Consider the following 42,577-nt stretch of genomic DNA (forward strand, 5'->3'; position numbering starts at 1 on the left):
GTTGCGCTCCAGCAACCGCTCGACCGTCAGTGCCCGGTTCAGCGCGAGCTTGCGGTCCGAACCGGTCGCGACCGACCCGGTGATCCGGAACCGCAGTTCGCGGGGCGCGTCGGTGAGCAGCTTCGCGACCTCCAGCGCGCCGCGTTCGCCGTCCGCGGTGAGGTCGGTGGTGTCCGGTTCGAACGTGATCGGCGTGGCCGCCAGCAGCCGGTCGAGCTCGGCCTGGAAGCCCGCCTTGTCCGTCGGCTTGGCCGACGTCGGCGCGGGACTCGGCGGCGGGCTCGGCGCGGGTGGGCTCGGCGGCTCGCCGCTGGTGGTCACCGGGCCCGCCGGCGGGGCGGTGTCGCCGGAGATCTCGACCGTCCGGACCCCGTCGATCCGCTGGATGGCGTCCATCGCCTGCGCGGCCTTGTCCGGCGGGAAGCCGGTGAGGTTCGCGTCGCGGCCGGAGAAGCTCACCTGGCCGCCGGAGACGCCGACGTCGGCGAGCGCGTTCTTCGCGCGCGCGGTCAGCTCGGCCTCGATGTCGTCCGAGGCCGACCAGACGGTGATCGCCGTCAAGGCGAGCGTGACCAGCAGCGCTGTAGGCAGCAAGCGGCTCCAGCGTGTACCGGGCATGAAGGGACTGTAAGCCGCGTACGTCCGGTTAGCGAACCGGCTTTCCCCACGTCCGGCGCTCCCCGCGAAGTGCCGCGTACCCGGTCTGGCCTGCGACGTCGACCGCGGCCCGGACCTCGCCTCGGCCAGGACGGGGTCGGCACATGACCCTTCTGGGTGACATCGATCGAGGCCCGGAAGTACGTGAAGGCCCCCTTTATTGCGTCTAGCGCAATAAAGGGGGCCTTCACGTACTTCCGTGGTTCAGCTCGCGTGGTGGTGGATTTCCCGCAGCTCCTTGGCCGGGAGGGTGACGCCCGTCGACTCGATCTGCTCCAGCGGGAGCAGCGGCGCGAGCTCGGGGCNGGCCCCCTTTATTGCGTCTAGCGCAATAAAGGGGGCCTTCACGTACTTCCGTGGTTCAGCTCGCGTGGTGGTGGATTTCCCGCAGCTCCTTGGCCGGGAGGGTGACGCCCGTCGACTCGATCTGCTCCAGCGGGAGCAGCGGCGCGAGCTCGGGGCGCTTCGGGGACAGGCCGTCGCCCATGGACTCGCCCTTGAGCTGACGGCGGATCCACGGCAGCAGGTGCGCCTTCGTCCACTCGAGGTCCGAGCGGCGCGACGTGATCCAGGTGCTCGGCTCCTCGGACGCCGGCCACGGCTCGCGCCAGTCGTCGGCGACCGGGACGCCGAGGACCTCGGCCGCGCGCAGCGCGATCCGCCGGTGGGCCTCGGGGGTGAAGTGCAGCCGGTCGTCGCTCCAGGCGCGGCGGTCGTGCAGCGGGGCCATCGCCCACATGTCGACCATCTTGGCGCCGTGCCGGTCGGCGATCGCCCACAGATGCGCGTTGTAGATGCCGACCTTCCCCCGCAGGACGTGCATCACGGACAGGTACTTGGTGTCCGGCCCGTTGAAGATGAGCACCGGGATCCCGGCCTCGCGCAGCTTGGCGACCCCCGCCTCCAGCCGCGCGGCGACGGCGTCCACGTCCGCGCCGGGCACGATGATGTCGTTGCCGCCCGCGCACAGGGTGACCAGGTCGGGCTTCACCGCGAGGGCGATCGGGAGCTGCTCTTCGAGGATCTCGTCGAGCATCTTCCCGCGGAGGGCGAGGTTCGCGTACTGGAAGTCGGGCCTGCCTTCGGCGAGGATCTCCGCCAGCCTGTCCGCCCAGCCCCTGAAGCTGCCGTCGGGCAAGCCGTCGTTGAGTCCTTCGGTGAAACTGTCACCGATCGCCACGTAGCTGTCGAATCCGTACACGTTGGGTCCCCTTCCGTCCGTGTGCCCCCGGTGGTACTTGTACACCACAACCAACAGCCGTGAGCGCCCCTGCAATCCCATCCGGCCGAAACCCTTGGTTCAGCCCGTTGACACAGTCTCTTATTTTGTCGGACGTCCATGCATCTCCATTACTGGGATGTACACTCCTGGGCTGCGTAGATTCCCCTCAAGTGGACGTAAACCGGACACCTCGTGTGGCGAACATCTCCCCGCCCGGGTGTTCGGGCTCATAGATCCGGCAGGCTGTAAGGGTGACCTCACGACCCTCGCGCGAGTCGCTCGCCCAGATCCTCGGCGGGCGGCGAGGCGCCATCGACGCGAGCATCCCGCCCGCGGCCTTCGTCCTCGGCTGGCTGATCGCCGACCGGTCGATCGCCTGGGGCGCCGGGGTGGCCATCGGGGTGGCGGTGCTGCTCGGCGGGTACCGGGTCGCGCGCGGCGACAAGGCCCGCGCGGTCGTGGTGAGCCTCGCCGCGGTGATCGCCGCCGCGCTGATCGCCCTGCACACCGGCCGCGCCGAAGACTTCTTCCTCATCCAGCTGCTGTCCAATGTGGCCAGCGCGCTGCTGTGGGCGGCCAGCATCGTGGTCCGGTGGCCGTTGCTCGGCGTCGTGGTGGGGCTCGTCATCGGGCAGAAGACCCGATGGCGGCGTGATCCCGCGCTGCTGCGCGCGTATTCGCGGGCGAGCTGGGTGTGGGTCTTCCTCCAGTACACGCTGCGGGTCGCCGTGTACGGCTCGCTGTGGTGGAGCGGGCAGGTGGTCGCGCTCGGCATCGCGCGGACGGTGCTGTCCTGGCCGCTGGTCGCGGTGACGGTCGCCGTGAGCGGCTGGGTGCTGTACCGCACGCTGCCGCCGGAACATCCCGGCCTGCGGGTGGTGGAGGAGAACGGGGATCCCTCGGATTCCGCGCCCGATGGGCTGCCCAGGACATAAGGCGGCCCCCGGCGAGGGGGGAGGGTCCGGGGGCCGGGTCCTACGGTACCCGGAGTTCGGCCCCGGAGTCGATGGTTTGGTCTTTTCGGGCTCGCTCCGGGTGTTTTTTCAGGATGACACCGGCCGCGGGGTGCTCTCCCCGTAGGCGTCGACGGCGGCCAGCCAGGCCGCGCCGAGCACCCCGTCGGTGCTGGTCAGGACCTCGATACCGGCGAGCTCGGCACGGACCTTCGCCCCCACCGGCCCCTCCGGCGACAGCACGCCGCCTACCAGGACGACCGGCGTGTCCTCGCCGGGGTCACGGGCGGCCATGACGTTCGTCACCAACAGGGCGGCCGCGCGGGTGGTGATCTCGTCCGCCGCCGGATCGCCTTCGCGGTAGGCGTCGCTGACGAACGGGGCGAACCTGGCGAGCCGGATCGGGGCTTCGGCGTTGGCGCTCGTGATGAGCGCGCGCCAGAGCGGTGCCCGGTCGCTCGCCGGGTCCACTGCGGACGGTCCGAGCGCTTCGGCGAGCACGGCGCGCGCGAGCGGACCGGGCTCGCCGCCGCGGCCGAGAACATCCAAAGTGGAGCGAACGGCTTCGCGACCGAGCCAGTAGGCCGAACCTTCGTCGCCGAGCAGCCAGCCGTAACCGCCGACCGTGGACACCATCCGCCTGCCGCGGATCCGCCCCGCGATCGACCCGGTGCCCGCCACGAGCACCGAACCGTCCGGCGCGGAAGTCGCCGACGCGTAGGCGACCTCCGGGTCGGGGACCGTCCGCACCGGACTGATCCCCACGTCCTTCCACGCGGCTTCGAAGATCTCCGCGATCGCCGGATCGCTCAGCTTGCTGACGCCGGCCATGCCGACGACGCACGCCGCCGTCGCGGCCGGATCGAGCCCGCCGAGCGCGCCGGTGATCGCGCTCGCGATCCGCGCGGCGGCTTCCGACGGCGGATGGGAATTGGGATTCGCCCCGCCCGCGCGGCCCGTGCCGAGGACGGCGCCGGAGGCGTCGACGGCGATCGCTCGCGTCGACGTGCCTCCGGCGTCCACACCGATGACGTGGGTCACCGGGTCTTGGTCACCTTGAGCAGCCCGCGCGGGCTGTCCGGGTCACCGCCGCGCGCCAGCGAGAGACCGAGCGCGATCCGCTGGATCGGCAGGATCTCCAGGATCGGGGCGACCTCTTCGGCGGACGGCGCGACACCGATCCGCAGCGCCGCGGGGACGTCGGCCGAAGCGGAGCCGACCGCGAGCACGTCCGCGCCGCGTTTGCCGACGGCCTCCAGGACCTCCTGCATCGCGCCCACGCCGTGTCCCTGGCTCGTCACGGCGAGCACGGCGGTCTCACCGTCGACCGCGGCGACCGGACCGTGCAACAGGTCCGCGCCGCTGTACGCGCGGGCGGCGAGGTAGCTGGTTTCGGCCAGCTTCAAGGAACCTTCCAGCGCCGTGGCGTACGAGTAACCGCGGCCCGTGGTGAGCACCCGGTCGACGAAGCGGTAGCGGTCCACCGCACGCTGGACGCCTTCTTCGGAGCCGTCGAGGGTCGCCTGGGCCAATTCACCGAGCTTCTCCGCGTCCGCGCCCTTGCCACCGCGGACCGCGTCGATCAGAAGGTAAAGCGAAAGCAAGGTGGCCGAGTAGGTCTTGGTGGCGGCCACGGCCTTTTCCAGTCCCGCGCCGATGTCGACACCGAGTTCGGCGGCGGCGCGAAGCGGCGACTCCGGGGTGTTGGTGACCGAAACGGTCAGCGCTCCCTGGCGACGCGCGGTTTCGGTGACCTCGATGAGATCCGGGGAACCACCGCTTTGGCTTACTGTGATGAAGAGAACGTCCCGCAGATCGGGACGGGCGCCGTACAGAGTCGCGGTGGACGGTGAGACGAGACCGCAGGGGAGACCGAGGAGTACTTCGATCAGGTACTTCGCATACAGGGCGGCGTGGTCGCTGGAGCCCCGGGCGGCGAGGAGTGCGAACCTGGGCGGGCGCTTGGAGATGGCTTCGGCCACCTCGGCGATTTCGGCCTGTCGCTCCACGATTCCTGCCAGAATGGCGGGTTGCTGGGAGATCTCCGCGGCCATGTGCTCGCCGGGGCGCTGTTCGGTCATCTCGTTCCCTTCCACCGGGACGTACTTCGTCCCCCGAGTAGGTCTAGACCAATGCTAGCCCGAATGGACGTTTGTGGTGAAGGGTACGTTTCCTAGCGGGGACGGTGCGCGTTTGAGTGGGAAGGCTTAGGGAGTCGGTCATGTTGGAGACAACCACCGCGAGTGAGGCGGGCGCTACGGCAGGGATGCGCGGGCAGCGCGAACCCAAGTACTGGGCGCTGAAACAGCATCTGCTCGATCTGCTCGACGCGTTGCCGCCCGGCTCGCCGATTCCGACGGAACGGGCACTGGCGGGGGAATTCACCGTTTCGCGCACCACCGTCCGGCAGGCGCTCGCCGATCTCACCGCCGAGGGCAGGCTCCACCGCGTTCAGGGCAAGGGCACCTTCGCCGCCGAGCCGAAACTCGCGCAGCGCCTGCAGTTGTCGTCCTACACCGAGGACATGCGCAAGCAGGGGCTCAAGCCGTCGTCCAAGCTGCTGGAGATCGACGAACTGCCCGTCGAAGCCGATCTGGCGAAGCTGCTCGGAATCCGCGTCGGCGCGAAGATCCTTCGCCTTCGCCGTCTCCGGCTGGCCGATTCGCAGCCGATGGCGCTGGAGACCACGCATCTCCCGCTCGGCCGCTTCCGCGGTTTGCGCAAACACGTTTCCGCAGGTGGTTCGCTGTACGCCGTGCTGAGGGAGCACTACGGCATCGAGCTGGAAAGGGCCGAGGAAACGATCGAGACCGCCCTCGCCGGACCGCACGAGGCGGAGATGCTCGGCGCCGACGTCGGAATGCCGATGTTGCTCCTTTCGAGGCATTCCTTCGCCACCGACGGAAAACCGGTCGAGTTCGCGCGCGCGATCTACCGGGGTGACCGTTACAAATTCGTCACCACGCTACTTCCCTGACGAGTCAGGTAATTCCGGGAAAGATCGCTTTCCCGGAATTCATCCCTATTCCGCGGTGGCCCGGCCCCGGCCGTCGTGATTCAGTCGTCCTATGACTGACACGGCGGCGGGGATCCGGTGGGGGACGCCGGTGGCGCGGGGCGTGCTCGCCACGACGATCGTGGGCTCGGGCATGGCGATGCTCGACGGGACGATCATCAACGTCGCGCTCCCGAGGATCGGCGACGAGCTCGACGCGTCCGTCGCGGGCCTGCAATGGATCCTCGACGGCTACCTGCTCGCGCTCGCCGCGCTGATCCTCGTCGCCGGATCGCTCGGCGACCGCTACGGCCGCCGCCGCATGTTCATCGTCGGAGTCGTCTGGTTCGGCGTCGCCTCCGGGCTGTGCGCCGCCGCGACGACCACCGAGCTGCTCGTCGCGACCCGGATCCTCCAGGGGATCGGGGGAGCTTTGCTCACGCCCGGTTCGCTCGCGATCCTCCAGGCGTCGTTCACCCATGAGGACCGGGCCCGCGCGATCGGCGCCTGGTCCGGGCTCGGCGGTATCGCGGCGGCGATCGGCCCGCTGCTCGGCGGCGTCCTCGTGCAGGTGTGGTCGTGGCGGCTGGCGTTCCTGATCAACCTGCCGCTCGCCGCGGTCTGCGTCCTGCTCGCCCGGCGCTACGTGCCCGAGTCCCGCGACGAGGAGGCGACCGGGCATCCCGACTTCCTCGCGGCCGCCGTCGGCGCGATCGGGCTGGCCGGGCTGACCGGCGCGCTGGTCGAGGCACCCGGACGCGGTATCGGTGACGTCGTCGTCCTGATCGCCATCGTGCTCGGCGTCGCGGGGCTGGGTGCGTTCCTGGTGATGCAGCACCGCTCGGCCGACCCGCTGGTGCCGCCGAAACTGTTCCGCGACCGGACCTTCAGCCTCGCCAACGCGCTGACCTTCGTCGTCTACGCGGCGCTCGGCGGCGTGATGATGCTGATGGTCATGCAGCTGCAGGTGTCGCTGGGCTACTCGCCGACCGCGGCCGGGCTCGCCGGGCTGCCGATCACCGTCATCATGCTGCTGTTCTCCGGCCGCTCCGGCGCGCTCGCGCAAAAGATCGGGCCGCGTACGCAACTGGTCGCCGGCCCGATCCTGGTCGGCGTCGGCATGCTCCTGCTGATGCGCGTCGGTCCGGGGTCCTCGTACCTGGGGTCGGTGCTTCCCGCCGTCGTCGTCTTCGGCGCCGGGCTGGCGACGGTCGTCGCGCCGGTCACCGCGACGGTGCTGGCCGCCGCGCCGGACCGGTACGCCGGCGTCGCCTCCGGGGTCAACAACGCCATCGCCCGGTCGGGTGGCCTGCTCGCGATCGCCGTCCTGCCCGCCGTCGCCGGGCTGTCCGGTGCCGCCTACGCCGATCCGGTGGCCCTGACCGCGGGCTGGCGGACGGCGTTGCTGGTGTGCGCGGCGCTCGCGATCGGCGGCGGGCTGATCGCGCTCGGCATCCACAACGGCGTCCTCGACACCCCTTCCGACGACTCCGACGACTCCGCCGACACCGAGGAGTCGCCGCACCCCGGCGAATGTCTCCATTGCGGCGTCGACTCGCCCCCGACGCACGTCCGCCCAGGGCGACACACGCGTGATTGAAGGCGTAACTCACGTGATTGGAGGCGTAACTCGTGAGTTACGGCTCCAATCACGCGAGATACGGCGCCAATCACGCGAGTTACGCCAAGAGGCCGGCCAGGGTCGCCGGGTCCAGGTTGCCGCCCGAAACGACCGAGACGACCTTGCCCGGCGGTAGCGCGTCCCGGTGGGAGAGGAACGCGGCGGTCGCGGTGGCGCCGCTCGGCTCGGCGACCAGGCGGGCCCGGTGCGCCAGGGTCCGGACAGCCTCCCGGATCTCCTCCTCCGAAACGGTGATGACGTCGTCGAGCACCGCCTGGAGGTGGGCGAAGGTCAGGTCCGACGGTTGGGCGCGCAGGCCGTCGGCGCTGGTCCGCGCCCGCAGCTCCATCGGCCACTCGATCCGCCTGCCCGCGCGCAGGCCCTCGGCGGTGTCTCCCGCCAGTTCCGGCTCGACGCCGACGACCTTCGCGTCCGGCAGCAGTTCCTTGATCGCCGTGCCGACGCCCGAGGCCAGCCCGCCGCCGCTGAGCGGCACGAGCACGACGCCGGCGTCCGGCAGGTCTTCGGCGATCTCCAGGCCGACGGTGCCCTGCCCGGCGATGACGTCCCGGTGGTCGAACGGCGGGATCATGGTGAGCCCGCGTTCCTCGGCGACGGCGAGCGCGGAGGACTCCTGCGCGTCGATGGGGACTTCGATGACTTCCGCGCCGAGCGCCTTGGTGGCCTCGACCTTGGCGCGCGGGGCGACGTCCGGAATGAGGATCACCGCGGGAATCCCGAATCGCTTCGCCGAGTACGCGACCGCTTGCGCGTGGTTGCCGCTGGAAAACGCGACGACGCCGCGGGCGCGCTGATCCTCGGTCAGCGCGGCGATCGCGTTGTAGGCGCCGCGCACCTTGAAAGCACCGATCGGCTGGAGGCTTTCCGGCTTGAGCCACAACGGCGCCCAGCCTTGTTCCAGCAGCGGGGTGCGCACCGCGACGCCTTTGACACGGCTCGCCGCGTCGCGGATTTCCTCGATCGAGACCAGGTTCATACGTCCGATTATGTCAAGGAGTTGTGAGCCATAGACAGTCCTTTTTGGACAGAGAGGGTGGCGCTCCTCACGTGCGGACAACGCGGGGAGCATCCCGTGCGCCTTAGTCGTTAGGACCGGTGAGGACCGACTAGCAGCAGAACGGGATCATGACCAAGGAGAGCACGGAGAAAACCGAAAAGACCGAAAAGCAGGGCCGGATCATCCAGGTGACGGCGGCCGCGATGGCCGCGATCACGGCGGCGCTGCTGGGTTCCACCCTCGGCGTGGCCGGCACGGTGGCGGGCGCCGGGCTGGCGAGTGTGATCACGACGCTCGGCGGCGAGCTGTACCTGCGTTCGCTGCAGCGGACGAAGGACGCGGCGCTGAAGGCGCGAGTGGTGCTGACCGTCCCTGGGCGCCGCAAGGTGCTCGACCCGGCGGAGCAGGAGACCGTCCGCATCACCCAGTCGGAGGACGAAGAGCCGTCCGGGCGGAAGTTCAAGCCGCGCTGGGCGGTGATCGCCGGTGTCAGCGTGGTGGCGTTCGCGGTGGCGCTCGTCGCGATCACCGGTTTCGAGGGGGCGACCGGGAAGACCTTCGGCGGCGGAACCGGGACCACCATAGGGAAGATCATCGGCGGCGGTCAGGCGCAGGATCGGCAGGACAAGCACGACACCCCGCCTGCGACGACCCCTTCGGAGGCTCCGGGCGACCAGCCCGAGAAGACGCCGTCGACCACGCCGACCCCCTCGACGACGTCCACCACCACGACGCAGGCACCCTCGACGACGCAGTCCACAGCGCCGTCGACCTCCCAGGCGCCTTCGACGACCGCCTCGGCCCCGCCGGCGTCGAACACCCCCGTGCCCTGATCCCCGTCCCGCGTTTCGTCCTCTGGATGCGGTAGTTCGCGCTGCCGGCTACCGCGTTCAGGGACGAAACGCATGGGGTCAGGAGAGGGCGGAGCGAAGCGTGCGGGCGGCCGCTTCGGGGTCTTCGGCCTCGGTGATCGCGCGGACGACGACGATCCGCGACGCCCCCGCGTCCAGCACCTCGGGCAGCCGCTCGACGTCGATCCCGCCGATCGCGAACCACGGCCGCGTCGTCCCGGACGCGGCCGTCGAGCGCACCAGGTCGAGCCCCGGGGCGGACCGGCCGGGCTTCGTCGGGGTCGGCCAGCACGGACCGGTGCAGAAGTAGTCCACGCCGGGTTCTTCGGCGGCGGCCGCGGCCTGTTCGGCCGAATGGGTGGACCGGCCGATCACCACGTCGTCCCCGAGCACCCGGCGCGCCAGCGACACCGGGATGTCGTCCTGGCCGAGGTGCAGCACGTGCGCGCCGACGCCGAGCGCGACGTCCGCGCGGTCGTTCACCGCCAGCAGCTTGTCGTGCTTCTCGCACGCCTCGGCCAGCACTTCCAGGGCGGCGATCTCGTGTTTCGCCTCGATCGGGGCACCGCCGGTCTTGTCCCTCAGCTGGATGATGTCGACCCCGCCCGCCAGCGCGGCGTCGGCGAATTCGGCGAGATCGCCGCGGCCGGACCGGGCGTCGGTGCAGAGGTACAGGCGGGCGTCCGCGAGCCGGGCGCGGATCAGCGAACCAGACAGGGTGGGCATGGCGGCGACGGTACTCGCGCGCTACGGTGGGGTGGTCCGCACGGGAGCCCGAGGACGGGCTGAGAGGGAGCCGCGACCGCTCCGACCGTGGAACCTGATCCGGGTCATGCCGGCGCAGGGAGCGTGCGTTCATGAGAGAACTTTCGGTTGTCGGCGGCGGGGTCATCGGCCTCTCGGTCGCTTGGCGCGCGTCCGCGCGCGGTCATCGCGTCACCGTGTACGACCCCGATCCGGGGCGCGGCGCGTCGTGGCTCGCGGGCGGCATGCTCGCGCCGGTCACCGAGGCCTGGCCGGGCGAGGAGGACGTCCTCGCGCTCGGCGAAGCGTCGCTGCGGCGCTGGCCGGATTTCGCCCGTGAGCTGGCCGTAGAGGGCGTCGACCCGGGACTTTCGCCGCACGGCACGCTCGTCGTCGCGCTGGACAGCGCCGACGCGGGCAACCTCGAGATGCTGGCCGCGTACCTCGCCGAGCTCGGCCGCGAGGTCGAGCGGCTGACCGGCCGTGAGGCCCGCCGCGCAGAACCCGGCCTCGCCGGAACCGTCCGAAGTGGACTCCTGGTGCCCGGGGATCTGGCCGTGGACAACAGGAAGCTGTTGCGTGCGCTCGAACACGCCTGCCGAGCGCGCGGCGTCGAGTTCCGCCAAGAGACGGTCACCGACCTCGAAAGCCTCGGCGGTGACGTCGTCCTCGCCGCGGGCGCCTGGACCGGACGGCTGCATCCCGCGCTCGACGGCGCCGTCCGCCCGCTCAAGGGCGAGATCCTCCGCCTCCGGCCACGACGGGGTTGCCTGCCGCCCCCGAAGCGCACCGTCCGCGCGATGGTCGAAGGCCGCCCGATCTACCTCGTCCCTCGCGACGACGGCCAGCTCGTGCTCGGCGCGACCCAGTACGAGGCCGGTTTCGACGAGACCGTCACCGTCCGAGGCGTTCGTGAGCTGCTCGAAGGCGCGGAGCGCGTCTTCCCGGGCCTCACCGAATACGAACTCGTCGAGACCGCCGCCGGGCTTCGCGCGGCGAGTATCGACACGATGCCCTTCATCGGTGAGCTGGGCGAAGGCGTCTTCGCCGCGACAGGTCACCATCGCAACGGCCTCCTGATGGCCCCGGTCACCGCGGACGCCGCGGTCGCCTGGCTGGACGGAGCGCCGTTGCCGGACGAGGTCGCGGCGGCAACGCCGTCGCGGCGAAGCGAGGAGCGGGTGTGATGGAGATCCAGGTCAACGGACAGTGGCGCGAATTCCCAGACGGCACCACCGTCGAGGGTGTGCTGGAGGCGCTGGGCACGGCGACACAGGGCGTCGCGGTCGCGGTGGACGGCGTGGTCGTCCGGCGCGGCGAATGGCCGGAAGCGGTGGTGCGCAAGGGCGCCAGCGTCGACATCCTGACCGCTGTGCAAGGAGGCTGAAATGGACGGCGACCACCTCGTCATCGGCGAGCACAAGCTCTCGTCGCGGTTGATCATCGGCACCGGCGGCGCGGGCAACCTCGCCGTGCTCGAACGCGCGCTGGTCGCGTCCGGGACGGAACTGACCACCGTCGCGATGCGCAAGGCCGACGCCGAAGGCGGCTCCGGCGTCCTCGAACTGCTTCGCCGCCTCGGCATCCGCCTGCTGCCCAACACCGCCGGTTGCCGGACGGCCGCCGAAGCGGTCCTCACCGCGCAGCTCGCCCGCGAAGCGCTCGAGACCGACCTCGTCAAGCTGGAGGTCCACGCCGACGACCGCACCCTGCTGCCGGATCCGTTCGAGACCCTCGAAGCGGCCGAACGGCTCGCCGCCGACGGCTTCACCGTGCTCGTGTACACGAACGACGACCCGGTGCTGGCGCTGCGGCTGGAGGAGGCGGGCTGCGCGGCGGTGATGCCGCTCGGCGCGCCCATCGGCACCGGTCTCGGTATCCGGAACCCGCACAACATCGAGCTGATCGTGTCGCGCGCGGGCGTTCCGGTGATCCTCGACGCCGGGATCGGCACGGCTTCCGACGCGACACTGGCGATGGAGCTCGGCTGCGACGCGGTCCTGCTTTCCACCGCCGTGACCAGGGCCGCGGACCCGGAACGGATGGCGTCGGCGATGCGGGCCGCCGTCACCGCGGGGCGGCTGGCCGCCGGCGCGGGGCGGATCCCGCAGCGGTTCTGGGCGCACGCGTCGAGCCCGCCCCGGTAACCCTTTTGTACGGTTCACGGCCTTGACGGCGAGTTCGCACCCGGAGCCCGTATGGTTGACGGCACCTTTCCGGAGGCGCACCCGCCGCCGTGTACCCAGAGGAGCCAGTGGTGACCACGTCAGCGGTCCAGGACGTTTCGGGCAGGTTGTTCCTGGCGGTGGGCAGGCTGTCCCGGTCGCTGCGCCAGGCCGGTGTGCCCGGGCCGGGCCACGGCGCGATTTCGGCGCTCGCCACGCTCGTGCACTACGGCCAGCTCCGCCTGGGTGATCTCGCGGCGAAGGAAGGCGTCGCCGCGGCCACCATGTCGAGGATCGTCGCTTCGCTGGTCGAGGCGGGCTACGTCAGCCGTGAATCGGACCCGATCGACAGGCGTGCCTGGCTCGCGGAGGCCACCGAAGAGGGGGCGAGGCTGGTTTCCGGCGTCCGGTCGACCCGGGTGAACGAGCTGAGCAAACGCCTCGAACGGCTGACGCCGGAGCATCAAGCGGCGCTGGCGGCGGCTCTCCCCGCCCTCGAAGCGCTTATTGCCGACGAAGAGCGCTGACTTCGGCGCGAAGGGCGCGAAGCTCGTCGAGGATCTCCTTGTTCGCCACGGCCTGGGTTTCGGCCTGCTTGGCTTCTTCCTCGCGGATGTCCTGGCGAAGCTCGTCCTCCATCCCGCTGACCACCACGGCGATGAAGAGGTTCAGCACCGCGAAGCTGGACACGAGGATGTAGACCACGAAGAACACCCAGGCCATGGGCGCTTCCTTCATGACCTCCTTGGCGATGTCCGGCCAAGCCTCACCGGTCATCACCTGGAACAGCGTGAACAGCGAAGTGCCGAGGTCGCCGAAGTTCTCCGGCGAGATCGCGCCGAACAGCTTCGTCGCCATCACGCCCGCGACGAAGATGATCAGCGCGAGGAGCGCGGCGATCGACGCCATGCCGGGGATCGCCGCGAGCAGTCCGGTGACGACCTTCCGCATCGACGGCACGACCGAGATCAGCCGCAGCACCCGCAGGACCCGCAACGCCCGCAGCACCGCGAACGGGCCGGTCGTCGGGACCACCGCGATCCCGACCACGATCAGGTCGAAGATGTTCCACGGGTCACGGAAGAACCTTCCGCGATAGGCGTAGAGCTTCGCGCCGAGTTCGAGGACGAAGATCCCGAGCGCGATGTAGTCGACCGTGTGCAGCAGCGTCCCGTGTTCCGCGACCATCCTGGTCGAGGTCTCCAGGCCGAGCGAGACGGCGTTGAAGACGATCACCGCGATGATGAAGTTCTGGAAGCGGCGGTCTTCGACGACCCTGGCCACCGTCTCGCGTCCCGTCACGGCGCAGATCGTAACCGGACGGGTGCTCAGTGCTCGGGCGCAAGCCGCCAGAACGCTGAGACCGGACCGACCTTCGCGCCCATCGGGTAGGCGTTTTCGACCGCGTGTGAAACGAACCACTTGCCGTAGCGCGCGGCCTCCACGACGGACATGCCCTTAGCGAGCCCCGCCGTCAGCGCCGACGCCATCGTGTCCCCGGCGCCGTGCGTGTGCTGCGTCGCGAACCGCTCGCCCGGCAGCTCGACGAACGTGGAGCCGTCGAAGAGCACGTCGACGCATTCCGGGTCGGAGACGAGATGGCCGCTCTTGACGAGCACGTACTTCGGCCCGAGCCGGTGCAGCACGACGGCCGCCTGGTGCATCTGCTCGCGGGTGGTCACGGTCATCCCGGTGAGCAGGCGGACCTCGTCGAGGTTCGGCGTGAGGACGGTGGCGCGCGGCAGGAGCTCGTCGCGCAGCGCCACCAGCCCGGCCTCGTCGAACAGCGGATGCCCGTGCATCGACGCCGCGACCGGGTCGACCACGAACGGCACCTCGCTGTCGCGGCCGATCTCGGCCTTGTCGCACGCGGCGGCGACGGCGTGGATGATCTCGGCCGAAGCGAGCATGCCGGTCTTCGCCGCGTTGACGCCCATGTCGGCCGCGACCGCCTCGATCTGCCCGGCGACGATGCTCGCCGGGATGTCGGTGCGGTCGTGCACGCCGAGGGTGTTCTGGACGGTCACGGCGGTGACCGCGACCAGGCCGTGCACGCCACAGGTGAGGAACGTGCGCAGGTCCGCCTGAAGGCCGGCGGCGCCGCCGGAGTCGGACCCCGCGATGGTCAGCGCCGACGGCGGGCTCGGGTTCTCGCTCATGGGTTCATTTTCCACGCGCGTTCTCAGAGGGTCAGGACGAGCTTCCCGGTCACCCTGCCGCCTTCGCCGACTTCGTGCGCCTTCGCGACGTCTTCGAGCGGGAAGGTCTGGTCGACGTGGACGCGCAGTTCACCCTTCTCGATCAGGCCGGTCAGCGCCAGGAGACCGATCTCGTCGGGTTCGGCGAGCATCCCCGACGTCCGCACGCCGAGCTTGTCCGCCTTCGCCACGACAGCTTCGCTCGGCCCGCCGGGGACCGCGATCAGCAGACCTCCCGGTTTCACCGCGTCCAGCCAGCGCAGGTCGCTCTGCTCGCCGACCAGCCCGAACACGACGTCCACCTCGGACGCGGTCGCGGTCTCGTCGCGGTAGTCGATCGGCTCGTCGACACCGAGTTCGCGGAGGAAGTCGTGCTTCCCGGCGCTCGCCGTGCCCAAGACGTACGCGCCGCGCGCCTTCGCCACCTGGACGGCGAGGTGCCCGACACCGCCCGCGGCCGCGTCGATCAGCACACGCTGTCCAGGCTGGACGTCGGCGATGTCGACGAGGCCCTGCCAGGCGGTGAGCCCGGCGAGCGGCAGCCCGGCTGCCTGCTCGTGGGTGAGGCTCGCGGGTTTGCGCACGAACTGGCGGGCGGGCGCCGTCACGTATTCGCCGTAACCGCCGGCCTGCCGCGGGAACCACGGGAAGCCGAGGACCTCGTCGCCGACGGCGAACCGCGTGGTGCCGACACCGAGCTCCTCCACCACCCCGGAGACGTCCCAGCCGAGGACGAACGGCGGCTCACCCATGAAGACGCCGTAGGCCCGGGTCTTCCAGTCGACCGGGTTGATCCCGGCCGCGCGCACGCGCACGAGCACCTCCGTCGGGGCGGGGGACGGCCGATCGGTTTCGGTCACCTCCAGCACTTCCGGGCCACCAAGCCGCTGCTGGGTCACGACGCGCATCGAAAGCTCCTTCGTTGTGGGTGCTTTCCATGCTCGGCCGCTTGGTCTCTTTTCGCTAGAAGGCACTTGAAGGTAAACTAGGTACCTGATGGAAACCACCTGTGAAGTGCCGGAATCCCCGTGGGACATCTACCTGCGGAACTGCCCGTGCCGAGACGTCCTCGATCTGCTCGCCAACAAGTGGACCGCGCTCGTGCTCGGCGCGCTGTCGCGGCGGCCGCACCGGTTCGGTGAGCTGCGCCGCGCCGTCGGCGGGATCAGCCAGAAGATGCTGACGCAGAACCTGCGCGCCTTCGAACGCGACGGCCTGGTCACGCGCACGGTCTTCCCGACCACGCCGCCGACCGTCGAGTACGCGCTGACCGAACGCGGCGCGAGCGCGGGCGCGCTGCTCATGGCGGTCAGCGAATGGTCGGTCGCCAACTTCGACGGGATCCTCGAATCGCGGAAGGAGTACGACTCGCGGGTGATGGAGCCCGTCGGCTGAAGTCCGCCGCGGCGGCACGCGGACTTCATCGGGAAGTCAGTTCGGCGCATTAACTTGACGAACAATTGGTTCGAACAAGTTACCTGGAGGCTTTCGTGCGCAGAACGCTTTCCCTCCTGTCGGTCTTGGTGGCCGTCGCCGGGCTGACGTCCGGTGTCGCCGGCGCCGCTGCCAAGACGCCGAAGGTGCTGGTCATCGGCCTGGACGGCGCCCGCTTCGACAAGCTGATGGCCGCCGGCACCCCGAACGTCCACGCGCTTGTGGAGCGCGGCTACGCCTCGCGCAGTTCGCTGTACGGCAGCGGGATGGCGCCGACGGTGAGCGGTCCCGGCTGGTCCACGATCCTCACCGGCGTCTGGCCGGACAAGCACAAGGTGAAGGACAACTCCTTCAGCGGCAACGATCTCGCCTCGCATCCGAGCTGGCTCGCCCGCGCCGAAACCGCGAACCCGGCGCTCGACACCTACGCGGCCGTCGACTGGACGCCGATCGGCGACCGGATCCTGCGCACCGGCCAGGACCGCAAGTTCGTCCTGAACGGTGACAGCGCCGGCTACGAGAAGACCGACGAGCAGGTCGCCGTCGACGCGGAGAAACATCTCAAGCAGGACAAGGCCGACGCGTCGTTCGTCTACTTCGGACAGACGGACATAGCGGGCCACGACCACGGCGCGGATTCCCCGGAGTACGAAGCCAGCCTGCGCACCGACGACGCGCTGATCGGCCGCCTGCTCGCCGCCGTCGACGCCCGCGCGAACCGTGCGAACGAAGACTGGCTGATCATGATCTCGTCGGACCACGGCCACACGCCCTCGGGCGGCCACGGCGGTGACACGCCCGAGGAGCGGATGACGTTCGTGATCGCCGCCGGTGGGGCGGTCCCGGCCGGAACCCCCGCGGTGGCACCGAAAATCGTCGATATCGCGCCGACGGTGCTGCGGCACCTCGGCATCGCGGCTCCGGCGGTCTACGACGGCTACGCGCTCGGCGTCGCGCCCTCGGACGTCTTCGACACAGCCGTCTTGAAGGCACGGCAGGACGAGACCGGTGTCCCCGCGGGCGTCCTCGGCTGGACGCACGACGCGCCCGGCGGCTGGAGCGTGCGCAACGCGTCCGGCATGCCCGCCGGTGTGACGGAGTGGCAGGGCTGGTCCTTCACCACCGACGACTTCTGGACTCGCACCGCCCCTGGTCAGCAGCGCGAGGCGAACGCCCGCGCGCGTGGCGTCTTCGCGGTCGCGGACCCGGATGAATGGGACGACAAGGGATCGCCCTCGTCGCGGGGCACCTTCGACTCTTCCCTGGTGTCGCCTTCGCTCGACGTCTCCGGAAAGTCCACTGTGGACGTCTCGTTCATGTCGCACTACCGGCAGGACGGCACGCAGCGGGGCGCGCTGACCGCGTCGTTCGACGGCGGCCCCGAGCAGAACGTGCTGGCCTACGGGCCGGAATCGGGTACGGCGAACAAGGGCGGTGACGTGCTGTCGGTGCCGACGGCGGCTTCGGTCAAGGTGCCCGCCGGGGCCCGATCGGTGAAGCTGACTTGGCGGCTCTACGCGGCGGGGAACAACTGGTACTGGGCGGTGGACGCTCCTCGCCTCAGCGCCCGGTAACGGATGTCACCGGACCCGGCCGACGTTGCGAAAGCCACTTTCACAACGTTGAAGGTTGCGAAGGTGGCTTTCGCAACCTCCCGGTAGGGCGCTTCGCCCAGCAGGACCCCGCAGAACATGAAGGCCCCCTTCCTTGCGCCTAGGTACAGGAAGGGGGCCTTCATGTACTTGGCAAGGGGCTTCACGGACCTCCGGCACTGGCCGGATGGTTACCGCAGCGTCCAGAACGGCGACACGGGACCGACCCCGGCCCCCAGCGGATACGACTCCGCGACGCATCGCTCGATGAACCGCTTCCCCTCGGCGACGGCCGTCGGCACGTCCGCCCCCTTCGCCAGCGACGATGTGATCGCCGAAGCCATCGTGTCCCCGCCGCCGTGCGTGTTCCTGGTGTCGAAGCGCGGGCCGCTCAGCTCGACCCAGGATTCGCCGTCGGACAACAGGTCCACGCAGTCCTGAGCGGCGTCGAGGTGCCCGCCCTTCACCAGCACCCACTCCGAACCGAACTCCAGCAACGCCTCCGCCGCCTCGCGCTGGGTCGACGGCCCGGTCACGTCCACGCCGGTCAGTAGCCGGACCTCGTCCAGGTTCGGCGTGATCAGGGTGGCCCGCGGGAAGAGCTCGGTGCGGATCGCCTCCAGCGCCTCTTCGCGCAGCAGCGCGTGCCCGGTCATCGAAGCGGCGACCGGGTCGACGACGAACGGCGTGTCCGACGAACGTCCGATGTGGACTTCGTCGAGCGTCTTCGCGACCGCGTCGATGATCTCGGCCGTCGCGAGCATGCCCGTCTTCGCCGCGTCGACGCCCATGTCCGTGGCGACGGCCTTGATCTGGCCGGTGACGACGTCGACCGGGATCTCGCTGAAACCCTGCACACCCAGCGAGTTCTGCACGGTGACCGCGGTGAGCGCGACCATCCCGTGCACCCCGTTGGCGAAGAAGGTGCGCAGGTCGGCCTGGATGCCCGCACCACCACCGGAATCCGATCCGGCGATGGTGAGGGCGGTCCTGGGCGCTGTGTTCACGGCGCCTCCGCGGGAGGGAGTGCGTCGGCGCGTGTCACTGATTGACCACCGGCAGGTAGACCTTGTTGCCCTGCTCGGCGAACTCGTTCGACTTCTCCTCCATGCCGGCCTCGATGGCCTCCACAGTGGACAGTCCGTGTTCCTCGGCGTACTTGCGGACGTCCTGAGTGATGCGCATCGAGCAGAACTTCGGCCCGCACATCGAGCAGAAGTGCGCCGTCTTCGCCGGCTCCGCGGGCAGCGTCTCGTCGTGGTACGCGCGGGCGGTGTCGGGGTCAAGCGACAGGTTGAACTGGTCGTTCCAGCGGAATTCGAAGCGGGCCTTGGAAAGCTCGTCGTCCCACTCCTGCGCGTACTGGTGCCCCTTGGCGAGGTCGGCGGCGTGCGCGGCGATCTTGTAGGTGATGACGCCGGTCTTCACGTCGTCGCGGTTCGGCAGGCCGAGGTGCTCCTTCGGCGTGACGTAGCAGAGCATCGCCGTGCCGTACCAGCCGATCTGCGCCGCGCCGATGGCCGAGGTGATGTGGTCGTACGCCGGCGCGATGTCGGTCGCGAGCGGGCCGAGGGTGTAGAACGGCGCTTCGCCGGTCAGCTTCTCCTCGAGTTCGACGTTCTCCTTGATCTTGTGCATCGGCACGTGGCCGGGGCCCTCGATCATCACCTGGACATCGTGCTCGCGGGCGATGTGCGTGAGCTCGCCCAGCGTCTCCAGTTCGGCGAACTGCGCGCGGTCGTTGGCGTCGGCGATCGAACCGGGCCGCAGGCCGTCACCGAGCGAGAACGTGACGTCGTACTCGCGCAGGATCTCACAGAGCTCGGCGAAATTCGTGTACAGGAACGATTCCTTGTGGTGCGCGAGGCACCACGCCGCCATGATCGAGCCGCCGCGCGAGACGATGCCGGTGACGCGGCGCGCGGTCAGCGGGATGTAGCGCAGCAGCACCCCGGCGTGCACGGTGACGTAGTCGACGCCCTGCTCGCACTGCTCGATGATGGTGTCGCGGTAGACCTCCCACGACAGCTTTTCCGGCTCCCCGTTGACCTTTTCGAGCGCCTGGTAGATCGGCACGGTGCCGACCGGCACCGGCGAGTTGCGGATGATCCACTCGCGCGTCTCGTGGATCCGCTTGCCGGTGGAGAGATCCATGATCGTGTCGGCGCCCCAGCGGGTGGCCCACACCATCTTGTCGACCTCCTCCTCCACGGAGGACCAGACGGCCGAGTTGCCCATGTTGGCGTTGATCTTCACCAGGAAGTTCTTGCCGATGATCATCGGCTCGGTCTCCGGGTGCTTGCGGTTGGCGGGGATCACCGCGCGACCGCGCGCGACCTCGTCCCGCACGAATTCCGGCGAGCAGCGCTCGCGTGCCGCGACGTACTCCATCTCGCGGGTGATGACGCCCTGTTTCGCCCAGCCGAGCTGGGTGTTGTGCTCACGACCGTCGGCCCAGCCCGCGCGCAGCCGATGGAGTCCACTGTGGACATCGATCTGCGCGTCGTCGTCGGTGTACGGGCCGGAAGTGTCGTAAACGTCGAAATGCTCGCCGTTCGAAAGGTCGATCCGCCGCGCGGGGACCCGGAGACCGGATTCCGTCTGGTGATAGACCTTGCGGGAACCGGTGATCGGCCCGGTGGTCACGGTCGGCGTGATGCCCTGGGCATTCTCAAGCGTCGTCAACGACGTTCACTCCCTACGCCGGCATTACCCGGTCAGGTTCATGCGGTCGGCGGCGCCGGGTCCCCTAGAAAGACACCAGCCGCCCTCTCAGCCCGCCATGGCGCGAGCTCCCGCGGTTGTTTGGTTGTGCCCTGACCATGCCACGCCGGGGCTCGGACAATCAACCCTCCAAGGCGACGGTCACTCCGAAGCCGACCAGAACACCGCCGGACGTGCGCTCCAGCCACAGCTTGACGCGGTCGCGCCGCAGCCACTCACCCAGGCGTGTGACCAGCAAGGCGAGTGACGAGTACCAGACGATGTCGACGGCGATCCACACCGCGACGCACAGCAGCAGCGACCACGGCCCGCCGTCGGCGGGCACGAACTGGGGGAGGAACGAGATCGCGAACACGCCCGCCTTCGGGTTGCTCACGTTGATCAGGAAGCCGGAGCGGAAGCCGCGCCCGGCGGGTTCGGCGACCTCTCCGTCGCGCTTGCGGAAGAAGAGCGCTTTGGCGCCGAGGTAGATCAGGAAGACCGCGCCCGCGATACGCAAGACGTCGTAGGCGACCTGGCTGGCGATGAGGAGCGCGGTGAGACCGAACACCGCGGCGAGTCCCCAGAACGCGACGCCCGCCTCGATACCCGCGACGGTGGCGAACGCGTTCCGGCGCGAGCCCTTCGCCGACTGCTTGATCAGCATCACCGTCGCGGGGCCGGGGACCATCGCCATGAGGAACGCGGCGGGGATGAACGCCGGCAGGTTCGGCATTCCCCGATCGTCGGGGACGAGGGCCGCCGTGAGCAACGCGATTTCCGGGCCGATATGTCGACAGCGTTAGCGGTTCACCGGTTTGGAGCATGTGCGCGCCGGGGATTCACGACAGAATCCCGGAGGTTCTGCACCGTTACAGAAGTCTGGGGTGGATATGCGAAAACTCGTGCTCCCGGCACTGGCAGGCGTGCTGATCGCGGGGCTCGTTCCGGCGATCGCCGCGGCACAGGGCGGTGAGGCGCCCGGTGCGCCCGGCGCCCATCCGAGCTGGCTCCCGGCGGACAAGACCGGCTTCGGCACCGCCCGCGAACGGGCGAGCAACGTCTGGTTCACCCTTCAAGGTGGCCGGATGTCCGAGGTCTACTACCCGGATCTCTCCACGCCGAGCGTCCGGGCGCTCGACCTCGTCGTCACCGACGGGACGAGCTTCGCCACCGTCGATTCGTCGGCCAAGGCGCAGCAGGTGCGCCGCACCGGCGGCCTCACCTACGAACAGACGATCACCGACGACCGGCGCCGCTGGAAGCTCCGCAAGACCTACGTCACCGACCCGGCGCGCGCGAGTGTGCTGATCGACGTCGACTTCGTTTCGCTGACCGGGCGCCCCTACCAGGTGTACGCGGTCGCGGATCCCGATCTCACGAACGAAGGATCCGACGACTCCGCACGCACCGACGGGGTGAACGCGGTCGCTTCCGACGCGAAGACCTCGGCCGCGCTGGCGGCGGAACCGGCGTTCTCACGCACTTCCGTGGGTTACGCGGGCACCTCCGACGGCATCACGCAGCTGACGAAGTCCTTCACTCTCAAGGATTACGGGACCGCGGCCAAGGGCAACGTGCTGATCACCGGGCAGACGTCCGCCGACGGTGTCCGCTCGCGGGACTTCACGCTTTCGCTCGGCATGGGCGCGAAGGACGCCGACGCGCTCGCCAACGCGAAAGCCTCACTGCGGCGCGGTTTCGCCGATGTCGCCCGCGCGTACGACCGGGGCTGGAAGCAATACCTCCGCCGGCTGAAGGACGCGCCGTCGTCGCTCAAGACCGAGCGGGAACGGGACCTCTACCAGGCGTCCGTGCTCATGCTCGCGGCGAGTGAGGACAAAATCCACCAGGGCGCGCTCATCGCGTCGCCGAGCATGCCGTGGCGGTTCGGGAACAACGACCCGGAATGGTCGCCGTCGGGCACCTATCACCTGGTCTGGCCCCGGGACCTCTACCAGATCGCGACCGGCCTGCTCGCCGCCGGCGACCGCGACGCCGCGAACCGGTCGATCGACTACATGTTCGGGACGCAGCAGCTGCCGGACGGGCATCTGCCGCAGAACAGCCACGTCGACGGCACGCCGTACTGGACGTCCATCCAGCTCGACGAGACCGCGCTGCCGATCGTGCTCGCCCAGCAGCTCGGCCGCACCGACGCCAAAACCTGGACGGGTGTGCGCAAGGCGGCGGAATTCCTGTTGTCCTACAAGGCGGACAACGGGCACGCGTCGCCGTACAGCCAGCAGGAACGCTGGGAAGAACAGGACGGCTACTCGCCTTCGACGATCGCCGCGGTGATCGCCGGGCTGGTCTGCGCGGCCGACATCGCCAAGGCGAACGGCGCCGCCGCGGACGCGAAGCGCTACCTCGACACCGCCGACGCGTTCAAGGCGAAGCTGGCCCAATGGACGGTGACCACGAACGGTCCGCTGTCGAAGGACCCGTACTTCGTCCGGCTGACCAAGGACGGCAACGCGAACAACGGCACGAAGTACAACCTCGGCAACTCCAGCGTGACCATGGACCAGCGTGCCGTGACCGACGCCGGGTTCCTCGAACTGGTGAGGCTGGGCATCTACCGCGCCGACGATCCGGTGATCAGGAACAGCATCGAGGTCACCGACGCCGACATCGCGTTCACCACCCCGACTGGTGAGTTCTGGCACCGGTACACGAAAGACGGGTACGGCGAGAAGGCCGACGGCTCACCGTGGGACTACACGTTCCCGGCCGAAAGTCGGACCACTTTCGGGCGACTGTGGCCGCTGCTGGCGGGTGAACGCGGCGAGTACGACCTCGCCAACGGTGACCGGGGTACGGCCGCGAAGCGCCTTCGCGACCTAGGGCGCGTCAGCAGCTCTGGGGACACCATGCCGGAGCAGGTCTGGGACGAGAACGCGCCTTCGGGGCAGCCGGGCTTCCCGGCCGGCACTCCGACCGCGTCCGCGACGCCGCTGGCTTGGACGCACGCGCAGTACCTGCGGCTCGCGTGGTCGGTGGAGGCGGGGAAGGTGATCGAACAGCCGCAGGTCGTGCGGTGCCACTTCCTGGGCTGCTGACCCTCACGTCTCGTGAGTGGTAAGGACGGTTCTAACCGTCCTTACCACTCACGAGGTCAGTCGTCGGAGGGCTGAGCCTCCGGCAGCCACGAATTGCCCGGAACGCCCCATTTGTTCGCCTTGAGCATCTTCTTCGCCGCGCGGGCGTGCCGCCCGACCAGCCGGTCGAGGTAGATGAAGCCGTCCAGGTGATCGGTCTCGTGCTGCAGGCAGCGCGCGAAGTAACCGGTTCCTTCGACCTCGATCGGATTACCGTCGACGTCGAAACCGGTCACCTTCGCCCACGAAGCGCGGCCGGTCGGGTACGACTCGCCGGGCGCCGAGAGACAGCCTTCCCAGTCGTCGTCCGGATCCGGCATCGTCTCCGGGATCTCCGACGTCTCGAGCTTCGGGTTCACCACGACGCCCTTGTGGCGCGTGCCCTCGTCGTCGGGGCAGTCGTAGACGAACACGCGCAGGTCGAGGCCGATCTGGTTGGCCGCGAGGCCCACCCCTTCGGCGGCGTACATGGTCTCGAACATGTCGTCGATGAGCGTGCGCAGCTTGTCGTCGAACTCGGTGATCTCCCGAGTCGGGTTGTGCAGCACGGGCTCGCCGGCGATCACGATGGGATGGACGGTCACGCGCGCAGTTTAGTCGGACCCTTCTGGTACACCCTTACCCATGACGCGCCGACGTCGTTACCGAGGCCGGGCGCCGCATCCGTGGTCTAATGGCGCCGCGGAATGACAAGCCTGTGGTTTCACGCCCGCCGAGCACTGACCTGATTGCGAGGAGTCGGATGGACGCCGCGGAGTCGATGGCTGAGCCCGACCAGCCGTCCCCGTCGGAGACCGTGAACGGCCTCAGCGAACGCGAGCTCGACATGCTCGCGTTCGAACGTCAGTGGTGGAAGTACGCCGGCGCGAAGGAACAGGCCATCCGCGAACGCTTCTCTATGTCGTCGACGCGCTACTACCAGTTGCTGAACCGGCTGCTCGAGAAGACCGAAGCCATGCAGGCCGATCCGATGCTGGTGAAGCGCCTGCGAAAGACGCGAGCGGCCCGGCAGCGCAATCGCGCGGCCCGGCGACTGGGGATCGATCTCTCATGAGTCTGTTTTCGGGTCTGTCCCGGCCGATGAAGGCCGCCGGACTGGCCTTGGTCGGTGTCGCCGTGATCGCCGCCGTGATCGGCGGCATCACCCTGACCAGTGGCGGCGGTGATTCGGACACCGCGACTCCGCCCGGCAGCACGCCCACGACCTCGGACGGCGCGACGCAGCCCTCGTCGCCGGCACCGGGTTCGCCCTCAGCCAGCACGCCGCCCGCGTCGTCGGCGCCGCCGTCGAGCGCGCCCGCGAGTTCCGCGCCGCCGGCGAGCCAGCCGGGGCAGACGGGTCAGCCGGGCCAGCCCGGCCCGGGGCAGCCCGGCGGTGATCAGCAGGCGTCGCACAAGTGGGTGACGGTGCGCGTCTACAACAACAGCACGATCCAGGGCCTCGCCGAGCAGGCCGCGAAGGACTTCCGCGCCTCGGGCTGGAACGTCTCCGAGGTCAAGGGCTATCCGGGCAGGCTCCCCGAGACCGTGGCCTACTACCGGCCGGGCACCGACGAGGAAGCGGCCGCGAAGGCGCTGGCGCTGGAGTTCGGTTTCCGCGCCGAGCCGCGGTTCAAGGAGATCGAGAACATCGGTCCCGGCGTGATCGTCATCCTCACCAAGGACTACAAGACCAACGACAAGGACGGCTCCTAGCCCGATCCGTGAAAAGGCCCTCTTCCCCGCGGGGAAGAGGGCCTTTTCACGTCCTTCAGACCTGGGTCTGCGCGTAGGCCTCCAGTGCCGCGAGCTGGGCCGGGTCGAGCGACGGGCGGACGGCCTTGGCCGCCTTCGTCAGATGCTCCGCGCTGACCTCCTTGGCCTCCAGCGACTCGCGCATCGCGGTCAGCGCGGCCTCCCGGATCAGCGCCGCGCAGTCCGCCGCCGAGTAACCGTCCAAAGTGGCCGCATACGCCGCGAGGTCCACATCGGACGCGAGCGGCGTGTTCTTGGCGCTGGCGGCCAAGATCGCCTCGCGGGCGTGCGCGTCCGGCGGCGGGACGTAGACGCGGCGCTCCAGCCGTCCCGGCCGCAGCAGGGCCGGGTCGACCAGTTCCGGCCGGTTCGTCGCACCGAGGACGACGACCTCGCGCATCGGCTCGACACCGTCCAATTCGGTCAGCAGGGCCGCGACCACGCGGTCCGACACGCCGGAGTCCGAAGACTGGCCGCGGCGCGGGGCGAGCGCGTCGATCTCGTCGAGGAAGATCAGCGACGGCGCGGCTTCGGCGGCGCGGCGGAAGAGTTCCCGCACGGCACGCTCGGACTCGCCGACCCATTTGTCCATCAGTTCGGCGCCCTTGACCGCGAACACGTTCAGCGCGCCGGTGCCCGCGAGCGCGCGGACCAGGAACGTCTTGCCGCCGCCGGGCGGCCCGTACAGGAGCACGCCGCGCGGCGGGTCGACGCCGAGGCGGGCGAACGAGTCCGGGTAGCGTAGCGGCCACAGCACCGCCTCGGTGAGCGACTGCTTGACGTCGGTCATGTTGCCGACGTCGTCCAGCGTCAGCCCACCGGTCGCGAGATTGTCCGAAGTGGACATCGAAATGGGACGGACGGTGGTCAGCGCGTCGAGCAGGTCCTGCTGGGAGATCCTGGGTTCGTCGGCCTCGCGTTGCCGCAGCGCGGCGCGGAGGGCGGCGTCGCGGCGGAGCGCGATGAGGTCCGCGGCCACGAAACCGGGGGTGCGCTCGGCGATCGGGCCGACGTCGACGCCGGACTCCAGCGGGGCTTCGCGCAGGAGCACGCGCAGCAGTTCCGTGCGGGTCTTCGAGTCCGGGAGCGGCAGGCCGAGTTCGCGGTCGAGCAGGTCGGCGGCGCGCAGCCGCGGATCGGTGGACTCGGCCCGTCCAGTGGTGGCGACGACGGCGAATCCCTTGTGGCGCAAGGCTTTGCGCAGGTCATCGAGGACCACCGTCGCGAGTGGTGGCGGCTGCGACGCGGGCAGCAGGGCGTCGATGTCGGTGATCAGCAGGACAGCGGGGTCTTCGTCGCGGGTGGCCTGCTCGATCGCCTCCCGCAGGCGCGCCGCGGCGACGTTGGGTTCGAGGACGGCGATGTTCGGCGCCGCGAGCGACACCACCCGCACCTTCTCGGCCTGCGCCACGGCGCGGACCAGAGTCGCCTTCCCGACGCCTTCGGGCCCGGACAACAAGACGCCGAGATGCGCCGACGTCCCGAGTTTCGCCAGCAGCTCCGGGCGATGGAAGGCCAGGTCGAACCATTCGGCGAGCTTGCGCGCGGCCGCTTCGGAACCGGCGAGGTCCGACAACGGCGGCACGGTCTCCTCGGCGGCCTCGTCGACCCGCTCGTCTTCGACGATCTCGGCGTCGATGAAGTCCTCGTGTGGCGTTGAGGGCGTGCTGCGCACCAGCGTCGTCCCGGCGCGGGCCGGGGCGGCGGCGGGCGCGGCCTCGCCGGTGCGGGCGCCGTCCCGCCAGCTGACCACAGTGGACGGTCCGACGGCGACCGGCCCCGACGGCTCGGTGGCCGTGACGGTGAGCAGCTCGTTGGTCCACGTCATCCCGATGGCGCGGGAGAGCTGGCCGCGGACCGCGGAGACGTCCGAGCCCGGTGCGGGCGCGAGATCCTGGGGCAGCAGGGAAACGGCGTCGCCGACGGTCAGGACCTTGCCGATCAGGGCGAGCCGCAGGGTGTGCGGGGAGAGCGACACGCTCGCGATACGCGAACCCGCCACGGTGACCGTCTTCGCGGCCGACACCTCCGCCGGCGCGACGACGACCTCCGACCCCTCGGTCACGCCGAGGTTCGACATGGTGACGTCGTCGAGGAGGATCACCCCCGGGATCCCCTCCGCGTCGGACGGGGCGGCCAGCGCCGAGCTGACGCGCGCGCCGGTGACGCGGACGGCGTCCCAGGCCATCAGGCCGAGCGCGTCGAGGACTTCGGGGTGCAGCCGGACGACGCCGCGGCGGGAGTCCAGTGCGGACGGGGTGTGCCGGACGGTCAGCGTGATCTGGGGTGCGCTCACCCCGCCACCCTATCTACGCGGACCGTGCCCAGCGGTCGAAGGACAGGATCTCGGCGGCGGGTCGCCGGGCGGCGGGGGAGAAGTCGCCCAGGTCGGCCGGGGGTGGGGGGGGGGGGGGGGGGGGGGGGGGGGGGGGGGGGCGACCTCCGACGGGGGGTAGAGCGNCCAGCGGTCGAAGGACAGGATCTCGGCGGCGGGTCGCCGGGCGGCGGGGGAGAAGTCGCCCAGGTCGGCCGGGGGTGTCGCGAAAGCCACTTTCGGGACACAAGACGTCTCGAAAGTGGCTTTCGCGACACCCTGCGTTCCCGGCGATCCCCAAGTTGTCCACAGCTTCACCCACTTGTGGACAACCCGACCCTCCGATCCCGTTTCCAGTTTGGGTCGTGTCCGTGGGCCGTGAAGGCCTCTTACCTACTCTCAGGGTAGGGAAGGAGGCCTTCACGGACCGAGGCGCGCGAGCACGCTTGAGGCAAGCCCCAAGCGCGGGCTTAGAGGTTGGGGCGGCTCAGCGTTTCCGGAGGCCGATCCGGCGCCACGAGCGGCGTCGCGGGCCCCGGCCGTTGTCCCGGTCCTTGTCGGTGCTGATGGTGCGCGGAGCCCGCGCGACGTGCTGTTCGCCCCGCTGGAGCCGCACCCGCTGAGCGGCGCCGGCCACCACCCGCCGCAGCGGCGGGCGCAGGCCGAGACGGCGGCGGCTCGACCGCCGCCGGATCGCGCGCCGTTCCCGCGGCGGCGCCATCCACGCCTCGGGGTGATTGGCCAGCCACCGTTGCCGGTACACCGAGTACGGGATGTGCGCCAGGTACAGGAGCAGCGCGATCGCCAGCGCCACCAGCGGGAACTGGATGATCGCGGCGGCCAGCAGGCCCACCCCGACCAGCAGCGGCGCGATCGCCTTGGGCGGCGCCTTCACCGTCTTCAGCGACAGCGTCGGGATCCGGCTGATCAGCAACGCGGCCACGGCGATCGTCCACACCCACACCACGTACTGGTGCGACCACCAGCCCTGCCCGAACTGCAGCTCCAGGATCAGCGGCAGCATCGCCAGCAGACCACCGGCGGGCGCGGGCACACCGACGAAGAACTCGCCCGCGTACGGCGGCTGCTCGGTGTCCTCGATCAGCGTGTTGAATCGCGCCAGCCGCAGGATCATGCAGACCGCGAAGATCAGCGAAGCCACCCAGCCGATCCGCTCGCCCTCCGCGTGCCAGACGTACAGCACCAGCGCGGGCGCGACACCGAACGAGATCCCGTCCGACAGCGAGTCGAGCTCCTGTCCCATCTTCGACGTCGCGTCCAGCAGCCGCGCGATCCGGCCGTCGAGACTGTCGAGCACCGCGGCGATCCCGATCGACGCGATCGCCATCGGATAATTGCCGATCAGCGCGAACTGCACCGACGACAGACCGGCGCACAGGGCGAGCACCGTGATGGCGTTCGGCAGCAGCCGCACGCCGGGAGTGGTCACGCGGACCATGGATCAGCCTTCCGGGTGCGGCGCCGTGGGCAGCTCGGCGATCGGCGTCTCGCCGCCGATCGTGCGCTGGCCCTTCGAGACGAGGACCTTGCTGCCCGGCGGCAGGTACAGGTCGACTCGCGAGCCGAAGCGGATGATGCCGTACGTCGCGCCGACGCCGACCTTGTCACCCTCGCGGATCTCACAGAGGATGCGCCGGGCCACCAGGCCCGCGATCTGCACCACGACGAGCTCGTGACCGTCATCGGTGCGCATGAGCACGGAGTTGCGCTCGTTGTCCTCGCTCGCCTTGTCCAGGTCCGCGGACAGGAACTTCCCGGGCCGGTACGCGACCCGCTCGATCACCCCCGACGCCGGCACCCGCTGGACGTGCACGTCGAACACCGACAGGAACACGCTCACCCGCATCCGCGGTTCGGCGGGCAGCCCCAGCTCGGGCGGCGGCACGGCCTCCTCGATCAACGAGACCAGACCGTCCGCCGACGCGACCGCGAGGCCGGACTGGACGGGCGGGACGCGCTTCGGCTCACGGAAGAACGCGGCCGTGGCGGCCGTCGCGAGCGCGCCGACGACGCCGAGGCGCTTGGAGAACCTCCGCAGCACCAGCGTCGCGGCGAGACCGCCGAACACGAACGGCCTGCCGGCCGGGTGCATCGGCGGGACGGTCTCGCGGGCGAGTTTCACGGCGTGCGCGAGGGGGTTACCAGTGGCTTCCGGCCGGTTGCCGCTCATTGGTCGGGTTCACCGCAGTTCGTGTCGGGGGGTCGGGACAGGAAGAGCCACCACGCTACCGCCCTGTCCGGAGCCGGGCCGTGGCCTCCCCCGGAAGGGTTTCCCCGGGCCGGGTGGGCGGGGCCACATCCCGGTAACGGTAGGTGGAAATAAGCGATAACTCTAGGTAGTTGATGCCGATCACCGACCTTGAGGACCCTCGAATGCCCGCCAGCCCGGACCCCGCAGGCGAGCGACTCGCCGAGCTGTTCCGCGCCTGGAAGAGGGACATTTCGGCGGCGCCGATGCCTCCGCTCATCGATCCCGTCCGCGCCGTCTCGGTCATCGCCGAAGCACGCGCGTCCGGGCGCATATGCCCCCCGACGGCACATGCGACCGGACGCGGCCACTGGAACTGAGCGAAACTCCCACTGTAGTTCGCCGGACGCGTTCGATCACCGGTCGCGAGAAAACCGTTACCAACGGTCATCGGCGATAGGAGTCGCTCCGCCCGGAGCCGCGCACCAGCCGCAGCAGGGCGAGCAGCACGATCGAACCCAGGATGGCGACGCCGAAGCTGGGGAAGTCGAACTCGAAGGTCCTCTCGGTGCCGGTGGCGAGGCGGTAGATGAAGCCGCCGAGCGCCGCGCCCAGCACGCCGATCAGGATGCTGAACAGGCAGCCGCCCCGCCGGTCCGGGCCGCCGACCACGACGTTGGCCAGCCACCCGGCGATGGCGCCGAACACGATCCACGAGAAGAAACCCATGCCACCGAGGTTACGTGGGCTGCCCGGGCCTGCCCCGGTGGCGCCGACCGCTCGGCTGGGGATGTCGCGAAAGCCACTTTCGACATCTGGCGTCCCGAAAGTGGCTTTCGCGACGTGGTCGCCAGGGCAGGGCAGGCGCCCAGCAGGGTCTGCCATCGAAACTCACAAGGAGACTTGTACAAGAGTCATTGTGCAACTACTGTTGTGCGTCATGGCCGACCGTGAAGTACACGAAGTCCACGATTCGAAGGTCCTCGCCGCGATGTCCCATCCGCTGCGGCGCCGCCTGCTCGACGTCCTCCGCCTCGACGGCCCGTGCACGGCGTCCGTGCTCGCCGAGCGGACCGGGCAGGCGGTCGGGAACGTCAGCCACCACCTGAAGGTGCTGGCCGCCAGCGACCTGGTCGAGGAAGCGCCGGAACTCGCCCGCGACCGCCGGGAACGCTGGTGGCGCCGCGTCGGCTACGCGGTTTCCTGGTCACCGTCGGACTTCCCCGACGACCCGGTCGCGGCCGCCGCCGAATCCCTCGCCCTCGAACGCCAGGTTTCCATGGCGCGCCAATGGTTCGCCGAGCGTGAGACCTATCCGGAGGAGTGGCATCGCGCCGCCTTCGCCACCGACAGCTGGGCGAAGATGTCGGTCGCCGAACTGGCCGAACTCGAACAAAAGGTCCACGAGCTGATCAAGTCCTACAGCGGCCGTGAGATCCCGGACGACGGCCAGGAACGCCGCCCCGTCTTCATCGCCACCCGCGCCGTCCCGGCCCGCCCGTGACCACCCGCGAACGCGGCGGATTGCTGCGCTCGAGGGATTTCCGGCTGCTGTGGACCGGCGAGACGACCAGCGTGCTCGGCAGTTCCATCGCCGTCGTCGCGCTGCCGCTCGTCGCGGTGGTCACCCTGCAGGCCAGCACGTTCGCGGTCGGGCTGCTGACCGCGGCCGCCTGGCTGCCGTGGCTGCTGATCGGTCTGCCCGCCGGCGCCTGGGTCGACAGACGGCCGAAACGCCCGATCATGCTGGTGTGCAACGGCATTTCCATGCTGGTGTTCCTGAGCGTCCCGGTCGCGGCCTGGTTCGGCCTGCTCACGATGACCCAGCTCATCGTCGTCGCCTTGGCGGGCGGCGTCGCGAAGGTGTTCTTCAACGTCGCGTACCGCGCGTACCTGCCTTCGCTGGTCGAGAAGGACCAGCTCCAGGAAGCCAACGAAAAGCTGCAGGGCAGTGAATCGGCCGCGCAGATCGGCGGACCGGGGCTCGCCGGTCTGCTCGCGCACTGGTTCGGTGCCGTCTCCGGAGTGCTCGCCGACGCCGTCAGCTTCGGGATCTCCGTGCTGTGCCTGCGATCCATCCGCCACCGCGAGCCCGAGCGCCCGGCGAAGACGCGTTCACGGCTGCGGGACGAGATCCGCGACGGGCTCGATTTCGTCGTCCGCGACCCGTATCTGCGTGTCCTGGCGGTGTTCGGAGCGATCTCGAACGTCGCGCTGATGGGCTACCAGTCGATCGAGGTCGTCTTCCTCGTCCGCGACCTCGGCGTCGGGGAGGGCACCGCCGGGCTCGTGCTCGCGCTCGTCGGCGCGGGCGGCGTCTTCGGTGCCGCGCTGTCGGGAAAGCTCGCAGCGCGGATCGGCACAGCCCGTGCCTTCGTGCTCTGCGAAGCCTTCGGCGCGTTGATGATGCTGCTCGGCCCGCTCGCGAACGGCGGCTGGGGGCTCGCGTTCTTCGTCGCCGCGGGGTTCTCGCTCAGCGCCGGAGTCGTCGGTTCCAACGTCCTCAACGCCACCTTCAAACAGCGGTACGTCCCGGCGGCGATGTTCGGCCGGGTCACCGCCAGCATGTCCGTGCTCAGCTTCGGCGCGATCGCGCTCGGCGGCCTGCTCGGCGGGCTCCTCGGGGAGATCGCCGGCGTGCGGCGGACGCTGGGCCTGATGGCGGGGCTGGAGGTCTTCGCCGTCTTCGCCCTGCTGTTCACGCCGATCGGCCGGTGCCGCGACTTCCCCACGGATCGCGTTTAGCCCGCTGAACGCAGGTCAGAGCAGGAGGACGTCCACCTCGTCGCCCTGCTCGACCGAGTCCACGTCCTCCGGCAGCACGATCAGGCAGTTCGCCTGCGTGAACGACGCCAGCAGATGCGAACCCGGCCCGCCGCGCGGACCGACGATCCCGGTGACCTCGCCTTCGGAATGCGTGTAGAAGCCCCGCCGGAACTGGCGCCGCCCGGGGGGCGAGGTCATCGCCTCGGTCAGCCGGGCCCGCACGTGCTGCCGGTCGACCCCCGTGTGCCCCATCGCCGCGAGCAGCGCCGGCCGCAGGAACGCTTCGAAGGAGACGAGCACGCTCACCGGATTGCCCGGCAGCGTCACCACCGGCACGCCGTTCCAGCGTCCGCAACCCTGCGGCCCGCCCGGCTGCATCGCGACCTTCCGGAACTCCACGCCCTGCCCGGTCAGCGCGTCCTTCACCACTTCGTACGCGCCCGCGCTGACCCCGCCCGAGGTCACCAGCAGATCCGCGTCCGCCAGCCGCGGCTCGATCACCGAACGGAACTCGTCGACGTCGTCGACCACACTGCGCACGACCTCGGCCTCGCAGCCGAGCGCGCGGATCGCCGACGCCAGCATGATGCTGTTCGACTCGTAGATCTGCCCGTGCCGCAACGGTTCCGGCGCGTCGACGAGTTCGGTACCGGTGGACACGACGAGCACCTTCAGCGGCCGGTACACGGGGACGTCGGCGAGCCCGACGGCCGCCGCGAGACCCAGTTGCGCCGGGCCGAGCACGGTCCCGGCCGAAAGCGCCACGGTGCCCTCGACGACGTCTTCGCCCCGGCGCCGGATATGCGTGCCCGGGACGGCTGTCCGGAGAATCCGGACGTCCGTCACGCCGCCGTCCGTGTGCTCCACCATCACCACCGCGTCGGCGCCGGGCGGCAGCGGGGCACCGGTCATGATCCGGTGCGCGGTGCCCGGCTCCAGCTTCGTGATGTCGACCCGGCCCGCGGGGATGTCTTCGGCGACCGGCAGCGTCACCGGCGCCGTGCCGGCCGTCGCCGTGTCCTCGGCGCGGACGGCGTAACCGTCCATCGCCGAGTTGTCGAACGGCGGCAGCGAGACCCCCGCGCGCACGTCCTCGGCAAGGACGAGCCCCGCGGCGGAGGCGAGCGGAAGGCGGATGACAGGGGCGTTTCCGAGCAGGCCGGTGACGGTCTCCCGGTGGGCGTCGACGGAGATCACCGGACCATCCTCCTCGGTCGGGGGTCGCATGCAAGACTCTGCGCGTCACAACCACCACCGGGGAGAAGAAGACATGCAGGTTCAGATCCGTCACCAGCCCTCGTTCGCGGTGGCGAGGCTCATGCTCGCCCCGGGTGAGCCGGCGCAGGTCGAGTCGGGCGCGATGATGGCGACGAGCTACGGCGTGCAGGTCCAGTCCCAGGCGCAGGGCGGGATCATGAAGGGGCTCGGCCGTGCCTTCCTGTCCGGCGAGTCGTTCTTCATCTCCACCTACACCGCCCCGCAGAACGGCGGCTGGGTCGACGTCGCCGCGAACCTGCCGGGCGACATGCAGATCATCAACCTCGACGGCCGCACCGGCTGGTGCGTCACCCGCGGCTCGTGGCTCGCGTCGTCGCACGGCGTGCAGACCGAGACCAAATGGGGCGGGCTCAAGAACCTCGTCGGCGGCGAGGGCGGCTTCCTGACGCACGCGACGGGACAGGGCCCGCTGGTCGTGGCCTGCTACGGCGCGCTGGAGACGGTGACCCTGCAGCAGGGCGAGGTGATCACCATCGACACCGGGCACGTCGTCGCGTTCGCCGACACCCTGCAGTACCAGATCCGCAAGGTCGCCACCGGCGTCATCCAGTCGATGAAGAGCGGTGAAGGCCTCGTCTTCGACTTCGCCGGTCCCGGCCAGCTGCTCACCCAGACCCGCAACCCGTCGGCGCTGTCCGCCTGGGTGATCGCCCAGGTCCCCTCCCGCTGAGCGCATGCGGGTCCAGACGAGGCACACCCCGAACTTCGGGGTCGCACGAGTGCTGTTGTCCCCCGGCGAGGCCGTCCAGGCCGCCGGGGACACCATGCTGGCCAGCAGTTTCGGCATCACCGAAACCGCTCCCTCCCGCGGTGGTTCGCGGGCGGGCAAGGGCGCGCCGTCGGTGTTCACCGCGCCCGAGGGCGGCGGTTGGATCGACTTCGCGCCGCTGACGGCCGGCGACGTCTATCCGCTGGAATTCACCGGCGGGGAGGGCTGGTGCGTGAACCGGGACGCGATCCTCGCCCGGCCGGCGACCGTCCGGCACGACGCCGGCTGGGCGCCGCTGCGGACGCTCTTCGGGGCCGACTCCGGCTTCCTGGAGCACTACAGCGGAACCGGGCCGCTCGTACTGGCCGCGCAGGGCCCGGTCGACGCCTTCGAACTCACCGCGGGCGAGCTCGTCACCATCCGGCCGGACTTCCTGCTGGCCTACCCGGACACCGTGCAGTGCCGTCTCCGCGCGGTCGACCCGTCCGGCCCGCAGTCGGTCCGCACCGGCGAAGGGCTCGCGCTGGACTTCGCGGGACCAGGACGCGTCCTTGTGCAAGCGCGCAATAGGCGGCTTTCCCGCGGATGACCTTCGGACGAATTGAGCATTGCCGACGCCGGTAATTCGGGTAGCGTGAACTGCACTCGAAACCGCCGGCCGGGGCAGAGAAGGCCGGCGGATCCTGTGCTGAGGGAGTGCGCCGTGGCAGTCGGCACCGTCAAGTGGTTCAACTCGGAAAAGGGCTACGGATTCATCGAATCCACCGAAGGGCCCGACGTCTTCGTCCACTACTCGGCGATTCAGGCCGACGGATTCCGGACGCTCGACGAGGGTGATCGCGTGGAATTCGAAGTCCAGTCCGGCCGTGATGGGCGGAGTCAGGCGGCGGACGTCCGCAAGGTCTCTTAAGAGGACTTCGGCCGACCCCCGGCGGCCTCCGGAACTGGCGCGTTAGGCTGCGCTGCGTGACAGGCGATGAGTCGGGGGACCTGACCGGTCGCCGGCTGGGCAACTACCGCATCGACGGAGTGCTCGGCAAGGGCGGCATGAGCGTGACCTACAAGGCCACGGACGTGCGGCTCGGACGCAAGGTGGCACTGAAGGTCATCGGTGATCACCTTGGCGCCGACGCCGAGTTCCGCGAGCGCTTCGTCGACGAAGCGCGGAACACGTCCGCGATCGACCATGCCAACGTCGTGCCCTTGTACGACTTCGGCGAGCTCGAAGGCATGCTCTACATCGCCATGCGGATGGTCGACGGCGGCGACCTCGCCGGCCTGATCTCCGGCGGCCCGATCGCGCCCGCCCGCGCGCTCAACATGCTCGACCAGGTCGCCGACGCGCTCGACACCCTGCACAACCGGGGTCTCGTGCACCTCGACGTCAAACCGGCGAACGTCCTGGTCACCAGCAAGGAGACCTCGCGCGAGCACGTCTACGTCGCCGATTTCGGCCTGACGCGCCGCGGCGCCACCGGGCACCGGACCCGCGGCGGCGACTTCCTCGGTTCGCCGACGTACGCGGCCCCCGAGCACCTGCGCGGCGAGCCGCTCGACGGCCGCACCGACCAGTACGCGCTCACCTGCGTCCTCTACGCCTGCCTGACCGGCAGCCCGCCCTTCAAGGGCGACGTGCAGACGGTCATCAAGGGGCACCTGAACGGCGAGCCCCCGGCCATCTCGCGGATCGTCGGCCTGCCGGCCGGGATCGACGAGGTCGTCCGGAAGGGAATGGCGAAGAATCCCGCCGATCGCTACCCCAACTGTGTTGAGATGATCGCGGCCGCCAGGCGCGCGCTCGGTCCGCTCGCGACTTCGAACGAGCCTCCCGGCCCGCCCGGGGCCGCGGCGCCGGTCCAGCAGACCGCGCCCCAGCAGGCGCCAAGGCAGAACACGCCGCCACAGGGAGAGGGGGGCCCCGTGCACCCGTACGGAGGACAGCAGCCCGGCTACGGCCAGCAGGGACCGGGACCGCAGGGTCCCCCGCCGCAGGGGCCGCCCGGTTACGGCCCGCCGCAGCAGCAGGGCGGCTACCAGCAGGGCGGCTTCCAGCAGGGGCCGCCGCCGGGTTACGGCCCGCCCCCGCAGCAAGGCGGTTTCCAACAGGGTGGCTTCCAGCAGGGGCCGCCGCCCGGTTACGGCCCGCCGCAGCAGCAGGGTGGTTTCCAGCAGCAGCCCAAGAAGGGCGGCGGCGCCAAGTGGATCTGGATCGTCGTCGGCGCCCTCGTGATCGCGGGCGCGATCGTCGCCGCGATCTTCGTCTTCGGTGACTCGAGCGGCGGCAACGGCCCGCAGACCACCGCGCCGAACATCCCGGTCGGCCCCGGCGGCTCGCAGTCGCAGGCCCCGGGCTCGTCGCTGAAGCCGCCGCCGTCGTCGATCTCGATCAAGCCGAGCAACTGAATACCACCGCGCTGACCTGCGGTTCTTGCACTCGCCCCTGGAGAGTGCTAAACACGACATTGGCACTCGACGCCGTCGAGTGCCAGGCAGAGCGGTCACCGATCGCTCGCCTGAAGGTCGGGACGGTGAGGCCGCACCCTTGATCGGGTGGGTCGTCCGTCGCGGGCACCGAGCCTGGCCGAGGAAGAGTCCTGCCGCCGCGCTGTAGTAGGCGTGCGGCGGCGCCCAATACCGGAGGACCACACCGCAATGGCCAAACTGATCGCGTTCGACGAGGACGCCCGCCGCGGTCTTGAGCGCGGCTTGAACACCCTCGCCGAAGCCGTCAAGGTGACCCTCGGCCCGCGGGGCCGGAACGTCGTGCTCGAAAAGAAGTGGGGCGCGCCGACGATCACCAACGACGGTGTCTCCATCGCCAAGGAGATCGAGCTCGAGGACCCGTGGGAGAAGATCGGGGCCGAGCTCGTCAAGGAAGTTGCCAAGAAGACCGACGACGTCGCGGGTGACGGCACCACCACCGCCACCGTGCTCGCCCAGGCTCTCGTCCGCGAGGGTCTGCGCAACGTCGCCGCCGGGGCCGACCCCATCAGCCTGAAGCGCGGCATCGAGGCGGCCGTCGAGGCCATCACCGAGCAGCTGCACAAGGCCGCCGTCCAGATCGAGACCAAGGAGCAGATCGCCGCCACCGCGTCGATCTCCGCCGCGGACCGCACCATCGGTGAGCTCATCGCCGAGGCGCTGGACAAGGTCGGCAAGGAAGGCGTCGTCACCGTCGAGGAGAGCAACACCTTCGGACTCGAGCTCGAGCTCACCGAGGGTATGCGCTTCGACAAGGGCTACATCTCCGGTTACTTCGTGACCGACCCGGAGCGTCAGGAAGCCGAGCTCGAGGACCCGTACGTCCTCCTCTTCGGTTCCAAGATCTCCACCGTCAAGGACGTCCTGCCGCTGCTGGAGAAGGTCATCCAGTCCGGCAAGCCGCTGCTGATCATCGCCGAGGACGTCGAGGGCGAGGCCCTGGCCACCCTCATCGTCAACAAGATGCGTGGCACCTTCAAGTCCGTCGCCGTCAAGGCCCCGGGCTTCGGTGACCGCCGCAAGGCGATCCTGCAGGACATCGCGATCCTGACCGGTGGCCAGGTCATCTCCGAGGACGTCGGCCTCAAGCTGGAGAACGCGGACCTTTCCCTGCTGGGCAAGGCGCGCAAGGCCGTCATCACCAAGGACGAGACCACCATCGTCGAGGGTGCGGGCGACGCCGACCAGATCCAGGGTCGCGTCAACCAGATCCGCGCCGAGATCGACAACTCGGACTCGGACTACGACCGCGAGAAGCTGCAGGAGCGGCTGGCGAAGCTGGCCGGCGGCGTGGCCGTCATCAAGGCCGGTGCCGCCACCGAGGTCGAGCTGAAGGAGCGCAAGCACCGCATCGAGGACGCGGTGCGCAACGCCAAGGCCGCCGTCGAAGAGGGCATCGTCGCCGGTGGTGGCGTCGCTCTCATCCAGGCCGCCGAGGCCGCCTTCGCCGGTCTGAAGCTCGAGGGCGACGAGGCCACTGGTGCCAACATCGTCAAGGTCGCCGTCGAGGCGCCGCTCAAGCAGATCGCGATCAACGCCGGCCTCGAAGGCGGCGTCGTGGCGGAGAAGGTCAAGTCCCTCCCGCAGGGTCACGGCCTCAACGCCGCCACCGGTGTCTACGAGGACCTGCTCGCCGCCGGCGTGCCGGACCCCACGAAGGTCACCCGCTCCGCGCTCCAGAACGCCGCTTCCATCGCGGCGCTGTTCCTGACCACCGAAGCCGTCGTGGCGGACAAGCCGGAGAAGGCCTCGGCCGCTCCCGCCGACCCGTCCGGTGGCATGGGCGGCATGGACTTCTGAGTTCGAGCCTGTAGCACCACCGGAAAGCCCGGACGCGCCTCGCGCGTCCGGGCTTTTCCTTTGCCCGTAACTCGCGTGCTTGAGGACGTAACTCGCGTGCTCGGGGACGTAACTCGCGTGCTCGGGGACGTAACTCGCGTGATTGAAGCCGTAACTCGCGTGATACGTCTCCAATCACGCGAGTTACGCCTCTGGACACGCGAGTTACGGCCTCAGTCACGCGAGTTACGGCTTCAGACACGCGTGATACGGCGAAAGGGAAAGGCCCGGGCATCCCCATGCCCGGGCCTTTCCCATGTCCCCCTGCCCCTTCGGACGCCGCGCCCCCTGCGCGCGGCGTCCGCCCCGTCAGGATTCGCCCGGCTGTTCCGGGGTCAAGAGCCACGCGGCGGCGTAGAGCGGGATCGCGAAGCCGGCGGTGAAGAAGACGCCCGCCACGAGCGCGATACGCAGGATCGCGGCGTCGACGCCGAGGTAGGCGGCCCAGCCGCCGGCGACGCCCGCGACCATCTTGTCGGTGCGGCTGCGGTAGAGCTTCTTGGTGGCCTGGGGGGTGTACACGCTGTTGGTCATGGCTCAATGTTCGCTCCGGAACGGCCCCCGGTGCATCGGGGAACGGCCCCGAGCCGACCCTGGAATCCGACCCTGAGGGGCCGAAAACCGGATGCCCCGGGAACGCTCGCGCTGGTACGACTTCTCCGGTGAAACACGACAGCCCCGAATTCGCCGCCATCGCCGAGCAGGGCACCATCCTGCGGTGCCAGGTCGGTTCCGGTCTGCACGGCACCGCCGTGCTCGGCCAGGACGACCGCGACGAACTCGGCATCTGCGTCGAGCCGCCGGACCACGTCATCGGCCTGAAGCGGTTCGAGCAGTACATCTTCCGCACGCAGCCCGAAGGCGTCCGGTCCGGGCCCGGCGATCTCGACCTGATCGTCTACTCGTTGCGCAAGTGGCTGCGGCTCGTGCTCAACGGGAACCCGACCGTGCTGCTGCCGCTGTTCGCGCCCGAGACCGAGATCGTGGCGATCGACGAGCTCGGTGCCGAACTGCGCGAGAACGCGCACCGGATCGTCTCGCGACGCGCGGGCCTGCGGTTCCTCGGCTACTCCCGTGCGCAGCGCGAGCGGATGCTGGGGCTGCGGGGCAAGGCCGGGCGGCCGGAGCTGATCGAGAAGTACGGCTTCGACACGAAGTTCGCCATGCACATGGTGCGCCTCGGCGTCCAGGGCGTGGAGCTGCTGGAGACCGGGCGGATCACGTTGCCGGTCCCCGAACCGTGGCTCGGCTGGCTCCGCGATCTGAGGCAGGGCGAGAAAACCCGCGAGGAAGCCTTGGAAGCGGCCGAGTCCCTCGAGAGCCGTCTCGGCGAACTCGTGCGCGGGGCGTCGCCGCTGCCGGATGAGCCCGACACCGCCTGGGCCGACGCTTGGCTGGTGCAGGCCTACCTCAGGGCGTGGAAAATGCCTTGATGACGATCAAAGCGAAAGTGCTCACGTTCGGGGTCGCGGTGCTGACCGTGCTGGGAATCGGCACGGCCGGCGCCGCGCCCGAAGGTCATGGCGCGCAGAACAGGCTCGACCTCGTCCAGGCTCGCGGCGAGATCCGTGTGTGTTCGACGGGCGACTATCGCCCGTTCACCCATCGCGACGCGGCGGGCGCGTGGAGCGGGATCGACATCGACCTGGCGGGCGACCTCGCGAAGCGGCTCGGCGTCCGGCTCCAGCTGGTCCAGACCACCTGGAAGGCGATCGCCGACGACGTCGGGCGGAAATGCGATCTGGCGATGGGCGGGGTGTCGGTGACGCTGGACCGCGCGAAGAAGGGGTTCTACACCGTGCCCTATCTCCGCGACGGGAAGACGCCGATCACCTTGTGCGAGAACGAAAAGCGGTTCCAGACGCTGGATCAGATCGACCAGCCGGGCGTCCGGGCGATCGTGAATCCGGGCGGTACCAACGAACAGTTCGCCGACGCCAATCTCAAGCGCGCGACCATCGTGCGGCATCCGGACAACAACACGATCTTCGCCGAGATCCTGGCGGGCCGGGCCGATCTGATGATCACCGACGCGACCGAAACCCGTTGGCAGGCAAAGCAGAACCCGCGGCTGTGCGCGGTGCATCCCGACGAGCCGTTCACCTTTTCGGAGAAGGCGTACCTGATGCCGCGCGACGTCGTGTTCAAGGAGTGGGCCGACCAGTGGCTGCATCTCGCGCTGAACGAGGGCACCTACGCGCGGATCGCGAAACCCTGGCTCGGCTGAAATCGGTTTGAACCACTTCCGTTACCCGGCCGTATCCCTGGATGTGGGTGAGGAGGAACCAGACCGGAGGAAGCACCGATGATGAACAGTGCCGGGAAACACCGCAAGCGTGCGACGATCGGTATCGCGTCCGTTCTCGGCGTGGCCGCCATCGCCGCGGCGATGTTCGCGATCAGCACTCCGGACGGGCAGGCCGCGGAAAGCTGCCAGGGACTGGACACCGCCCTGCGGAACAACCTCGAATTCATCGCGGGCCAGCAGGCCGATCCGGACGCGCAGTCCGGGGCGCGGATCGCGAACCGGCGGGCCGTCGTCGACCTCATCCAGCAGCGTCGCGAGGCCGCGGGTTGTACCGAGGACGTACAGGCCGACGCGGTGAAGCAGGAGCAGGAGCAGGCCGTCGAGCAGGCGGCAGGGGAAGTCGTCTGCCAGGGCTCCACGGTGACGCTGTCCGGCGAGGGCGGCGCGCCCGCGGCGTCCAGCAGCGAATTCCCGGCGGGCACCAAGCTGAAGGTGACGAACCTGGACAACGACAAGTCCACGACCGTCGAGGTCACCGGTGTTTCCGGCAGTTGCGCGCTGCTGAACAACGCGGCCTTCGAGCAGGTCCGCGAACCCGGGAAGTTCCTGATCCACCGGGCCGCCATCGAGCGGGTCGGCTGAGACACCCGCGCCGGGGCGGGGAAGACGCGGACGGTCCCGGTGCGGAGGCGGCACGAGTCCTCCTGGTCCCCTCGGCCAGGAGGGCTCGTGGTCGTTTGTATCTCGCTTGTACGGCCTTTCGGGACGCTTCTCGCGAAACGCCGAGAAAGGACAACCGATGAGATTCAGACGAGTGGTCACGGCGGCCGCCACCGCCTTGCTGGGCATGGCCGGGCTGGCGATCACCGCGACGTCGGCCGAGGCCGCCGTCGGACCGCGTCCCAACTTCCAGCTCCCGTTCCCCTGCAACCAGGTGTGGAACGGCGACAACGACAACAGCAGCGCGCACCGGGCCTACGAGATCGACTTCAACCGCGGCAGCTCCGCGGGGGCGGACCTCGGTGACACCGTGGTCGCCGCGGCGGCGGGCAAGGTCGTCATCTCGGCGCACCAGGGTTCGGACAACGGGTTCGGCAACCTGGTGAAGATCGACCACGGTGGGGGGTGGTCGACCTACTACGCGCACCTGAAGGTCCGCTCGGTCGCGCTCAACGCGCAGGTGGCGCAGGGGCAGAAGATCGGCGAGGTCGGCAACACCTCCAAGCCGGGCAACAACATCAGCCCGCACCTGCACTACGAAGTCCGCACCAACGACTCCTCGTGGCCGAGCAACATCCAGCCCGCGTACTTCAACGGTGTGCGGTTCGGCTACCCCAACGCGAACGTGACCTCGAAGAACACCTGTAGCGGCAACGGGAATCCCAACCCGTACGACGCCGTCGAGGTGTGCGGCGACGGCTACAAGGTGATCGACTCGCAGGCGCTCGGCAGCGCCGCGACCGCTTACCTGCTGTACAACTCCGCGAACCAGAACAACTGCGTCACCACCATCAAGGCCACCTCGGTCGGGACGGGCAGCGCGGTTTCCGCCTTCCTCGAAGTCCAGGGTTCGGCGAGGAAGACCGACTCCGGCAGCTTCGAGTACTACGCGGGCCCGGTGAGCGCGGCCGCCGGTGCGAAGTGCGTCCGGTGGGGCGGCTCGGCGGGTTCCAGCACCTACGAATCGCCTTTCGAGCACTGCAGCTGAACCCGGTGAACGCGTCGTTCCTCGCGAAATTCGCGAG

The 42,577-nt window shown here is 69.7% G+C and carries 43 protein-coding genes and 1 riboswitch (1 of these 44 running past the window's edge); of the genes, 24 read left to right on the top strand and 19 right to left on the bottom strand.

The window, feature by feature from the left end; all coding sequences use genetic code 11:
• Together ACXIZN_RS37295 and ACXIZN_RS37300 are read right to left on the bottom strand one after the other, a co-directional pair.
• Nucleotides 1-618, bottom strand: the 5' portion of a protein-coding gene (locus tag ACXIZN_RS37295; RefSeq protein WP_457959545.1) for a cell envelope biogenesis protein OmpA. It extends 99 nt beyond the left edge of the window; the window shows 618 of its 717 coding nt (coding positions 1-618); it begins with the start codon at nt 616-618; the stop codon falls past the left edge of the window.
• Nucleotides 619-1,018: 400 nt separating this feature from the next.
• On the bottom strand, nt 1,019-1,858 hold the full coding sequence (locus ACXIZN_RS37300) for an SGNH/GDSL hydrolase family protein (RefSeq protein WP_457959546.1): 840 nt from the start codon (nt 1,856-1,858) through the stop codon (nt 1,019-1,021).
• A 272-nt stretch (nt 1,859-2,130) separates the two neighbouring features.
• On the opposite strand from ACXIZN_RS37300, the gene ACXIZN_RS37305 reads away from it, so the two are divergent.
• The gene (locus tag ACXIZN_RS37305; protein WP_457959547.1) at nt 2,131-2,814 is read left to right on the top strand and encodes a DUF3159 domain-containing protein; all 684 of its coding nucleotides are present in this window, start codon (nt 2,131-2,133) and stop codon (nt 2,812-2,814) included.
• A 108-nt stretch (nt 2,815-2,922) separates the two neighbouring features.
• Here the strand turns inward: ACXIZN_RS37305 and ACXIZN_RS37310 are convergent, their stop codons facing one another.
• Both ACXIZN_RS37310 and ACXIZN_RS37315 read right to left on the bottom strand, forming a co-directional pair.
• The gene (locus ACXIZN_RS37310; RefSeq protein ID WP_457959548.1) at nt 2,923-3,873 is read right to left on the bottom strand and encodes an N-acetylglucosamine kinase; all 951 of its coding nucleotides are present in this window, start codon (nt 3,871-3,873) and stop codon (nt 2,923-2,925) included.
• Nucleotides 3,870-4,913, bottom strand: a complete 1,044-nt coding sequence (locus ACXIZN_RS37315) for an SIS domain-containing protein (protein ID WP_125683755.1) — start codon at nt 4,911-4,913, stop codon at nt 3,870-3,872. The genes ACXIZN_RS37310 and ACXIZN_RS37315 overlap by 4 nt, the downstream gene beginning before the upstream one ends.
• Before the next feature lie 140 nt (nt 4,914-5,053).
• Here ACXIZN_RS37315 and ACXIZN_RS37320 point away from each other — a divergent pair, with 140 nt between their 5' ends.
• Together ACXIZN_RS37320 and ACXIZN_RS37325 are read left to right on the top strand one after the other, a co-directional pair.
• Nucleotides 5,054-5,809, top strand: coding sequence for a GntR family transcriptional regulator (locus tag ACXIZN_RS37320; protein ID WP_457959550.1), 756 nt, complete (start codon nt 5,054-5,056; stop codon nt 5,807-5,809).
• 91 nt (nt 5,810-5,900) lie between these two features.
• On the top strand, nt 5,901-7,427 hold the full coding sequence (locus tag ACXIZN_RS37325; RefSeq protein ID WP_457959551.1) for an MFS transporter: 1,527 nt from the start codon (nt 5,901-5,903) through the stop codon (nt 7,425-7,427).
• Between the two features lie 79 nt (nt 7,428-7,506).
• Here ACXIZN_RS37325 and ACXIZN_RS37330 read toward each other — a convergent pair whose 3' ends face one another.
• Nucleotides 7,507-8,445: a threonine ammonia-lyase gene (locus tag ACXIZN_RS37330; RefSeq protein WP_457959553.1), complete on the bottom strand. Its 939-nt coding sequence runs from the start codon at nt 8,443-8,445 to the stop codon at nt 7,507-7,509.
• A gap of 149 nt (nt 8,446-8,594) precedes the next feature.
• Here ACXIZN_RS37330 and ACXIZN_RS37335 point away from each other — a divergent pair, with 149 nt between their 5' ends.
• On the top strand, nt 8,595-9,299 hold the full coding sequence (locus ACXIZN_RS37335; protein WP_457959554.1) for a hypothetical protein: 705 nt from the start codon (nt 8,595-8,597) through the stop codon (nt 9,297-9,299).
• A 78-nt stretch (nt 9,300-9,377) separates the two neighbouring features.
• On the opposite strand, the gene thiE is transcribed toward ACXIZN_RS37335, so the two are convergent.
• Entirely contained in the window at nt 9,378-10,043 is a 666-nt protein-coding gene (gene thiE, locus ACXIZN_RS37340; RefSeq protein ID WP_126730331.1) for a thiamine phosphate synthase, read from the bottom strand.
• A gap of 30 nt (nt 10,044-10,073) precedes the next feature.
• A riboswitch (TPP riboswitch) is annotated at nt 10,074-10,181 on the top strand.
• On the opposite strand from thiE, the gene thiO reads away from it, so the two are divergent.
• From thiO to ACXIZN_RS37360, 4 genes are all read left to right on the top strand, one after another.
• Entirely contained in the window at nt 10,175-11,248 is a 1,074-nt protein-coding gene (gene thiO / locus ACXIZN_RS37345; RefSeq protein WP_457959555.1) for a glycine oxidase ThiO, read from the top strand. (Overlaps the previous riboswitch by 7 nt.)
• Nucleotides 11,248-11,448: a sulfur carrier protein ThiS gene (gene thiS, locus ACXIZN_RS37350; RefSeq protein ID WP_007033436.1), complete on the top strand. Its 201-nt coding sequence runs from the start codon at nt 11,248-11,250 to the stop codon at nt 11,446-11,448. Before thiO ends, thiS begins: the two co-directional genes overlap by 1 nt.
• A gap of 1 nt (nt 11,449) precedes the next feature.
• Complete coding sequence (gene thiG / locus ACXIZN_RS37355) at nt 11,450-12,208, top strand: thiazole synthase (protein ID WP_126730661.1); 759 nt, start codon at nt 11,450-11,452, stop codon at nt 12,206-12,208.
• Nucleotides 12,209-12,318: 110 nt separating this feature from the next.
• Nucleotides 12,319-12,753 (top strand): MarR family winged helix-turn-helix transcriptional regulator, encoded by a 435-nt coding sequence (locus ACXIZN_RS37360; protein WP_126730334.1) that lies wholly within the window; start codon nt 12,319-12,321, stop codon nt 12,751-12,753.
• Here ACXIZN_RS37360 and ACXIZN_RS37365 read toward each other — a convergent pair.
• From ACXIZN_RS37365 to ACXIZN_RS37375, 3 genes are read right to left on the bottom strand one after another with little or no spacing between them, the layout of a single operon-like run.
• On the bottom strand, nt 12,731-13,528 hold the full coding sequence (locus tag ACXIZN_RS37365) for an ion transporter (RefSeq protein ID WP_457959556.1): 798 nt from the start codon (nt 13,526-13,528) through the stop codon (nt 12,731-12,733). The two genes, ACXIZN_RS37360 and ACXIZN_RS37365, sit on opposite strands and share 23 nt — an antisense overlap.
• Before the next feature lie 26 nt (nt 13,529-13,554).
• Complete coding sequence (gene thiD / locus ACXIZN_RS37370) at nt 13,555-14,385, bottom strand: bifunctional hydroxymethylpyrimidine kinase/phosphomethylpyrimidine kinase (protein WP_457959557.1); 831 nt, start codon at nt 14,383-14,385, stop codon at nt 13,555-13,557.
• Nucleotides 14,386-14,408: 23 nt separating this feature from the next.
• Nucleotides 14,409-15,332 (bottom strand): NADP-dependent oxidoreductase, encoded by a 924-nt coding sequence (locus tag ACXIZN_RS37375; RefSeq protein ID WP_457959558.1) that lies wholly within the window; start codon nt 15,330-15,332, stop codon nt 14,409-14,411.
• An 88-nt stretch (nt 15,333-15,420) separates the two neighbouring features.
• Here ACXIZN_RS37375 and ACXIZN_RS37380 point away from each other — a divergent pair, with 88 nt between their 5' ends.
• Complete coding sequence (locus tag ACXIZN_RS37380) at nt 15,421-15,819, top strand: winged helix-turn-helix transcriptional regulator (RefSeq protein WP_457959559.1); 399 nt, start codon at nt 15,421-15,423, stop codon at nt 15,817-15,819.
• A gap of 95 nt (nt 15,820-15,914) precedes the next feature.
• Entirely contained in the window at nt 15,915-17,432 is a 1,518-nt protein-coding gene (locus ACXIZN_RS37385; RefSeq protein ID WP_457959560.1) for an alkaline phosphatase family protein, read from the top strand.
• A gap of 209 nt (nt 17,433-17,641) precedes the next feature.
• Here ACXIZN_RS37385 and thiD (ACXIZN_RS37390) read toward each other — a convergent pair whose 3' ends face one another.
• From thiD (ACXIZN_RS37390) to ACXIZN_RS37400, 3 genes are all read right to left on the bottom strand, one after another.
• On the bottom strand, nt 17,642-18,457 hold the full coding sequence (gene thiD / locus ACXIZN_RS37390) for a bifunctional hydroxymethylpyrimidine kinase/phosphomethylpyrimidine kinase (RefSeq protein WP_457959561.1): 816 nt from the start codon (nt 18,455-18,457) through the stop codon (nt 17,642-17,644).
• A gap of 34 nt (nt 18,458-18,491) precedes the next feature.
• The gene (gene thiC, locus ACXIZN_RS37395) at nt 18,492-20,135 is read right to left on the bottom strand and encodes a phosphomethylpyrimidine synthase ThiC (RefSeq protein ID WP_192743836.1); all 1,644 of its coding nucleotides are present in this window, start codon (nt 20,133-20,135) and stop codon (nt 18,492-18,494) included.
• Nucleotides 20,136-20,295: 160 nt separating this feature from the next.
• Nucleotides 20,296-20,889 carry a LysE family translocator gene (locus ACXIZN_RS37400; RefSeq protein WP_457959562.1) on the bottom strand — a complete coding sequence of 198 codons (594 nt, stop codon included), beginning with the start codon at nt 20,887-20,889 and terminating at the stop codon, nt 20,296-20,298.
• 157 nt (nt 20,890-21,046) lie between these two features.
• Here ACXIZN_RS37400 and ACXIZN_RS37405 point away from each other — a divergent pair, with 157 nt between their 5' ends.
• The gene (locus ACXIZN_RS37405) at nt 21,047-23,215 is read left to right on the top strand and encodes a glycoside hydrolase family 15 protein (RefSeq protein ID WP_457960693.1); all 2,169 of its coding nucleotides are present in this window, start codon (nt 21,047-21,049) and stop codon (nt 23,213-23,215) included.
• Between the two features lie 56 nt (nt 23,216-23,271).
• Here ACXIZN_RS37405 and ACXIZN_RS37410 read toward each other — a convergent pair whose 3' ends face one another.
• Nucleotides 23,272-23,838 (bottom strand): peptide deformylase, encoded by a 567-nt coding sequence (locus ACXIZN_RS37410; protein ID WP_034308263.1) that lies wholly within the window; start codon nt 23,836-23,838, stop codon nt 23,272-23,274.
• Between the two features lie 158 nt (nt 23,839-23,996).
• Between ACXIZN_RS37410 and ACXIZN_RS37415 the strand changes: the two genes are divergently transcribed.
• The gene (locus tag ACXIZN_RS37415) at nt 23,997-24,308 is read left to right on the top strand and encodes a DUF3263 domain-containing protein (RefSeq protein WP_005160574.1); all 312 of its coding nucleotides are present in this window, start codon (nt 23,997-23,999) and stop codon (nt 24,306-24,308) included.
• Entirely contained in the window at nt 24,305-24,949 is a 645-nt protein-coding gene (locus ACXIZN_RS37420; protein WP_378346566.1) for a LytR C-terminal domain-containing protein, read from the top strand. Before ACXIZN_RS37415 ends, ACXIZN_RS37420 begins: the two co-directional genes overlap by 4 nt.
• Nucleotides 24,950-25,004: 55 nt before the next feature.
• Here ACXIZN_RS37420 and ACXIZN_RS37425 read toward each other — a convergent pair whose 3' ends face one another.
• From ACXIZN_RS37425 to ACXIZN_RS37440, 4 genes are all read right to left on the bottom strand, one after another.
• The gene (locus ACXIZN_RS37425; RefSeq protein WP_457959563.1) at nt 25,005-27,284 is read right to left on the bottom strand and encodes an AAA family ATPase; all 2,280 of its coding nucleotides are present in this window, start codon (nt 27,282-27,284) and stop codon (nt 25,005-25,007) included.
• Nucleotides 27,285-27,789: 505 nt separating this feature from the next.
• Entirely contained in the window at nt 27,790-28,761 is a 972-nt protein-coding gene (pssA, locus tag ACXIZN_RS37430) for a CDP-diacylglycerol--serine O-phosphatidyltransferase (protein WP_457959564.1), read from the bottom strand.
• A 3-nt stretch (nt 28,762-28,764) separates the two neighbouring features.
• The gene (locus ACXIZN_RS37435) at nt 28,765-29,493 is read right to left on the bottom strand and encodes a phosphatidylserine decarboxylase (RefSeq protein ID WP_457959565.1); all 729 of its coding nucleotides are present in this window, start codon (nt 29,491-29,493) and stop codon (nt 28,765-28,767) included.
• A gap of 465 nt (nt 29,494-29,958) precedes the next feature.
• Entirely contained in the window at nt 29,959-30,240 is a 282-nt protein-coding gene (locus ACXIZN_RS37440) for a GlsB/YeaQ/YmgE family stress response membrane protein (protein WP_039923570.1), read from the bottom strand.
• 211 nt (nt 30,241-30,451) lie between these two features.
• Between ACXIZN_RS37440 and ACXIZN_RS37445 the strand changes: the two genes are divergently transcribed.
• Both ACXIZN_RS37445 and ACXIZN_RS37450 read left to right on the top strand, forming a co-directional pair.
• Nucleotides 30,452-31,015 carry an ArsR/SmtB family transcription factor gene (locus ACXIZN_RS37445; RefSeq protein WP_126730357.1) on the top strand — a complete coding sequence of 188 codons (564 nt, stop codon included), beginning with the start codon at nt 30,452-30,454 and terminating at the stop codon, nt 31,013-31,015.
• Nucleotides 31,012-32,256, top strand: a complete 1,245-nt coding sequence (locus tag ACXIZN_RS37450) for an MFS transporter (RefSeq protein ID WP_457959566.1) — start codon at nt 31,012-31,014, stop codon at nt 32,254-32,256. Before ACXIZN_RS37445 ends, ACXIZN_RS37450 begins: the two co-directional genes overlap by 4 nt.
• A gap of 15 nt (nt 32,257-32,271) precedes the next feature.
• Here ACXIZN_RS37450 and moeA read toward each other — a convergent pair whose 3' ends face one another.
• Nucleotides 32,272-33,474, bottom strand: coding sequence for a molybdopterin molybdotransferase MoeA (gene moeA / locus ACXIZN_RS37455; protein WP_457959567.1), 1,203 nt, complete (start codon nt 33,472-33,474; stop codon nt 32,272-32,274).
• 73 nt (nt 33,475-33,547) lie between these two features.
• Here moeA and ACXIZN_RS37460 point away from each other — a divergent pair, with 73 nt between their 5' ends.
• The 5 genes from ACXIZN_RS37460 to groL all read left to right on the top strand — a co-directional run bounded on the left by ACXIZN_RS37460 (nt 33,548) and on the right by groL (nt 38,545).
• On the top strand, nt 33,548-34,225 hold the full coding sequence (locus tag ACXIZN_RS37460; RefSeq protein WP_034308282.1) for a TIGR00266 family protein: 678 nt from the start codon (nt 33,548-33,550) through the stop codon (nt 34,223-34,225).
• A 4-nt stretch (nt 34,226-34,229) separates the two neighbouring features.
• The gene (locus tag ACXIZN_RS37465; protein ID WP_457959568.1) at nt 34,230-34,853 is read left to right on the top strand and encodes an AIM24 family protein; all 624 of its coding nucleotides are present in this window, start codon (nt 34,230-34,232) and stop codon (nt 34,851-34,853) included.
• 114 nt (nt 34,854-34,967) lie between these two features.
• Entirely contained in the window at nt 34,968-35,174 is a 207-nt protein-coding gene (locus ACXIZN_RS37470) for a cold-shock protein (protein WP_005164266.1), read from the top strand.
• 56 nt (nt 35,175-35,230) lie between these two features.
• Complete coding sequence (locus ACXIZN_RS37475) at nt 35,231-36,667, top strand: serine/threonine-protein kinase (protein ID WP_457959569.1); 1,437 nt, start codon at nt 35,231-35,233, stop codon at nt 36,665-36,667.
• Nucleotides 36,668-36,916: 249 nt separating this feature from the next.
• Complete coding sequence (groL, locus tag ACXIZN_RS37480) at nt 36,917-38,545, top strand: chaperonin GroEL (protein WP_005164277.1); 1,629 nt, start codon at nt 36,917-36,919, stop codon at nt 38,543-38,545.
• Between the two features lie 348 nt (nt 38,546-38,893).
• On the opposite strand, the gene ACXIZN_RS37485 is transcribed toward groL, so the two are convergent.
• Complete coding sequence (locus ACXIZN_RS37485; RefSeq protein WP_126730366.1) at nt 38,894-39,118, bottom strand: PspC domain-containing protein; 225 nt, start codon at nt 39,116-39,118, stop codon at nt 38,894-38,896.
• Nucleotides 39,119-39,246: 128 nt separating this feature from the next.
• On the opposite strand from ACXIZN_RS37485, the gene ACXIZN_RS37490 reads away from it, so the two are divergent.
• The 4 genes from ACXIZN_RS37490 (at nt 39,247) to ACXIZN_RS37505 (ending at nt 42,540) form a co-directional block, all read left to right on the top strand.
• Nucleotides 39,247-40,017, top strand: a complete 771-nt coding sequence (locus tag ACXIZN_RS37490) for a nucleotidyltransferase domain-containing protein (protein ID WP_457959570.1) — start codon at nt 39,247-39,249, stop codon at nt 40,015-40,017.
• Nucleotides 40,017-40,811, top strand: a complete 795-nt coding sequence (locus ACXIZN_RS37495; protein ID WP_457959571.1) for a transporter substrate-binding domain-containing protein — start codon at nt 40,017-40,019, stop codon at nt 40,809-40,811. Before ACXIZN_RS37490 ends, ACXIZN_RS37495 begins: the two co-directional genes overlap by 1 nt.
• Nucleotides 40,812-40,889: 78 nt before the next feature.
• Complete coding sequence (locus ACXIZN_RS37500) at nt 40,890-41,474, top strand: hypothetical protein (RefSeq protein ID WP_457959572.1); 585 nt, start codon at nt 40,890-40,892, stop codon at nt 41,472-41,474.
• A gap of 157 nt (nt 41,475-41,631) precedes the next feature.
• On the top strand, nt 41,632-42,540 hold the full coding sequence (locus tag ACXIZN_RS37505) for a M23 family metallopeptidase (RefSeq protein ID WP_457959573.1): 909 nt from the start codon (nt 41,632-41,634) through the stop codon (nt 42,538-42,540).
• Nucleotides 42,541-42,577 lie beyond the last annotated feature (37 nt).

This window comes from Amycolatopsis sp. TRM77291, from assembly GCF_054166285.1.

Excerpts from the sequence above, each read along its gene's own strand:
- ACXIZN_RS37335 (WP_457959554.1), top strand. The coding sequence starts at position 8,595 with ATGACCAAGGAGAGCACGGAGAAAACCGAAAAGACCGAAAAGCAGGGC.
- thiS (WP_007033436.1), top strand. The coding sequence starts at position 11,248 with ATGGAGATCCAGGTCAACGGACAGTGGCGCGAATTCCCAGACGGCACC.
- thiO (WP_457959555.1), top strand. The coding sequence starts at position 10,175 with ATGAGAGAACTTTCGGTTGTCGGCGGCGGGGTCATCGGCCTCTCGGTC.
- ACXIZN_RS37465 (WP_457959568.1), top strand. The coding sequence starts at position 34,230 with ATGCGGGTCCAGACGAGGCACACCCCGAACTTCGGGGTCGCACGAGTG.
- ACXIZN_RS37330 (WP_457959553.1), bottom strand. The coding sequence starts at position 8,445 with ATGAACCTGGTCTCGATCGAGGAAATCCGCGACGCGGCGAGCCGTGTC.
- ACXIZN_RS37485 (WP_126730366.1), bottom strand. The coding sequence starts at position 39,118 with ATGACCAACAGCGTGTACACCCCCCAGGCCACCAAGAAGCTCTACCGC.
- ACXIZN_RS37400 (WP_457959562.1), bottom strand. The coding sequence starts at position 20,889 with ATGCCGAACCTGCCGGCGTTCATCCCCGCCGCGTTCCTCATGGCGATG.
- ACXIZN_RS37460 (WP_034308282.1), top strand. The coding sequence starts at position 33,548 with ATGCAGGTTCAGATCCGTCACCAGCCCTCGTTCGCGGTGGCGAGGCTC.
- thiD (WP_457959557.1), bottom strand. The coding sequence starts at position 14,385 with ATGAGCGAGAACCCGAGCCCGCCGTCGGCGCTGACCATCGCGGGGTCC.
- thiE (WP_126730331.1), bottom strand. The coding sequence starts at position 10,043 with ATGCCCACCCTGTCTGGTTCGCTGATCCGCGCCCGGCTCGCGGACGCC.
- pssA (WP_457959564.1), bottom strand. The coding sequence starts at position 28,761 with ATGGTCCGCGTGACCACTCCCGGCGTGCGGCTGCTGCCGAACGCCATC.
- ACXIZN_RS37445 (WP_126730357.1), top strand. The coding sequence starts at position 30,452 with ATGGCCGACCGTGAAGTACACGAAGTCCACGATTCGAAGGTCCTCGCC.
- ACXIZN_RS37315 (WP_125683755.1), bottom strand. The coding sequence starts at position 4,913 with ATGACCGAACAGCGCCCCGGCGAGCACATGGCCGCGGAGATCTCCCAG.
- ACXIZN_RS37405 (WP_457960693.1), top strand. The coding sequence starts at position 21,047 with ATGCGAAAACTCGTGCTCCCGGCACTGGCAGGCGTGCTGATCGCGGGG.
- ACXIZN_RS37500 (WP_457959572.1), top strand. The coding sequence starts at position 40,890 with ATGATGAACAGTGCCGGGAAACACCGCAAGCGTGCGACGATCGGTATC.
- ACXIZN_RS37415 (WP_005160574.1), top strand. The coding sequence starts at position 23,997 with ATGGACGCCGCGGAGTCGATGGCTGAGCCCGACCAGCCGTCCCCGTCG.
- ACXIZN_RS37420 (WP_378346566.1), top strand. The coding sequence starts at position 24,305 with ATGAGTCTGTTTTCGGGTCTGTCCCGGCCGATGAAGGCCGCCGGACTG.
- ACXIZN_RS37435 (WP_457959565.1), bottom strand. The coding sequence starts at position 29,493 with ATGAGCGGCAACCGGCCGGAAGCCACTGGTAACCCCCTCGCGCACGCC.
- ACXIZN_RS37495 (WP_457959571.1), top strand. The coding sequence starts at position 40,017 with ATGACGATCAAAGCGAAAGTGCTCACGTTCGGGGTCGCGGTGCTGACC.
- ACXIZN_RS37505 (WP_457959573.1), top strand. The coding sequence starts at position 41,632 with ATGAGATTCAGACGAGTGGTCACGGCGGCCGCCACCGCCTTGCTGGGC.
- thiG (WP_126730661.1), top strand. The coding sequence starts at position 11,450 with ATGGACGGCGACCACCTCGTCATCGGCGAGCACAAGCTCTCGTCGCGG.
- ACXIZN_RS37320 (WP_457959550.1), top strand. The coding sequence starts at position 5,054 with ATGTTGGAGACAACCACCGCGAGTGAGGCGGGCGCTACGGCAGGGATG.
- ACXIZN_RS37375 (WP_457959558.1), bottom strand. The coding sequence starts at position 15,332 with ATGCGCGTCGTGACCCAGCAGCGGCTTGGTGGCCCGGAAGTGCTGGAG.
- ACXIZN_RS37325 (WP_457959551.1), top strand. The coding sequence starts at position 5,901 with ATGACTGACACGGCGGCGGGGATCCGGTGGGGGACGCCGGTGGCGCGG.
- ACXIZN_RS37440 (WP_039923570.1), bottom strand. The coding sequence starts at position 30,240 with ATGGGTTTCTTCTCGTGGATCGTGTTCGGCGCCATCGCCGGGTGGCTG.
- groL (WP_005164277.1), top strand. The coding sequence starts at position 36,917 with ATGGCCAAACTGATCGCGTTCGACGAGGACGCCCGCCGCGGTCTTGAG.
- ACXIZN_RS37380 (WP_457959559.1), top strand. The coding sequence starts at position 15,421 with ATGGAAACCACCTGTGAAGTGCCGGAATCCCCGTGGGACATCTACCTG.